General features: G+C 74.3%; 36 protein-coding genes and 1 pseudogene. 19 read left to right on the top strand and 18 right to left on the bottom strand.

The features are described from left to right. The first annotated feature begins 151 nt into the window (after positions 1 to 151). From ACH9EU_RS06645 to ACH9EU_RS06660, 4 genes are all read left to right on the top strand, one after another. Positions 152 to 1,384, top strand: a complete 1,233-nt coding sequence (locus ACH9EU_RS06645) for a sugar ABC transporter substrate-binding protein (protein ID WP_396413155.1) — start codon at positions 152 to 154, stop codon at positions 1,382 to 1,384. Continuing rightward, the gene (locus tag ACH9EU_RS06650; protein WP_396413156.1) at positions 1,381 to 3,012 is read left to right on the top strand and encodes an ABC transporter permease subunit; all 1,632 of its coding nucleotides are present in this window, start codon (positions 1,381 to 1,383) and stop codon (positions 3,010 to 3,012) included. The genes ACH9EU_RS06645 and ACH9EU_RS06650 overlap by 4 nt, the downstream gene beginning before the upstream one ends. Position 3,013: 1 nt before the next feature. After that, complete coding sequence (locus ACH9EU_RS06655) at positions 3,014 to 4,030, top strand: ABC transporter permease subunit (protein WP_396413157.1); 1,017 nt, start codon at positions 3,014 to 3,016, stop codon at positions 4,028 to 4,030. A 62-nt stretch (positions 4,031 to 4,092) separates the two neighbouring features. Next, entirely contained in the window at positions 4,093 to 5,109 is a 1,017-nt protein-coding gene (locus tag ACH9EU_RS06660; protein WP_396413158.1) for a magnesium and cobalt transport protein CorA, read from the top strand. Positions 5,110 to 5,131: 22 nt separating this feature from the next. Here the strand turns inward: ACH9EU_RS06660 and ACH9EU_RS06665 are convergent, their stop codons facing one another. The 8 genes and pseudogenes from ACH9EU_RS06665 to ACH9EU_RS06700 all read right to left on the bottom strand — a co-directional run bounded on the left by ACH9EU_RS06665 (position 5,132) and on the right by ACH9EU_RS06700 (position 12,162). Further along, positions 5,132 to 5,920, bottom strand: coding sequence for an ABC transporter permease (locus tag ACH9EU_RS06665; protein ID WP_396413159.1), 789 nt, complete (start codon positions 5,918 to 5,920; stop codon positions 5,132 to 5,134). After that, the gene (locus ACH9EU_RS06670; protein WP_396413160.1) at positions 5,917 to 6,960 is read right to left on the bottom strand and encodes an ATP-binding cassette domain-containing protein; all 1,044 of its coding nucleotides are present in this window, start codon (positions 6,958 to 6,960) and stop codon (positions 5,917 to 5,919) included. Before ACH9EU_RS06670 ends, ACH9EU_RS06665 begins: the two co-directional genes overlap by 4 nt. Before the next feature lie 338 nt (positions 6,961 to 7,298). Further along, positions 7,299 to 7,841 carry a carboxymuconolactone decarboxylase family protein gene (locus tag ACH9EU_RS06675; RefSeq protein ID WP_396413161.1) on the bottom strand — a complete coding sequence of 181 codons (543 nt, stop codon included), beginning with the start codon at positions 7,839 to 7,841 and terminating at the stop codon, positions 7,299 to 7,301. 102 nt (positions 7,842 to 7,943) lie between these two features. Further along, the gene (locus ACH9EU_RS06680) at positions 7,944 to 8,171 is read right to left on the bottom strand and encodes a helix-turn-helix domain-containing protein (RefSeq protein WP_396413162.1); all 228 of its coding nucleotides are present in this window, start codon (positions 8,169 to 8,171) and stop codon (positions 7,944 to 7,946) included. After that, positions 8,168 to 8,428: a hypothetical protein gene (locus ACH9EU_RS06685; RefSeq protein ID WP_396413163.1), complete on the bottom strand. Its 261-nt coding sequence runs from the start codon at positions 8,426 to 8,428 to the stop codon at positions 8,168 to 8,170. The genes ACH9EU_RS06680 and ACH9EU_RS06685 overlap by 4 nt, the downstream gene beginning before the upstream one ends. A gap of 336 nt (positions 8,429 to 8,764) precedes the next feature. Further along, on the bottom strand, positions 8,765 to 10,114 hold the full coding sequence (locus ACH9EU_RS06690) for an FAD-dependent oxidoreductase (protein WP_396413164.1): 1,350 nt from the start codon (positions 10,112 to 10,114) through the stop codon (positions 8,765 to 8,767). 53 nt (positions 10,115 to 10,167) lie between these two features. After that, positions 10,168 to 11,352: pseudogene (locus ACH9EU_RS06695) on the bottom strand (FAD-dependent oxidoreductase); the annotation flags it as partial. Positions 11,353 to 11,487: 135 nt separating this feature from the next. Beyond that, on the bottom strand, positions 11,488 to 12,162 hold the full coding sequence (locus tag ACH9EU_RS06700) for an SDR family NAD(P)-dependent oxidoreductase (RefSeq protein ID WP_396413165.1): 675 nt from the start codon (positions 12,160 to 12,162) through the stop codon (positions 11,488 to 11,490). Between the two features lie 185 nt (positions 12,163 to 12,347). On the opposite strand from ACH9EU_RS06700, the gene ACH9EU_RS06705 reads away from it, so the two are divergent. Further along, complete coding sequence (locus tag ACH9EU_RS06705; RefSeq protein WP_396413166.1) at positions 12,348 to 13,202, top strand: hypothetical protein; 855 nt, start codon at positions 12,348 to 12,350, stop codon at positions 13,200 to 13,202. Between the two features lie 96 nt (positions 13,203 to 13,298). Further along, positions 13,299 to 14,471, top strand: coding sequence for an FAD-dependent monooxygenase (locus tag ACH9EU_RS06710; protein ID WP_396413167.1), 1,173 nt, complete (start codon positions 13,299 to 13,301; stop codon positions 14,469 to 14,471). A 100-nt stretch (positions 14,472 to 14,571) separates the two neighbouring features. Here ACH9EU_RS06710 and ACH9EU_RS06715 read toward each other — a convergent pair whose 3' ends face one another. The 3 genes from ACH9EU_RS06715 to ACH9EU_RS06725 form a co-directional block, all read right to left on the bottom strand. Further along, the gene (locus tag ACH9EU_RS06715; RefSeq protein WP_396413168.1) at positions 14,572 to 14,982 is read right to left on the bottom strand and encodes a VOC family protein; all 411 of its coding nucleotides are present in this window, start codon (positions 14,980 to 14,982) and stop codon (positions 14,572 to 14,574) included. Next, on the bottom strand, positions 14,979 to 15,272 hold the full coding sequence (locus tag ACH9EU_RS06720; RefSeq protein ID WP_396413169.1) for an ArsR/SmtB family transcription factor: 294 nt from the start codon (positions 15,270 to 15,272) through the stop codon (positions 14,979 to 14,981). Before ACH9EU_RS06720 ends, ACH9EU_RS06715 begins: the two co-directional genes overlap by 4 nt. A gap of 76 nt (positions 15,273 to 15,348) precedes the next feature. Beyond that, positions 15,349 to 16,995: an AMP-binding protein gene (locus ACH9EU_RS06725; protein WP_396413170.1), complete on the bottom strand. Its 1,647-nt coding sequence runs from the start codon at positions 16,993 to 16,995 to the stop codon at positions 15,349 to 15,351. Positions 16,996 to 17,184: 189 nt separating this feature from the next. On the opposite strand from ACH9EU_RS06725, the gene ACH9EU_RS06730 reads away from it, so the two are divergent. The 6 genes from ACH9EU_RS06730 to ACH9EU_RS06755 all read left to right on the top strand — a co-directional run bounded on the left by ACH9EU_RS06730 (position 17,185) and on the right by ACH9EU_RS06755 (position 24,466). Continuing rightward, positions 17,185 to 18,792, top strand: a complete 1,608-nt coding sequence (locus ACH9EU_RS06730) for a carboxyl transferase domain-containing protein (RefSeq protein WP_396413171.1) — start codon at positions 17,185 to 17,187, stop codon at positions 18,790 to 18,792. Then, positions 18,789 to 20,888 carry an acetyl/propionyl/methylcrotonyl-CoA carboxylase subunit alpha gene (locus ACH9EU_RS06735; RefSeq protein WP_396413172.1) on the top strand — a complete coding sequence of 700 codons (2,100 nt, stop codon included), beginning with the start codon at positions 18,789 to 18,791 and terminating at the stop codon, positions 20,886 to 20,888. The genes ACH9EU_RS06730 and ACH9EU_RS06735 overlap by 4 nt, the downstream gene beginning before the upstream one ends. Then, positions 20,885 to 22,045, top strand: coding sequence for an acyl-CoA dehydrogenase family protein (locus ACH9EU_RS06740; RefSeq protein ID WP_396413173.1), 1,161 nt, complete (start codon positions 20,885 to 20,887; stop codon positions 22,043 to 22,045). The genes ACH9EU_RS06735 and ACH9EU_RS06740 overlap by 4 nt, the downstream gene beginning before the upstream one ends. 74 nt (positions 22,046 to 22,119) lie before the next feature. Further along, complete coding sequence (locus tag ACH9EU_RS06745) at positions 22,120 to 22,611, top strand: MaoC/PaaZ C-terminal domain-containing protein (protein ID WP_396413189.1); 492 nt, start codon at positions 22,120 to 22,122, stop codon at positions 22,609 to 22,611. After that, positions 22,608 to 23,429, top strand: a complete 822-nt coding sequence (locus ACH9EU_RS06750; RefSeq protein ID WP_396413174.1) for an aldolase/citrate lyase family protein — start codon at positions 22,608 to 22,610, stop codon at positions 23,427 to 23,429. Before ACH9EU_RS06745 ends, ACH9EU_RS06750 begins: the two co-directional genes overlap by 4 nt. Before the next feature lie 197 nt (positions 23,430 to 23,626). After that, positions 23,627 to 24,466 (top strand): formate/nitrite transporter family protein, encoded by an 840-nt coding sequence (locus ACH9EU_RS06755; RefSeq protein WP_396413175.1) that lies wholly within the window; start codon positions 23,627 to 23,629, stop codon positions 24,464 to 24,466. Between the two features lie 110 nt (positions 24,467 to 24,576). On the opposite strand, the gene ACH9EU_RS06760 is transcribed toward ACH9EU_RS06755, so the two are convergent. Next, a complete protein-coding gene (locus ACH9EU_RS06760) occupies positions 24,577 to 25,755 on the bottom strand; it encodes a heparan-alpha-glucosaminide N-acetyltransferase domain-containing protein (RefSeq protein ID WP_396413176.1) in 1,179 nt (392 codons plus the stop codon). A gap of 742 nt (positions 25,756 to 26,497) precedes the next feature. On the opposite strand from ACH9EU_RS06760, the gene ACH9EU_RS06765 reads away from it, so the two are divergent. Further along, positions 26,498 to 26,968 (top strand): hypothetical protein, encoded by a 471-nt coding sequence (locus ACH9EU_RS06765; protein ID WP_396413177.1) that lies wholly within the window; start codon positions 26,498 to 26,500, stop codon positions 26,966 to 26,968. Between the two features lie 29 nt (positions 26,969 to 26,997). Here the strand turns inward: ACH9EU_RS06765 and ACH9EU_RS06770 are convergent, their stop codons facing one another. The 6 genes from ACH9EU_RS06770 to ACH9EU_RS06795 all read right to left on the bottom strand — a co-directional run bounded on the left by ACH9EU_RS06770 (position 26,998) and on the right by ACH9EU_RS06795 (position 34,685). After that, positions 26,998 to 27,693, bottom strand: a complete 696-nt coding sequence (locus ACH9EU_RS06770) for an FCD domain-containing protein (RefSeq protein ID WP_396413178.1) — start codon at positions 27,691 to 27,693, stop codon at positions 26,998 to 27,000. Then, a complete protein-coding gene (locus ACH9EU_RS06775; RefSeq protein ID WP_396413179.1) occupies positions 27,690 to 29,447 on the bottom strand; it encodes an ATP-binding protein in 1,758 nt (585 codons plus the stop codon). The genes ACH9EU_RS06770 and ACH9EU_RS06775 overlap by 4 nt, the downstream gene beginning before the upstream one ends. A gap of 4 nt (positions 29,448 to 29,451) precedes the next feature. Further along, positions 29,452 to 31,089: a 5-oxoprolinase/urea amidolyase family protein gene (locus ACH9EU_RS06780; protein ID WP_396413180.1), complete on the bottom strand. Its 1,638-nt coding sequence runs from the start codon at positions 31,087 to 31,089 to the stop codon at positions 29,452 to 29,454. Beyond that, positions 31,086 to 31,850 (bottom strand): 5-oxoprolinase subunit PxpA, encoded by a 765-nt coding sequence (locus ACH9EU_RS06785; RefSeq protein WP_396413181.1) that lies wholly within the window; start codon positions 31,848 to 31,850, stop codon positions 31,086 to 31,088. Before ACH9EU_RS06785 ends, ACH9EU_RS06780 begins: the two co-directional genes overlap by 4 nt. Before the next feature lie 71 nt (positions 31,851 to 31,921). Next, complete coding sequence (locus ACH9EU_RS06790) at positions 31,922 to 33,142, bottom strand: FG-GAP-like repeat-containing protein (RefSeq protein ID WP_396413182.1); 1,221 nt, start codon at positions 33,140 to 33,142, stop codon at positions 31,922 to 31,924. A 328-nt stretch (positions 33,143 to 33,470) separates the two neighbouring features. Continuing rightward, complete coding sequence (locus ACH9EU_RS06795; RefSeq protein ID WP_396413183.1) at positions 33,471 to 34,685, bottom strand: MFS transporter; 1,215 nt, start codon at positions 34,683 to 34,685, stop codon at positions 33,471 to 33,473. A gap of 583 nt (positions 34,686 to 35,268) precedes the next feature. On the opposite strand from ACH9EU_RS06795, the gene ACH9EU_RS06800 reads away from it, so the two are divergent. From ACH9EU_RS06800 to ACH9EU_RS06825, 6 genes are all read left to right on the top strand, one after another. Next, positions 35,269 to 36,603, top strand: coding sequence for a potassium transporter TrkG (locus tag ACH9EU_RS06800; RefSeq protein WP_396413184.1), 1,335 nt, complete (start codon positions 35,269 to 35,271; stop codon positions 36,601 to 36,603). Positions 36,604 to 36,898: 295 nt separating this feature from the next. After that, positions 36,899 to 38,752, top strand: coding sequence for an ATP-binding protein (locus ACH9EU_RS06805; RefSeq protein ID WP_396413185.1), 1,854 nt, complete (start codon positions 36,899 to 36,901; stop codon positions 38,750 to 38,752). Then, the gene (locus tag ACH9EU_RS06810; RefSeq protein ID WP_396413186.1) at positions 38,749 to 39,432 is read left to right on the top strand and encodes a response regulator; all 684 of its coding nucleotides are present in this window, start codon (positions 38,749 to 38,751) and stop codon (positions 39,430 to 39,432) included. Before ACH9EU_RS06805 ends, ACH9EU_RS06810 begins: the two co-directional genes overlap by 4 nt. 118 nt (positions 39,433 to 39,550) lie before the next feature. After that, on the top strand, positions 39,551 to 40,426 hold the full coding sequence (locus tag ACH9EU_RS06815; protein ID WP_396413187.1) for a methylenetetrahydrofolate reductase: 876 nt from the start codon (positions 39,551 to 39,553) through the stop codon (positions 40,424 to 40,426). A 17-nt stretch (positions 40,427 to 40,443) separates the two neighbouring features. After that, positions 40,444 to 41,298 (top strand): formyltetrahydrofolate deformylase, encoded by an 855-nt coding sequence (gene purU / locus ACH9EU_RS06820; RefSeq protein ID WP_396413190.1) that lies wholly within the window; start codon positions 40,444 to 40,446, stop codon positions 41,296 to 41,298. A 244-nt stretch (positions 41,299 to 41,542) separates the two neighbouring features. Then, on the top strand, positions 41,543 to 43,093 hold a 1,551-nt coding region (locus ACH9EU_RS06825), incomplete at its 3' end, for an HNH endonuclease signature motif containing protein (RefSeq protein WP_396413188.1).

The following is a 43,093-nucleotide window of genomic DNA, read 5'->3' on the forward strand; positions in this document are numbered from 1 at the left end:
CCACCCAGGGGCGGATCCACGATCTGGGTGACCCCGAACCTCGACCACGTCCACCTCTTCGACGCCGCCACCGGCAACCGCCTCCCCGGCTGACCCGGCCGGACCCGCAGCACTTCCCGCGTGACCACGGACAACACTGAGGAATGACACCATGAAACACATTCACCGGGCGGCCGTCGCCGTCGGTGCCGTGCTCCTGCTCGCCGGGTGCTCGTCGGCGCCCACGGCCGGGGTCGCCGGCCTGGCCGGCGGGCCGGGCAGCATCAAGATCCAGGCCGGCACCGGCGAGATCCCGGTGCTGCAGGAGGTCGCCGAGGACTTCACCGCGGACACCGGGGTGACGGTGGAGTTCGTCCAGCGCGAGGTCAACGCGCAGACGCTCTCCAACTTCATCTCGCAGTCCCCCACGGGGCAGGCCCCGGACATCCTCGTCTCGCCGCACGACAACCTCGGCCAGCTCGCGGCCAACGGCGTCGTCGCCCCCGTGGAGCTGGGGGAGCGGGCGGAGGACTTCACCGAGAACGCCCGGGAGGCCGTCGTCTTCAACGGCGTGAGCTACGGCGTACCGTTCGCGATCGAGAACGTAGCGCTGCTGCGCAACAACGAACTCACCACGGCGGAGCCTGCCACGTTCGACGACCTGCGGGCCGAGGGGCACCGGATCATGACGGAACGCGGCATCGAGTACCCGTTCACGGTCAGCCAGTCCCCCGAGACCGGCGACCCGTACCACCTCTACTCCCTGCAGACCTCCTTCGGAGCGGAGGTGTTCGAGCGCACCGAGGACGGCGAGTACACGAGCACCCTCACGATGGGCGGCGAGGACGGCCACGAGTTCGCCCGCTACCTCGCGGAGCTCGGGCGGACCGGTGACCTGCGGACGTCCATGACCCCGGACATCGCCAAGGAGTCCTTCCTCAACGGCCAGTCGGCGTTCCACCTGGGCGGGCCGTGGGAGCTGGCCGACATCGAGGCCGCCGGCATGGACGTGAGCGTCCTCCCGGTGCCGCCGGCCGGGGACGAGGAGGCCCGCCCGTTCGTGGGCGTCCAGGCGTTCTTCGTCAACGCCAACGCGCAGAACCCGATCGCGGCCCAGGACTTCGCCGCCAACTACCTGACCCGCCCCGAGACCCAGTCCGCCCTGTACGAGAGCACGGGCCGGCCCCCGGCCAGCACGGTCGCGGTGGACCGGATGGAGGGTGATCCGCTGCGCTCCGCCTACGCGCAGATCGCCGAGACGGGTCTGCCCATGCCGGCCATCCCCGAGATGGGAGCGGTGTGGAGCTTCTGGGGCACCACCGAGAACGCCATCGTGGACGGCCGCGGGGACCCCGTGGAGCTGTGGGACCGCATGATCGACAACATCGAAGGACAGATCTCATGAGCACGAGCACCACCGCACCGGGCGGGACCACTGCCCCCGAACAGCCGCGCGGAGGCGCCGGACTCGGCGAGCCCCTCGACCTCCGCCGGTCGCACTCCCGAGGATTCGGCCTGGGCTTCGTGGTCAAGCTGATCCTCATGGCCCTGATCAACGCCTTCGGGCTCTACGGCATCCTCGCCGCCTGGGCGGCGGGCAGCTGGGGAATCCTGGCGTTCCTCGTCGTCGCCCTGATCGTCGCCGACCTCGTCTACTTCCTGCCGACGCGCAAACTCCTCCCGGCCAAGTACCTGTTCCCCGGGCTGATCTTCCTGCTCGTCTTCCAGATCTTCGTGGTGATCTACACGGCCGCCACGGCGTTCACGAACTACGGCGACGGCCACAACGCCACCAAGGACGCGGCCGTCACGCAGCTCACCACCACCTACGAGCAGCGGATCGAGGGCACCGACGCGTACCCTGTCACGGTGCTCGAGGGCGAGGACGGCCTCGCCCTGGCCACGGTGCGCGACGGCCAGGTGCTCGTGGGGACGGCCGACCAGCCGCTGGCCCCGCTGGACGGCGCGACCGCGGCAGACGGCCGGGTCGCCGAGGCCCCCGGCTACGAGATCCTCGACTACGGGGGTGTCGTGGCCGCCGCCGGCGAGCTGTCGGACCTGCGGGTGCCCGTGGGCGAGCAGGAGGCCGAGGGCGTGCTGCGCACCGACGACGGCCGGACCGCCTACGCCTACGAGCCCACGCTCGTCTACGACGAGGCGGCCGACGCCATGGTCGCCGACGACGGCACGGTGTACGCGAACAACGGCGAGGGCGCCTTCGTCGACCCCGACGGCGAGGCCCTGCGACCGGGCTGGCGGGTCTTCGTGGGCCTGGACAACTTCGGGGCGATCTTCGACCCCGCCGTCCTGGGCGGCCCGTTCGTCTCCGTGACGCTGTGGACCTTCGCCTTCGCGATCCTCTCGGTGGCACTGACGTTCTTCCTGGGCCTGCTGCTGGCGATCCTCTTCAACGACGTGAAGCTGCGGTTCCGGAACATCTACCGCGCCATCATCTTCCTGCCGTACGCGTTCCCGGCGTTCCTGTCCATCCTCATCTGGGCGGGTCTGCTCAACACGGACTTCGGCTTCGTCAACGAGGTCGTGCTGGGCGGCACCGCGGTGCCGTGGCTCGACAACGCCTGGATGGCCAAGCTCTCCGTCGTGCTCGTCAACCTCTGGCTCGGCTTCCCGTACATGTTCCTCGTGACCACCGGCGCCCTCCAGGCCATCCCGGGAGAGCTCTACGAGTCCGCGGAGATGGACGGCGCCGGCCCGGTGCGCCAGTTCCGGGCGATCACGCTGCCGATGCTGCTGGTCGCGGTGGGGCCGATGCTCATCGCGTCCTTCGCCATGAACTTCAACAACTTCAACGTGATCTACCTGTTGACCGGCGGTGGACCCCAGGACCTGGAGTCCACGACCGGCGTGGGTGCCACGGACATCCTCATCTCGTTCGTCTACAAGATCGCGTTCGCCGGCGGGAACAACGACTACGGTCTGGCCTCCGCCCTGTCCATCCTCATCTTCATCATGGTGGCCGTCATCTCCGCGCTGACGTTCCGCCGCAGCAAGGCTCTCGAGGAGATCAGCTGACATGTCCACTCCCACCACACCCACTCCGGGCGACCGCCCCGGCAACACCGGCACGAACCGCGCCCCCTGGGCCGCCGCCACGGCCGCGCCGTCCACCGGACCCTCGAACACCGTCCAGCCGACCGACACGCTGCGGCCCCAGGGCGCCGGGACCGGGGCGCCCCGGAGGCGCCGTCGCCCCACCGGCGGCGGGTGGAAGCACCTCGCCGCGATCGCGGCGTGCGTCTTCGCCCTCTTCCCGCTGGTCTACGCCCTCTCGGCGTCCCTCTCGGCCTCCGGGTCGCTCCTGGGGTCCAACCGGTTGTTCTCGGACGTGACGGGTGCCAACTACACGAACCTGCTGACGGACCCGCAGAACCCGTACCTGACCTGGTTCGCGAACTCCATGTTCGTCTCCGTCACCACGGCGGTGGGCACGGTGCTCATGGGCGCGGCGGCGGCCTACGCGTTCTCGCGGTTCCGCTTCAGGTCGCGCAAGGGCGGGCTGCTGGCGCTGCTCGTGATCCAGATGTTCCCGCAGCTGCTGGCCTTCGTGGCGATCTTCCTGCTGCTCTTCGCGATCTCCGAGGTCTACCCGTTCATGGGGCTGAACTCCCGGCTCGGCCTCGTGGCCGTGTACCTGGGCGGGGCGCTGGGGGCCAACACGTTCCTGATGTACGGCTTCTTCAACACCATCCCCAAGGACCTCGACGAGGCCGCGGAGATGGACGGCGCCTCGCACGCCCAGATCTACTGGACGATGATCCTGCCGCTGGTCACGCCGATCCTCGTGGTCGTCGGGATGCTGTCCTTCATCACGTCCTTCTCGGACTTCCTGCTCGCACAGATCGTGCTCCAGGACCCGGGCCAGTACACCCTGGCCGTGGGGCTCTACCAGTTCGTCGCGGTGCAGTTCGGCGAGAACTGGGGCGTGTTCACCGCCGGGGCGATCCTGGCCGCCATCCCGGTGGTGGCGATGTTCCTGTTCCTGCAGCGCTTCATCGTCTCGGGCCTGACCGGCGGCGCCGTGAAGGGCTGACGGGCGGCCGGTCCTGTCATGATGGGCGGGACCCGGAACGGCAGGACGGAAGGCGGCACGCGGTGACGCTCGTGGACAACGTGGTGTACGTGGAGGGCCGGCGGGCGTCCGCCCCGGAGGACCTCGACTCGACGTACGAGGTGATGCGCGAGCGCGGCGGGATGGCCTGGATCGGGCTCTACCGCCCCGAGCCGCCCGAGGTCCACTCCGTGGCAGCGGAGTTCCGGCTGCACGACCTCGCGGTGGAGGACGCGCTGAAGGGCCACCAGCGCGCCAAGCTGGAGCGGTTCGGGGAGACGCTCTTCGTCGTGCTGCGCCCGGCCCGCTACCTGGACGACGTCGAGAAGGTCGAGTTCGGGGAGCTGCACGTCTTCGTGGGAGCCGACTTCGTGGTGACCGTCCGCCACGCCGAGTCCCCCGACCTCGCGGCGGTCCGCCGGCGCCTGGAGTCCTCTCCCGGACTGCTGCGGATGGGTCCTCAGGCGGTCCTCTACGGGATCCTCGACGAGGTCGTGGACGGCTACGCGCCGGTGGTGGCGGGACTCGAGAACGACATCGACGAGATCGAGGACGAGATCTTCGGCGCCGACCGGGACGTCTCCCGGCGGGTCTACGAGCTCTCCCGCGAGGTCATCGAGTTCCAGCGGGCCGTCCACCCGCTGGTGACCATGCTCGGCTCCCTGCAGGACGGCGCGGCGAAGTACCGCCTGGACGAGGACCTGCAGCAGCGACTGCGGGACGTCCAGGACCACGCCCTCCGGGTCGCCGAGCGCGCGGACGCCTTCCGGGCGCTGCTGCAGAACGCCCTCACCGTCCACGCGACCCTGGTGGGGCAGCGGCAGAACGACGAGATGCGTCGGCTCACCGAGTCGGCGCTGGAGCAGAACGAGGAGGTCAAGCGCATCTCCTCCTGGGCGGCCATCATCTTCGCCCCGACCCTCGTGGGCACGGTGTACGGGATGAACTTCGAGCACATGCCCGAGCTGGCGTGGCCCCTGGGCTATCCCCTCGCGCTGCTGGCGATGCTCACGATGGGCGTGTCCCTCTTCGGCGTCTTCAAGTGGAAGCGGTGGCTCTGAGCCGCGGCCGGACCGCCGCGGCTCAGATGCTGTTCCGCATGGCCCGGATCCCGACCGCCAGCCCGAACGACGCCAGCACCGCCGCCGCCAGGACACCCGGCAGCACGGACGGGTCGGCGAACCGGCCGTTGAAGAGGGCCCGCTCGGCGTCGACCATGTAGGTCAGCGGGTTGAACCGGGAGAGCACCTGCATCCAGCGGGGGCCGGCGTCCAGGGGCAGGAGCATCCCGGAGAGCAGCATCAGCGGGAACAGCAGCCCCTGCTGGACCGTCCAGAACATCCAGTCCCGGCTCCGGGAGACGATGGCCAGCGCGTAGCTGAGCGCCCCGAGCCCCACCCCGAAGACCGCGAGCACCGCCAGGCCCACGACCATGCCGGTCAGGGACGGGCGGAACCCGAAGAACGCGGCGACGCCGGAGATCACCAGCGCCTGCAGCACCAGGGGGACCATCTCCTTGCAGGCCCGTCCCACCATGAGCGCCGAGCGTGCCACCGGTGCCACGAGCATGCGTTCGTGCGCTCCCGACTGGATCTCGAAGAGCAGGTTGGAGCCGGTCATCGCCGTTCCGAACAGGGCGATCATCACCACGATGCCCGGCACGAACCACTGGAACGCCTCGGCGATGGGCTGCCCCGTCATCCCGCCCAGCAGCGGGCCGTAGAAGGCCAGGAACATCAGCGGCTGCATGAGCGAGAACACGACACTGAACGGATCGCGCACCAGGGGGCGCAGCTCACGCACGAACACGCTGAACGAGTCGTGCAGCAACCCGGCGGGACGGGCCGGCGCGTCCACGGTCCGGGCGCTCATCGTGCCACCTCCACGTCGGCGTCCTCGACGTCCGGACCGGCCCCGGACGAGCGTTCCTCCCGCAGGCTGTGGCCGGTCAGCCGCAGGAACACGTCGTCGAGGGTGGGACGGGCGAGCTCCGCGGCCAGGACGTGGCAGCCGGCGCGGTCGAGCTCCCGCAGCAGCACGGGCAGCGCACGGTCGCCGTGCTCGACGGCGACGACGACGCGGGTGCCGCCGCCGGCGGCCGGTCCCGCCTCCGGGACGACGTCGACGGCGCCGGCCACCGCCGCCGCGCGCCGGACCGCCTCGACCGCCGGCGCGGGGCCGGCGTCCACGGTCACGGTGACCCGGTCCCCGGCGAGGTCCGTCTTGAGCCGGGATGCGGTGTCGTCGGCGATGATGCGCCCGCGGTCCACCACCAGCACCCGCTCGGCGAACTGGTCGGCCTCGTCGAGGTAGTGGGTGGTGAGGAACAGGGTCGTGCCGTAGCGGCGGCGCAGGTCGAGGATGTGCTCCCACAGGTGCGCCCGGGACTGCGGGTCCAGCCCGGTCGTGGGCTCGTCCAGGAACAGCAGCTGGGGACCGGGGATGAGGCCGAGGGCGATGTCCACCCGGCGGCGCTGGCCGCCGGAGAGCTTGATCGTGGGCCGCCGGACGAACTCGCCCAGGTCCAGCGCCTCGATCAGCTCGTCCACGCGGCGGCGGGTCTCCGCCCGGCCCAGCCCGTAGAGGGCTCCCTGGCTGATCAGCTCGTCCCGGACCCGCTGGTAGTGCCCGGCGCCGTTCTTCTGCCCGATGTAGCCGATCCGGGCGCGGACCTGGGAGGCGCTGCGGACGATGTCGTGCCCGCAGACCGTCGCCGTGCCGCCCGTGGGGGGCAGCAGCGTGGTCAGCATGCGCAGGGACGTGGACTTCCCGGCGCCGTTGGGGCCGAGGAACGCGGTCAGGGAGCCCGCGGCGACGTCCATGGTGAGGTCGCTGACCGCCTCGACCGTCCGCCCGCCGGGACCGCGGAAGCGTTTGCTCAGCCCCCGGGCGCTGATGATCGGTGTGCTCATGGGACAACGGTAGAGCCCGCGGCTCCCGGGCGCTCGCCGCAGATCCCGGATCCCGGACGGCCCGCGGCGCCGACGGCTCACCCACCAGGCCGAGTCCCCATGCCCTCGCGGCTCTGTGCGGCGGCTCCCCATGCCCTCGCGGCTCTGTGCGCCTGCTCCCCCAGCCGGCTTCAATCACCCACCGCGCCGGCTGGGGGGACGAAGCCGACCGGGGGAGTCGGTGGTCGGGTGGGGACTCGGTCGCTCGCGGGGGTCGTTGTCAGCGTGCGTGCCGGGCGCTCACGTGCACCGGTGCGGCGGAGAGCACGAAGCGGTCCGGGGACTCGTGCCGGCCCCTGCTAGAGGCCGGGGGCGGCCGGGACGTCGAGGTCGGTCCCGATCATGTGGTTGAAGTAGTTGGTGAACAGGTTGAGGGTCACGTGCGCCGAGAGCTCGGCCAGCTCGGCGTCGGTCCACCCCGCGTCGAGGGCAGCCTGCCAGGTGGCCTCGGCCACGGTGCCCTGCCGGCCGGTCGCCTCGCGGGCCACGGCGAGCAGCGCGTCCAGCCTGGGGTCGAAGTCGACCTCGTGGTTGCGGATGGCCACGGTCTGCGCCTCGCTCAGGCCCGCAGCCTTGGCACCGGCGGTGTGGGCGGACTGGCAGTACGTGCACTCGTTGACATTGCCGACGGCCAGGGCGACGGACTCACGGGTGGCGGCGTCGAAGGTGCCGTAGTCGCCGATCACCTGTTGCAGGGCCACGTAGGACTGCAGGACCACGGGGGAGTGGGCCATGGCCCCGTGGATGTTCAGGACCTTCCCGAACTGCTCCTTCAGCGCGGAGAGCTCCTCGCGCACGGGCTCGGGTGCGGAGTCGACGGTGTGGGTGGGGATGCGTGCCATGGGCGGTGCCTTCCTGTCGTCGGGTCCGTGCGGGGTTCGGTCTTCCATCGGGAAGCGTGGGGAGGCGTTGGGCGAACGCTCGGGGGAGCGGCGTGACGGTGTTCAGGAGGTCCTGCGGGCGATGGCGCGCAGGGCGTCGACGTCCTTGACGACGATCTTCCCGCGGCCCTGCCGGATGAGACCCTGCGCCGCGAAGTCGGCCATCGTCTTGCTGGTGGCCTCGCGGGTGGCGCCGAGGAGCCCGGCCAGCTGCTCGTGGGTGAGCCGGACCGGCGGCGCCGGGGTGAAGCGGGACCCGCGGGCGATCTCGTCGCCGCAGCCTTCGCTCATCCGCGCCCCCTCAGGACGGGGACGGCGACCAGGCCCAGGACAAGCCCGTAGACCAGGTGGACGCCGAAGCCGAGTACCGCCGACTCACCGCCGACGAGAGCGGCGACCATGGGCAGCATGCCCGTCATCGCCATGAGGACGCCGAACACGAGGCCTCCGGCCAGACCTCCGATGACGCCGGCGGTGATCCGCCGTTTCACGGTGGTGGCGGTGCGCCCGTGGTGCGTGGTGCCGTTGGCTGCGTGTGTTGCCGACATCGGACTGCCCTTCTCTCGTGCGGAGTACCTGCGGCCTCACCGTAGGACGGCCCCGGGCGGGGTTCTGCGATCCAGGACACACAACGCGGCGGAGGTTCCGGACACCGGGGCGGGGCCGGATGCGCTCCCGTCCCCGTTCGCGAGCGGGCTCGACATGCCGCTGGTCCCGGTCCACGACCGGATCACGGCTCGACCGTGCGGCCCGCCCTTCCGCGCGCGGCCGAGCATTCGGCCGGGCCCCCGGCGTCCTGGCCGTGCCGGATGGACCGGAGCCTGTCGAGGATCTCCCCGGGGCGGCCGCGGCAGCCGTTGGCGGATTGCTTCCCGGTCGTTCCGCTACACGTCGAGCTGCTCCAGGGCCGCCTGGTAGGCCTCGTGGTAGGTGGGGAACTGGGCGACCTGGTCCCGCAGGGTCTCCAGGGGCAGCTGCGCGCGGACGGCCAGGGACGCCTGGTGGATCCACTCGCCGGCCATGGGGCCGACGGCCCACGCCCCGAGGAGCACCTTCCGGTCGGCGTCGGCGAGCAGGCCGAGATGCCCGCCCGGGTCCTGCTCGTAGGTCCAGGGCCGGGCGAGGGACTGCGCCAGGTCCAGCTCGACGGACGCGGTGCGGATCCCGCGCCGCTGCGCCTGCTTCGGCGTGAGCCCCGCCGCGGCGATCTCGGGGTCGCCGAACACGACCCGGGGGATGCCCTCGTAGTCGGCAGGGCGCGGCCGGCCGAGGATCGCGTCGGCGGCGATCCGTCCCTGGTACTTGGCCACGTGGGTGAAGGGCATCACCCCGGTGACGTCGCCGACCGCCCACAGGTTCTCTCCGGCGCGGCAGTGCTCGTCGACGAGGACCTCGCCGCGCTCGCCGAGGCCGGCCCCGGCGTCCTCGGCGCCCAGTCCGTCGGTGCGGGGCCGGCGTCCGGTGGCGAGGACCACGACGTCGGCGGCCACCTCGTGCCCGTCGTCGAGTTCGAGGACGCTGTCGTCGCCCTCGCGGCGGGCCCGGTCCGCGGAGGCGTTGAGCCGGACGGCGACGCCGGCCGCGGCCAGGCGGTCCCGGGCGAGCTCCCCGACCCGCGGGTGCTCGCGCTCGAGCAGCCGATCCCCGCGGTGGACGAGGGTGACCTCGACCCCGAAGCGTGCGAGGAACGTGGCCGTCTCGACCCCGACGGCCCCGCCGCCGACGACCGCCGCGCGCTCGGGCAGGTCCCTGACCGTGTACGCCTCACGGTTCGTCCAGGTGGTGATCTCCTCGAGACCCGCCACGGGCGGGACCACGGCCTCGGAGCCGGTGGCGACCACGAGGTGCTCGGCGGTGATCTCTCCGTGTCCGGCACGGACACGGCCGGGCCCGATGATCCTGGCCTCACCGCGGAGGACCGTGGCGCCCTGCTCCGTGTAGTCCGCGGCCTGGGCCGAGTCGTCCAGGGCCCGCGCCATGACGTCGCGGTAGTCCCGGGTCGCGGCCCAGTCCAGCTCCGCGCCGGAGACCCCGGCGGCCCGCCGCACCGCGGTCCGGGCCTCCGGCGGCCGGAGGACGGTCTTGGAGGGGATGCACGCCCAGTAGGCGCACTCCCCGCCGATCAGTTCCCGTTCGACCAGGGCGACCTTCCGGCCGGCGGCGAGCAATCGGCCCGCCGCCACCTCGCCGCCGGGTCCCATGCCCAGCACGGCCACGTCGAAGTGCTCCGTCATCTCTGTACCTCGTCTTCCGGGTCGGGTTCGCACTCGGTGTCGTCGGGGCCGTCGGGGCCGTGGTCCAGGGGCAGGACCCGGCACTCGCACCGGATCCCCGCGGCACGGGCCTGCTCGTCGGTCATCCCCACGGCGCCCACGGCAGGGGAGGTGAACGTGACGCGGGGGAGGTGGGAGCAGTCGATCCGGCGGCCGGCGTCGTCGAAGGCGTTCTCCACCGCGAGAGCGCCGTGGGCGGAGGCGACGTAGACGAACTGCGGGTGCCCGGTCACGTCCCCGGCGGCCCGGATGCGGGGGTTGGTGGTGGCCAGCGTGTCGTCCACGAGGATCTCACCGCGCTCCCCGGTGGCGACCCCGACGTTCTCCAGGCCCAGACCGTCGGTGACCGCCCGGCGGCCGGTGGCCACGAGGAGCCGGGCGGCGGTGTGCTCCTCGCGTCCGGCCCTCGTGGTGGCGCTCACGACGACGTCCCCCGTGGTGCTGTCGGTGCGCACCGACTCGACCGTGGCCCGGAGGACCACCCGGATGCCCTCGTCGGCGAACACGCCCGTGAGCGTCCTCGAGACCTCGGGCTCCTCGCCCGAGAGCAGCCGCGAGCGGACCAGCACGGTGACCTTCGAGCCCAGCCGGGCGAAGAGCTGGGCCTGCTCCAGGGCCACGTAGCCCCCGCCGAGGACGACCAGGGAATCGGGCACCTCCTGCAGCTCCATCGCGGTCGTGGAGGTGAGGTGGTCGACGCCGTCCAGGCCGTCGATCGGTGGCGCCCACGGCCGTGAGCCCGTGGAGACCAGGTAGTGGCGGGCCCGCACCGTCCCGACGGCTCCGTCCCCGTCCGTGATCGCCAGCGCCGGGTCCTCGGCGCCGCCCGTGAAGGCGGCGGATCCCCGGCGCAGGTCCCACCCGTAGTCGTCGATCAGGTCCACGTACTTGCCCGCGCGCACGGCGTCCACGAGGTCGGTCTTGCCGCCGATCAGCCCGGGTATGTCCACCGGGGCGGCCGACGTGCTGAGCCCGGGGAACCGGCCGTCGGCGTCCATGGCCGTGTGGCGGGCGCCGGCGGCGGCCAGCAGCGCCTTGGAGGGCACGCACTCGGTGTTCACGCACGTGCCCCCGACCGTGCCGCGCTCGACCATGACGACCCTCAGGCCGAGCGCCGTGGCCCGGATCGCGGCCGCGAACGCGCCGCCGCCGGAGCCGATGACGGCCAGGTCGACGTCGGACGGTCCTGCTGCGGTCATGGTGACCTCCTGGGGTGCGTGTGTCGTGACCCACTGTGCACCGTTGCCCGACGGGGAGGGTCGATGGCTCGGGGTGCGGGTCCGCCGTGGGTGCCGCGCCGTGGCCGGGGTCCACCGCCCGCGCGTGCGGGGCGTCTAGTCCATGCGGACCTCGTGCACGCCCGTCTCCAGCCCGCGCTCGACGGCGGCGACGACGTCGTCGACGTCGTGGCCGGGCGGCAGGGTGGGCGGTCGGCCGGTGAGCGCGCGGTCGGCGAGGCCCGTGTCCATGTGGGGCAGGCGGGCGTCCACCACCGCGATGCGGCGACGGCGCAGCTCCCTCCGCAGGGAGCCCAGCCACGAGGCCATGGCGGCCTTGCTCGCGGCGTAGGCGGCCATCCCGGCCAGCGGCAGCTCGGCGACCACGCCGGTGAGCACGGCGATCGCCCCGCCGTCGGGCAGGTGCGGCAGGGCGGCGCGGACGACGGCCATGGGCCCGAGGGCATTGACCTCGAAGAGCTCCTCGACCACGGCCTCGTCCTCCTCCGCGGCCGGGCCGAAGGCGGCGACCCCGGTTGCGAGCACCACGGCGTCGAGGCCGCCCAGCTCCTCGGCGGCCCGCCGCACCACGGCCGCGGCGTCGTCGTGGTCCACGAGGTCGAGGGCGTGGGCCGCACGCAGTCCGAGCCGTTTCCGCAGCTCCTCCGCGGCCGCCGCGGAGCGTCCGGTCACCACGATGTCGGTGGTGCGCCGGCTCAGCTGCTCGCACAGCCGCTGCCCCAGCACACCGGTCGCCCCCACCACGAGGATCTTCGCGCCGTTCAGGTCCATGGTCTCCTCCGGTCCGGCACCGGCCGTGCTGCTCGGGTGCTCGGTTCCATGGTCCCAGGTACGGGCGGTCCACGGCGAGGGGTTCCGGACCGTTGCCCGGCGGCCCGGGTGTGCGTAGATTGCAGTCCTCGGAGCCGTACCGGGCGAGGGCTCGCATCCCGCGCTCCGCGATGGAGGTCCCGCACATGTCACCCATCCTGCTCCGACCGGTCCGGGCCCTGGCGGCCGGGACGGCGGTCGCGCTGCTCCTCGCAGCCTGCGGCACGACGCCCGACGACGAACCCGCCCCGGGCGGTACGAGCCCCGCCGCGACCGCCACCGCGACGGCGACCGCGACCGCCACGGGGACGCCCACGGCCTCCCCGGGCACGGCGTCGCCCTCGGTGCCGGCCACGCCGACCGCCTCCGCGGGTCCCACCGGGTCGCCGACCGGAGAGCCCACGGCCGCCCCCACGGAACCCCCCGGTCCCGCGCCGCTCGTCACCCACACGGGCACCGCCGCGAACGCGGCGTTCGCGTTCGAGATGCCCGCCACGTGGTCGGTCGACGGGGAGTTCACGGACGTGGGCGGCACGGTGACGGTCGTCGGCGAGGACGGCGCTCCTGTCGGTCATCTGACGGTCCTCATGGCGTGGGGCGCGGAGTGCGGTCCCGACTGCTCGATGCCTCCCGTGACCCACCTCGGGGACGTGCCGGGGGCCGTGCCGCTGTCCAACAGCGGGGAGTTCGTGGTGCGCACCGTGGCCATGGACCTGACCGCCTCCCCCGAGCTGCGCAACGCCTACGGCTGGCGGGACAACGTGCGCCACGTGACGTCCCTGACCGACGCGGACGTGCCGCCCCCCACCGGGATGCTGCCCCACGTCATGTACGGGCTCGGGCTCGTCGAGACCGGCGTGGTGGCGCCCAACGGCATCACGTACCGCACGGTCATCTTCAGCTCGCTGCACGACTTCCCCACACTGGAGGCGGCACGGGCCTGGACCGATTCCGAGGAGCACCGGCAGATCCGCGCGATGATCGCCTCCTTCCGGGCCTAGCTGCCGAGCCCGGCGGCCGGTCCCGGGCGGCCCCGGCCGGATCCGCGCCGGGCGGCCCCGGAGGAGCGACACCGTGGGGGATCGGAGGTGGACGCCGTGGCCGGACGTGCGGTGGTGGTGGGAGCGGGCGTGGGCGGACTGGCGGCGGGCGCCGCCCTGGCCCGCACCGGATGGCAGGTGGCCGTCCACGACCGGGCGCCGGCCCTGGAGCCCGTCGGAGCCGGCATCAGCCTGTGGCCGAACGCGCTGCGGGCGCTGGACGTGCTCGGCGTGGGCGACGCCGTACGGGCTCGGTCGGTCCGGGGCGCCGGGACCGGGATCCGCCGCCCCGACGGCCGGTGGCTGGGGCGCACCGACCTCGCCGGGGCGCTCACGGCCCGGTTCGGGGACCCGCTGGTCGTCCTGGCCCGGGCCGAGCTGGTCGGGCTGCTCGGCGGGCTGCTGCCACCCGGTGCGCTGAGGCCGGGCAGTCCCGTCGAGGGCGTGGCGCCCGGCGATCCGGTCACCGGCGAGCCGGCCCGGGTCGGGCTGGCGGACGGCGAGCAGGTCGAGGCGGACCTCGTCGTCGCCGCGGACGGCATCCGCTCCGGCCTGCGGAGCTCCCTGTTCCCGGCCCATCCCGGACCCGTCTACGCCGGCTACACCGCGTGGCGCCTGCTCGCGCCCGCTCCGGCCGGTGCACAGGGCTCGGAGACGTGGGGGCCGGGCGGGCGGCGCTTCGGCGTGCTGCCGATGGCCGGCCACCGCGTGTACTGCTACGCCACCGCCACCGCCCCGCCGGGGACCGCCCACCAGGACGAGGCCGAGGAGCTGCGCCTCCGCTTCGGCGACTGGCACGACCCCGTGCCGGAGATCCTCGGCGGGCTGCGGCCCGGGCAGGTCCTGCACCACGACATCCTCGACCTGGTCACGCCCCTGCCGCGCCTCGCGGTGGGCCGCGTCGCCCTCCTCGGCGACGCCGCCCACGCGATGACTCCCGAGCTGGGCCAGGGCGGGTGCCAGGCGCTGGAGGACGCGGTCACCCTGGCCGCCCTCGCCGCCGGCACGCCGCTGCCGGCCGCCCTCGAGCGCTACACCGGTCTCCGGCTGCCGCGCACGACCCGCGTCGCCGCCCGTTCCCGGTCCGCCGCGCGCCTGACGCAGGCCTCCGGGGCGGTGGGCACGCGCCTGCGCGACCTCTCCGGCAGGATCGTGACCCGTGTGCCCGCCCGGGTGGTCGTCGGAGCCATGGCCCCCGTCCTGGACTGGCGACCGCCGGGCTCGCGCTGAGCCGGCCGAGCTGGACGTCAGCGCAGGACGTCAGCGGGCCCGTGCGGGGCTCCGGGAACTCGCCGCACCGGGTGCCGAGCGGTCGTCCGCGCCCCGGCGCTCACGCCGCGGTGCCCGGCTCCGGGGCGGCCATGGCGGCGATCTGGATGAGGTTGCCGCACGTGTCGTCGAGCACCGCGGTGGTCACCGGGCCCATCCGCGCCGGCTGCTGGACGAAGCGCACGCCCAGGGCCGTCAGCCGTTCGTACTCGGCCTGCACGTCCTCGACGCCGAAGCTGTTGAACGGAATGCCGTCGGCCACCAGTGCCTCCTTGAACGGCCGGACGGCCGGGTGCTCGGAGGGCTCGAGCAGCAGCTCCACCCCGTCCGGCGCCGACGGGGAGACGACGGTCAGCCAGCGGAACGCTCCGACCGGCACGTCGTTCTTCAGCCGGAAGCCGAGCTTCGTGGTGTAGAAGTCCAGGGCCTTCTGCTGATCGTCGACGAAGACGCTCGCGGTGGTGATGATCATGACGGTTCCTCCGAGGTGTGCGGAATGGCGTCGAGCCACGTCCGGGCGGCGGTCAGGGGGGCGGTGTCCAGGTGGTGGACCGTGGTCCGGCCCTGGGCGGTGGCGGTCACCAGGCCGGCGTCGCGCAGGACGGCCAGGTGCTTGGCCACGGCCTGGCGCGTCATGGTCAGGCCGTGGTTGCTGATCAGGCGCACCGTGAGCTCGAAGAGGGTCTGGTCGTTGCGCTCGGCCAGCTCCACCACGAGGATCCGCCGGACGGGGTGCGCCAGCGCCTGGAAGACGGCGTCCACCCCTCCATGATAGGCAACCATGTGGTTGCCGTTCAAGGGCCGGCGGTCCCGGGCCCGACGACGTCGGCGGGGGCTCCTACGGAGCCGGGTCCGGGGGTGCCAGGTCCAGGATCCGCACCGACTCGGCGCGCAGTGCCGCCCGGCGGACGGTCCCGGTGGCGGTCAGCGGGAACGCGTCGGCCACGTGGACGTGGCGGGGGATCTTGTGCCGGGCGATCTGCCCCTCGCAGTAGGCGCGCAGCGCCTCGGCCGTGAGGGGCCGGGCGCTCGAGCGCAGCCGGACCCAGGCGACGACCTCCTCGCCGAACGTCGCGTCCGGCACGCCGATCACGTGCGTCTCGACGACGTCGGGGTGGGTGAGCAGGAAGTCCTCGACCTCCCGGGGGTGCACGGTCTCCCCGCCCCGGACGACGACGTCCTGGATCCGGCCCGTGATCCGCACGTACCCCTCGCGGTCCATGACGGCGAGGTCCCCCGTGTGCAGCCACCCCTCGTGGTCGACGACCTGGGCGGTCCTGCGGGGGTCGTCCCAGTAGCCGTGCATGACGCTGTAGCCGCGGGTGCAGAACTCGCCCGTCGTCCCGAGGGGCACGGTCCGCCGGGTCAGGGGGTCGACGACCTTCGCCTCCAGGTGCGGCCCCGCCCGGCCGACCGTGGCGGCGCGGCGCTCGAGCGGGTCGTCCCGGCGGGTCTGGGTGGCCACCGGCGAGGCCTCGGTCGTGCCGTAGCAGACGCTCAGCTCGGCCACGTGCAGCCGCTCGACCACGGCCCGGACCGTGGCCTCGGGGCAGGCGGAGCCGGTGACGAGCCCGGTCCGCAGGCTGGAGAGGTCGTACTGCTCGTCGCCGGCCAGGGCGAGCTCGGCCTCGAACATCGCAGGCGTTCCGCACAGGCTCGTGCAGGACTCCAGCTCCACGGCGGCCAGCGTCGACGCCGCGGTGAACGCCGGTGCCGGGATCACGACGCACGCGCCGTGCGTGGTGGCGGCGAGGGTCCCGGCGACCGAGCCGAAGCAGTGGTGGAAGGGGACCGGCAGGCAGACCCGGTCGCGCTCGGTGTAGGCCAGGAGCTCCCCGGTCAGGTAGCCGTTGTTGAGCACGTTGCGGTGGCTGAGCGTCGCTCCCCGGGCGGTGCCCGTGGTCCCGGCGGTGTACTGGAGCAGGATCGGGTCCTCCGGGTCCAGGCCGGCCCGGACGCCGGCCAGCAGGGCCTCGTCGGCCGTGGTGGAGACCAGCGCGTCCCACCCGGGGCTGCCCATGACCACGACCCGGCGCAGGGCGGGACAGCGGGGGCGCACCTGCTCGAGCATCCCGGGGAGGTCCGCGGCGCCGATCGGCGGGTGCACCACCACGGTGGCCGCGCCCGACTCCCGCAGGACGTGCAGCAGCTCGTGCGGCCGGTGGGCGGGGTCGACGGCGACGAGGATCGCCCCGATCTCGGCCGCGGCGAACTGCACGAGCGGCCACTCCCTCGTGTTGGGCGCCCAGAGGGCGATCCGCTCCCCGGTCCGCACCCCGAGGCGGTGCAGCCCGGTGGCCAGCGCCCGGACGTCCTGGTGGAACGCGGCCCAGCTCCAGCGCAGGCCGCTCCCGAGGTCCACCAGCGCGTCCCGCTCGGGAAACCGTTCGGCGGTGCAGGCCAGGTTCTCGGGGATCGTCTGGCGCAGCAGGGGCGGCTCGGTCTCCCCGAAGTGGTAGGAGAGGTCGTCGTCGGGCAGGTCCACGGGCGCTCCTCCCGAGGGGCGGCGGAGGTCGGCTGGCACTGCTTCCCATGGTACGTGACGGGGGTCACGTCCGGCCGAGCATGACGTCCCCGGCCGCCCGTCCGGGCCCGCGCCTCCTTGACCTCGTCGGGCGGGGAGCCGAGACTGCCAGCAACGGCACCCCGCGGTGCCGGCCGGACGGAGGTACGGATGCGTGTGCTGAGCACCCTCGTCGATCCGACCGGCGCGCGGTTCGCCGCGAACGCCGCGGCGCAGCGGGCGCTGGCCGAGGACCTGGGGCGCCGCCTGGAGCGGGTGGCGCGGGGCGGGCCCGAGCCGGCCCGGCAGCGGCACGTGGCCCGCGGGAAGCTCCTGCCGCGCGAGCGCGTGGACCACCTGCTGGACACCGGGAGTCCCTTCCTGGAGATCGGTGCCCTGGCGGCGGACGGGCTGTACGACGGCGAGTGCCCCGGGGCCGGGCTGATCGCCGGGATCGGTCTGGTCCACGGGCGGCAGGTGATGGTCGTGTGCAACGACGCCACGGTCAAGGGCGGCACCTACTACCCCTTGACGGTCAAGAAGCACCTGCGGGCCCAGGAGATCGCCCTGCAGAACCGGCTGCCGTGCGTCTACCTCGTGGACTCGGGCGGGGCGTACCTGCCGCTGCAGGACGAGGTCTTCCCGGACCGCGACCACTTCGGCCGGATCTTCTTCAACCAGGCGAGCCTCTCCGCGGCGAAGGTCCCGCAGGTCGCCGCGGTGCTCGGCTCGTGCACCGCCGGGGGCGCCTACGTCCCCGCGATGAGCGACGAGACCGTGATCGTGCGGGACCAGGGCACGATCTTCCTGGGCGGCCCGCCGCTCGTGAAGGCCGCGACCGGTGAGGAGGTCACCGCGGAGGAGCTGGGCGGCGGGGAGCTGCACGCCCGCACGTCCGGGGTCGCCGACCACCTCGCGGAGAACGACGTCCACGCCCTCGAGATCGTCCGGGACGTCGTGGCGACCCTGCCGCCGCCCGCCGGCCGCGCGTGGACGGTCCGCGATCCCGAGGCCCCGGCCGTCGCGGAGGACGAGCTGCCCGGCGCCGTGCCCGTGGACCCCAACACCGGCTACGACGTGCGCGAGGTGATCGCCCGGCTCGTGGACGGCAGCCGCTTCGGCGAGTTCAAGGCCGAGTACGGGACCACGCTCGTCACCGGGTTCGCCCGGCTGCACGGCCATCCGGTGGGGATCGTCGCCAACAACGGCGTGCTCTTCGGGGAGTCGGCCCTCAAGGGCGCGCACTTCGTCCAGCTGTGCGACCAGCGCGGCATCCCGCTGCTGTTCCTGCAGAACATCACCGGGTTCATGGTGGGCCGCGACTACGAGGCCGGGGGCATCGCCAAGCACGGGGCCAAGATGGTCACCGCCGTCGCCACCACCCGCGTGCCGAAGCTGACGGTCGTCCTCGGCGGCTCCTTCGGGGCCGGCAACTACTCGATGTGCGGGCGCGCGTACTCCCCGCGGTTCCTGTTCCTGTGGCCGCAGGCGCGGATCTCGGTGATGGGCGGGGCCCAGGCCGCCTCCGTGCTGGCCACGGTGCGGGCGGACCGGATGGCGGCCCTCGGGCAGGAGTGGGGTCCGGCGGAGCGCGAGGCGTTCATGGCGCCCGTCCGGGAGCGGTACGAGGAGCAGGGCAGCCCCTGGTACTCCACCGCCCGGCTGTGGGACGACGGCGTGATCGCTCCCTCGGACACCCGGGAGGTGCTCGGGCTGGCCCTGGAGGTCTGCTCCCGGGTCCCCCTGCCGGAGACCGCCTTCGGGCTGTTCAGGATGTGAGCGCCGTGGCCCTGTTCGACGTCGTGCTCGTCGCCAACCGCGGGGAGATCGCCCGCCGCGTCCTGCGCACGCTCCGGGCCCTGGGGATCCGCTCGGTGGCCGTCTACAGCGAGGCCGACCGCGACGCGCCGCACGTGCGCGAGGCGGACGTGGCCGTGTGCGTGGGCCCGGCCGCGCCGGCCGAGAGCTACCTGCGCGTCGACGCCGTCGTCGAGGCCGCCCGGGCCACCGGCGCCCGGGCGATCCACCCCGGCTACGGCTTCCTCTCGGAGAACGCCGCCTTCGCCCGCGCCTGCGCGGCGGCCGGGATCGTCCTCATCGGTCCCGGCGCCGAGGCCCTGGAGATCATGGGCGACAAGATCCGGGCCAAGCGGCACGTGGCGGCCTCCGGGGTGCCCACGGTCCCCGGGGTCTGCGAGCCCGGGCTCGACGACGACGCCCTGGTGGCCGCCGCCGCCGGGATGGACTACCCGCTCCTGCTCAAGCCCTCGGCCGGTGGCGGCGGGAAGGGGATGCACGTTGTCGGTGCCCCCGGAGAGCTGCGAGAGGCTCTCGCGGCGGCCCGCCGCGTGGCCGCCGCGGCCTTCGGGGACGACACCCTGCTGATCGAACGGCTGGTCGAGCGGCCGCGGCACATCGAGGTGCAGGTCCTCGCCGACGCCCACGGGACCGTGGTGCACCTGGGGGAGCGGGAGTGCTCCCTGCAGCGCCGCCACCAGAAGGTCGTCGAGGAGGCCCCCTCGCCGTTGCTGGACCCCGCCACCCGGTCGCGGATGGGCGAGGCAGCCTGCCGGGTGGCCCGCTCGGTGGGCTACACCGGGGTGGGCACCGTGGAGTTCCTCGTCCCGGCGGAGCGCCCGGACACCTTCTGGTTCATGGAGATGAACACGCGCCTGCAGGTCGAGCACCCCGTGACCGAGCTGGTCACGGGCCTGGACCTCGTGGAGCAGCAGGTGCGCGTCGCCGCCGGGGAGGCCCTGGCCCTGGCCCAGGAGGACGTGGTGCTCACCGGCCACGCGGTGGAGGCCCGGCTCTACGCCGAGGACCCCGCGCGCGGGTTCCTGCCCACCGCCGGGACCGTGCTCGCGCTCCAGGAGGCCTCCGGTCCGGGGATCCGCGTCGACTCCTCCCTGGCCGAGGGCCTGACGGTGGGGTCGGCCTACGACCCGCTGCTCGCCAAGGTCGTCGCCTGGGGTGCGACGCGCGAGCAGGCCCTGGACCGGCTCGACCTCGCCCTGGCGGACACGGTCGTGCTCGGGGTCGGCACGAACACGGAGTACCTGCGCGCGCTCGTCGGCGACCCGGCCGTGCGGGCGGGAGAGACGGACACCACGCTCATCGAGCGACGGCTGCCCGAGCTGCGGTTCACCGCCCCCGACGAGACGCACCTCGCGGCCGCGGCGGCCTTCCTCCAGGAGCGCCGCCCCGCCGGCCGGTCCCCGTCCGGCGACCCGGGCCCGTGGGGACGCGCGGACGGCTGGCGGCCCACCGGCCGCGCCCACCCCGCCCTGAGGCTGGCCCACGGTCTCGAGCAGCCGCGCCGCGTCGTCGTCGACGGCTCCGTGCGCCTGACGCCCCTCCCGGGCCGGCCGCACGCCCACCTGCTCGAGACCGGGGGCACGGCACGGACCGTCCACCTCGCCGCCGCCCCCGACGGGAGCAGCGTCTGGATCGGGGAGGGCGGCGCCGCGTTCGAGCTCGCCGTCCTGGACCGGGCCCGGCTGCTCGAGCGCACGCTCGCCGCCCTCGAGCGGACGGCCGGGACCGCGGCCCCCGAGCTGCACTCGCCGATGCCCGGCACGGTCGTCGCGGTGCCGGTCGCCACCGGCGAGCGCGTCGGGGAGGGAGAGGCGGTCGTCGTCGTGGAGGCCATGAAGATGGAGCTCCGGCTGACCGCCCCCACCGCCGGGACCGTCGAGGTCCTCGTGCGGGAGGGGGAGGTCGTCCGGCTCCACCAGCTGCTCGCCCGCGTGGTCCCCGACGACGCCCCCGCCGCCCGGCCCGAGGGCCTGCCCGCCGGCCCGCCGGCGCACGAGAACGCCCCGGCCGCCGGACCCCCGCCCCACCGCCCCAGCGCAGAGGAGCACAGCCCATGAACACCGAGCTTCCCGAGGCCCATCAGCGCCTCGCCGACACCGTCCGGGCCTTCGCCGACGAGGTGGTCGCCCCGGTCTCCGCCGGGCACGACGCCGCCGGGACGTTCCCCTACGACCTCGTGGCGCAGATGGCGGAGCTGGGCCTGTTCGGACTGCCCTTCCCCGAGGAGTACGGCGGAACGGGCGGCGACCTCCTGGCGCTGTGCGTGGCGATCGAGCAGCTCGCCCGGGTCGACCAGTCGGTCGCCATCACCCTCGAGGCCGCCGTCTGCCTCGGCGCCGCGCCGATCGCCCGGTTCGGCTCCGAGGAGCAGAAGCAGCGCTGGCTGCCCGAGCTCGCCTCGGGGCGCGCGCTCGCGGGCTTCGGGCTGACCGAGCCCGAGGCCGGCTCCGACGGCGGCGGCACCCGCACGACCGCCCGGCGGGAGGACGGGCAGTGGGTGGTCGACGGCGAGAAGGCGTTCATCACCAACTCCGGCACCGACATCACCCGCCTGGTCACCGTCACCGCGGTCACCGGCACCGCGGAGCGGCCGGACGGGCGGGTCCGGAAGGAGATCTCCGCGATCCTCGTCCCCACCGACACCCCCGGGTTCCGCGCGGAGCCCGCCTACGACAAGGTCGGCTGGAACGCCTCGGACACCCACCCGCTCACCCTCCGGGACGTCCGCGTGCCGGAGGAGAACCTGCTGGGGGAGGAGGGTCGCGGCCACGCCGGCTTCCTGTCCGTCCTCGACGAGGGCCGCATCGCCCTCGCGGCGCTCGCCGCCGGTGCGGCGCAGGGGTGCGTGGAGGAGGCGGTCCGCCGGGCCCGGGAGCGCACGGCCTTCGGCCGGCCCATCGGCGGCCACCAGGCCATCGCCTTCAAGATCGCCCGCATGCAGACCCGGGCGCACACGGCCCGCCTCGCCTACCGGGACGCGGCCGCACGGCTGCTCGCCGGCCGGCCCTTCCGCACCGAGGCGGCCATCGCCAAGGTCGTGGCGGCCGAGGCCGCCGTGGACAACGCGCGCGACGCCACGCAGGTCTTCGGCGGCTGCGGTTTCCTCAACGAGATCCGCGTGGCCCGCCACTACCGGGACTCGAAGGTCCTCGAGATCGGCGAGGGCACCACGGAGGTGCAGCTGATGCTCATCGCCCGGGAACTGGGTCTGTGACCCCGGGACCGGGCCGGGAACCGGGAACCGTGGACCGGGACGGCGAGGAGGCCGCTGTGGAGGAGGAACGCCGGGTGGTCCGCCAGCGCGGGCTCTTCTACGAGGAGTTCGAGGCGGGCACGGTCTACGAGCACGCCCCGGGCCGGACGGTGACGGAGACGGACAACGTCCTGTTCACGACCCTCACCATGAACACCCAGCCCCTGCACCTGGACGCGGCCTGGGCCGCGCGGCAGCCCGCCGGCCGGCGTCTCGTGAACTCCATGTTCACCCTCTCGACCCTCGTGGGGGCCTCGGTGGGGCAGCTGACCCTGGGCACGATCGTGGCGAACCTCGGCCTCGAGGACGTGGCGTTCCCGCACCCGCTGTTCCACGGGGACACGCTCTACTCCTCCTCCGAGCTGCTGGACAAGCGTCTCTCGGCCTCCCGGCCGGGCCAGGGGATCGTCCGCCTCCGGCACACCGGCCGCAACCAGGACGGCGTCGTCGTCGCCCGGTGCACACGGTCCGTGCTCGTGTGGTCGCGTGAGGCCGCGCCGGAGCTGCCCGGCCCGGGAACGCCGTGACGGGCGGCCTCGTGCTCGGCCCCGCCCTGCTGTTCTGCCCGGCCGACCGCCCCGACCGCTTCGGCAAGGCCGCGGAGCGGGCGGACGTCGTGGTCCTCGACCTCGAGGACGCCGTGGCCCCCGGTGCCCGGGCGGCCGCCCGCGACGCCCTCGTGGCGACCCCTCTCGACCCCGCCCGCACGGTCGTGCGCGTCAACGCCGCCGGCACCGAGGACCTCGACCGCGACCTCGTGGCCCTGGGGCGCACCGGGTACAGCACCGTGATGCTGCCCAAGGCGGCCTCGGCACGGCAGCTCGCGGAGGTCGCCCGGCAGGGCCTGGACCGCGTCGTCGCCCTGTGCGAGACCGCGGAGGGGGTGGTCAACGCCGCGGAGATCGCCCGGACGGACAACGTCGTGGCCCTCATGTGGGGCGCGGAGGACCTCGTGGCGTCCCTGGGCGGCAGCTCGTCCCGCCGGCCGGACGGCGGCTACCGGGACGTGGCCCGGCACGCCCGATCCGCCGTCCTGCTGGCGGCGGGCGCCGCCGGCAAGCCCGCGATCGACGCGGTGCACCTGGACGTCGGCGACCTCGACGGCCTGCGCGAGGAGGTGCTGGACGCGGCCGCCGTCGGCTTCGCCGCCACCGCGTGCGTGCATCCCGGTCAGGTGGCCACCGTCCGGGCCGCCTACCGCCCGGACCCCGAGGAGGTCGCGGCCGCCCGCGAGCTGCTGGCCGCCGCCCGCCGCGCCGGCGGGGTCTTCACGTTCCGGGGGCAGATGGTCGACGAGCCCCTGATCCGCCACGCCGAGCGCCTCGTGCGCCGGGCCGAGGCCTGAGCGGAGCGTCCCGTGGGGGCGGGGCGGCCCGACCCGCACGAGCCGCCCGCCGTCCGGTGAGCACGAGTTGATCCCCCGGTGCGCCGGTGGACACAGCGGGGAAACATCCGGCGCCCAGACTGGATCCCCACGGGGCGCCGGCCCGCCGACGGGTCCGGCGCCTCCTCACCCGTCCCCGTCCCCACGGAGCAGTCCCGATGTCCTATGTGAAACCAGCAGACTTCGTCACGAAGATGATCGACGCGGGTGAGGCCAAGGTCTTCATGTCCACCCGCGACACCCTGATCCGGGCCTTCATGGCCGGGGCCATCCTCGCCCTCTCCGCCGCCTTCGCCGTCACGGTCACGGTGCAGACCGGCCAGCCGCTCGCCGGCGCCCTGCTCTTCCCGGTCGGCTTCTGCCTGCTCTACCTGCTGGGCTTCGACCTGCTCACGGGCGTGATGACCCTCGTGCCGCTGGCGCTGATCGACCGTCGCCCCGGCGTCACCGTGCGCTCGGTGCTGCGCAACTGGGGCCTGGTCTTCCTCGGCAACTTCGGCGGCGCGTTCACCGTGGCGCTGATGATGGCGGTCATCTTCACCTACGGGTTCTCCCTGCCCCCGAACGAGATCGGTCAGCAGATCGGCGAGATCGGCGAGGGCCGCACGGTCGGCTACGCCGAGTTCGGCGCCGCCGGGATGCTCACCCTGTTCATCCGCGCCGTGCTGTGCAACTGGATGGTCTCCACCGGCGTGGTCGCCGCGATGATGTCCACGAGCGTCTCCGGCAAGGTGATCGCCATGTGGATGCCCATCCTCCTCTTCTTCTACATGGGCTTCGAGCACTCGGTCGTGAACATGTACCTGTTCCCCTCCGGCATCCTGCTCGGCGGCGACTTCTCCGTCATGGACTACCTCGTCTGGAACGAGATCCCCACGGTCCTCGGCAACCTCGTGGGCGGGCTGACCTTCGTGGGGCTCACCCTCTACGCCACCCACGCCAGGACCGGCGCCGCCCGGACCCGGCCCGTGGAGGAGCCCGTCGTCCCCGTCGCCTGACCGCCCCGTCCGACCGCCCCGTCCGACCGTCCCGTCCGACCGTCCCGTCCGACCGCACGACGACGGCCGGACCCGGACGGCGACCGCGTCGGCTCACCTCCGGCGGGTCCTCACCTCCGGCGGCAGCTCCCCGGCCACGGCTGGTGAGGCCCCCGTGCGCGTCCGCCGGCCAGGACCGCCCGGCGGGTGCCCCGCACGGCGACCGCGACGAGGCGCTCGAGCGGACCCTGGCCGAGGAACCGGCGCCAGAGCACCGCGAGGACGGCGGCGGCGGCGACGTGCGCGGCGAACCACGGCGCGCGCTGGTCGTAGTGCGCCTCGGTGGCCAGCGCGAGCAGGTGGGCGGCGTAGAGGGTCAGGGTCATGGAGCCTATGGCCGCCGGCACGGCCCAGAGCCGGCCGGTCCGCACCAGGACGAGCAGCGCGCCGAGCACGGCCAGCCCCGTGCCCAGGTCCATGAGCAGGGCCACCGGGGTGTTGCTGTGCGGGCCGGCCGTGAGCAGCCACCACCACGTGGACGTGGGCAGGTCGGGGCTCGGGCCCCAGACGAGGATCTCGTCGATCTGCTCCCGGGTCAGTCCGGGGGTGTGCCGCCTCAGCTGCTCGTAGCCGCCGCCCTGCAGGACCAGCCCCCGGTAGACGGCCCAGGACCCCACGGCCAGGACCCCTCCGACGACGGCCGTGCGGACGCCGACCGTCACCTCGTGCAGGTCCAGGCGCCCCAGCAGCAGCCCGGCGCAGAGATACGTCAGGTAGGGGAGGGCCGGGTACGTCCCGGTCAGCAGGAGCTGGGCGAGGGCGGCCGCCGGGTCGGCGAGCACACTGCCCACGGTCGGGTTGGAGGTCTCCGGCTGGGGCAGGGCGGAGCCCACGGTGTGCACCAGCACGGGGCCCAGCACGGCGAAGAGCACGGCGCAGACCGCCAGGGTCCGGCGGCGCAGGCTCAGCAGGGGGATCGCGAGCAGGAAGAAGGCGCCGTAGTAGACCAGGATGCCCACCGCCGGGGCCGGTGAGGGCATGGCCTCGTTGACGAGCAGCCCCGCGGTGGCGATGAGCAGGGCCCGTACGACCAGTCCGGCGCGGGTGGCGGCCAGCTCGCGGCCGCGGTGCGGCGTGCGGCCGCCGGACGAGAACGCCAGGCTCAGCCCGGCCAGCAGCGCGAACAGCGCCGCAGCGCGACCGGCGAACAGCTCCCACTGCAGCGTGGACTCGAAGGTGACGGCGTCGTGGACGGGCAGCACGTGGATCGCGATCATGCCGACGAGCGCGATCCCTCGTGCGACGTCCACCGCGACGAGGCGCGGCCTGCGGGTGGGAGCGCCGGGACCCGCTTCCCGGGGTGCGGCGGATGCGCGGTGCGCGGCGCCGGGTGCGACGGAGGTCCGGCGGGCGGTCCCGGGCGCGACCGGCGCAGTCGCGGCGGCGTCAGCGGGCCCGGTGGCCGCAGAGCTGCGGGCGGTGCCGGCGGCACGGGGTGCGGGGGTTTCGGTTCTGCTCATGGGGTCGGGGTCTCCGGTGGGAGGGCGCACGAGGGATCGACCGCCGGCGGGGGCCGGGCGGTCGTGCGTTCGGGGAGTGGTTCGCGGAGTTCCGCACGGCGGCGCGCGGCCGGGTCGGGCCCCGGGCGCGCCGGCGGAGCTGGTGGTGGCACAGGGTGGGAAGCCTGCTCCGGGGCCCGGATCCCCCTCGGGCCCCTCCTGGCACCCTAGGAGCCGGGGCACGCCCCTGTCCACCGGTGCGGACCATTGTTGTCGCACGTCACAGCCTGGGAGATCACCGGACGAGGGTCCCTGGACCTCCGCCGGGGCCGATGTTCGCGTGCTGTTCACCGGCGGATCCTGGTCGCGCAGATCGGCCGGGTGGTCCCCTGGGAAGGACCCGGGACGAGGGCACGATCCGCTCCCCGCAATCGGCTGCTGCGGCTGCTGGACATGGCCGTTCCCCTGGAGTTGCATGTACCCCACGGCCGGGGCTGCGGGCAGCGCCCTGCCCCGGGACCCGCACCACCAGCATGTCGAGGAAGGTCCGAAGATGAGCAAGGCAGTGCCCCAGCAGTCGACGCCCCCGGCGACGGACAGCGTCCACGTCCCCCTCCTCCAGCTCCCGGACGAGGGGGCCCTGGCGCCTGACGTCGAGGCCGTCGACGGGGAGGTGAGGTTCCACCACCCGGTGCTCGTCGAGCGCGTCTTCACCGCCGCCGGCGAGGTCGAGTCCGCCGAGTGGACGCTCGACCAGGTGCTCGACGACGCCGCGGAGTCCGACGGGGAGATCGGGGTGGGCTTCGACGTCGAACCCGTGGACGCGGCCCTGGAGTCGGCGCGCTGGGCCCTGGACCAGGCGGTCTGCGAGCTGCACCGGGCCCTCCGTCAGGCGGCCTCCCACGGCGTGGCCCTGGCGGTGCTGGCCGAGGCCTCCGGGCTCGGCGCCGATGGCGTCCGGGCCGTGCTCGCCGCCGCGGAGGAAGGCGACGGGACGCGAGGTGCACTGGCCCCGGCCGTCTGACGCCGGGGCATCCGGACCCCGCCGCGTGCCTACCGGACCCGTGGGCCCTCGAGCACCTCGAGCAGTCGGCGCCGCGAGACCGCGAGGTAGTCGTGCATCCGCTCGGCGGCCTCCTCCCGGCGGCCCTGCTCGAACAGCGCGAGGATCCGGGCATTGCGCTCGATGTACGGCGCGTGGAACGAGGGGTCCTCGTGCATCGAGAAGAAGACGAGCCGCATCTCCGCGAGCGTGCGGGCCATCAGCTCGTTCTGCCGCACCGATCGGGCGAGCTCGACCACACCGCCGTGGAACCGCTGGTTGGCGTCGGCCATGCCCCGGACGTCGCCCCGCTCGCGCGCGGCGCGGCCCGCCTCGACCGCCGCGCGCAGGCCCGGCTGCGGGGCCGGCTCCGTCCAGCGCAGGGCCGAGGTCTCCAGGGCCAGCCGCACCCGGTAGATCTCCCGCACGTCGTCCGCGCCCGGACGGGCCACCGAGACGCCGCGGTTGGGGACCCGGGTCAGGAGGTTCTCGCCGTCCAGCACGGTGAAGACCTCGCGCAGGGTGTTGCGGGAGATCCCGAGCACCTCGCTCACCCGGGTCTCCGAGAGGCGGGTGCCCGGCAGCAGCCGGCCCGCGATGATGCCCTGGCGCAGGACGTCGGCGGCCCACGGGATGACCTCCCCGTGCGGGGCGGGGCCGGCCTGGGCGGCGGCCGTGGTCAGGACGTCGTGCTCGACGGCGTTCACCGCTCCGCGCCCCCGGCACCCCCGGCATCCGTCGCGAGCCGCGCGAGCACCTGCTCGGCGGCCACGGCCTCGCCGGGGCCCACGGCGAGCTCCAGCACGGTGCCCGCCCGGGGTGCCGGGACGCGGGTCTCGGTCTTCATGGCCTCCAGCACGGCCACGTCCTGGCCCGCCTCCACGCTGTCCCCCTCCGACACCAGCCACGAGACCAGGGTGCCGGCGAAGGGCGCGGTCACGGCGTCGTCGTCCGCCGCGGCCGGGGCGGGGGCGGCGCTCCCGGCCGGTGCGGAGCTCAGGGCGGCCGCGAGCGCGTCCGGGATCCCGATGCTCACGCGCCGGCCGTCGACGTCGATGGTGAAGCGGGTGCGCCCGGCGGCGTCCGCGCGGGCGTAGCCGGTGTCCGGGGCGAGCCGGCCGGCGAACTCCTCCTCGATCCACGTGGTCCACACGCCGAGGCCGTCGCCGCCGGTGAAGGCCGGGGCGTCCAGCACGGCGCGGTGGAACGGGACGGTGGTCGCCACCCCGTGCACCCGCAGCTCGCGCAGGGCCGTGCGCGCCCGCACGATCGCCTGCTCCCGGGTGGGGGCGCTCACGACGAGCTTGAGCAGCAGCGAGTCGAAGGACGTGGCCACTCGCGTTCCGCTGCGCACGCCGGAGTCCACCCGGACACCCGGGCCCGTGGGGGTGTCCACGGCCTCGACCGTCCCGCCGGAGGGCAGGAAGCCGCGGCCGGGGTCCTCGGCGTTGATCCGGAACTCGAGCGCGTGCCCCCGCTCGTCCGGGGCCGTGGGCACCGGCAGCCGCTCGCCGGCCGCCACGGCCAGCTGGGCGCGCACGAGGTCCACGCCGTAGACCTCCTCGGTCACCGGGTGCTCGACCTGGAGCCGGGTGTTGACCTCCAGGAACGAGATGAGCCCGTCCTGGGCCACGAGGAACTCGACCGTGCCCACGCCCACGTACCCGGCCTCCCGGGCGATGCCCTCGGCGGCCCGGGCGATGCGCTCGCGCTGGTCGTCCGTCAGGAACGGCGCGGGCGCCTCCTCCACGAGCTTCTGGTGGCGGCGCTGGAGGGAGCAGTCCCGGGTCCCGAGCACGACGACGTCGCCGTGGGCGTCCGCGACGACCTGCGCCTCCACGTGCCGAGGGCGGTCCAGGAACCGCTCCACGAAGCACTCCCCGCGCCCGAACGCGCTCTGCGCCTCGCGGGCCGCCGAGACGAAGGCGTCCGCCACGTGCTCGAGCTCCCGGACCACGCGCATCCCGCGCCCGCCGCCGCCGTGGGCGGCCTTGACGATCACCGGCAGGCCGTGCTCCTCGGCGAAGGCCCGGGCCTCCTCGGCGCTCTCCACGGGGCCGTCGCTGCCGGGCACGAGCGGCGCGCCGGCCCGCCGGGCGATCTCGCGGGCGGCGACCTTGTCCCCGAGCAGCGCGATCGTCTCGGGGGAGGGACCGATCCAGGTCAGGCCCGCCTCGATCACCGCCCGGGCGAAGCCCGCGTTCTCCGACAGGAACCCGTATCCGGGGTGCACGGCGTCCGCACCGCACCGGCGGGCGACGGCGAGCACCGCGTCCCCGTCCAGGTAGGTCTCCGCGGCGGAGCTGCCCTCGAGCGCGTAGGCCTCGTCGGCGAGCAGGACGTGCGGGGCGTCGGCGTCCGGGTCGGCGTAGACGGCGACCGAGGTCAGACCGGCCTCCGCGCAGGCGTGGACGACACGGACGGCGATCTCCCCGCGGTTGGCGATCAGGACCTTGCGCACGGTGCTACTCCTGGGTCTCGGCGGTCTCGGCGGTCTCGGCGGTCTCGGCGGTCTCGGCGGTCTCGGCGGTCTCGTGGGCGGTGGCGGGTTCGCCCGGCGGGGCCAGATCCGGCGGCGGCACCCGCTGGAAGCGCAGGCGGGTACCCGGGGCCAGCTGGGCCAGGACCGAGAGGTCCTCGGGGACCACCACCCCGATCACGGGATAGCCGCCGGTCGTGGGCGCGTCCTGGAGCAGGACCACGGGCAGCCCGGAGGGCGGGACCTGCACGCAGCCGGGCACGGTCCCCTCGCTGGGCAGCTCCCCGGTGTGCGAGCGCTCCAGCGGTTCGCCCGCGAGGCGGGCCCCCACACGGTCGGAGGAGGCAGTGAGCTCCCACTCTCGGCCGAAGAACTCCTCGACGGCGGAAGCGGTGAACCAGTCGTCCCGCGGACCGGGCACGACGCGGACCACGGGCGTCCCCGGCCGCGCGGGAAGAGGCTCCGGGGGCTGGACGGCGGTGCCCGGTGCCGGGCCGACCGGCAGCGCGTCGCCGGCAGCCAGCGGGGCGGGGCCGAGGCCGGAGAGGGTGTCGGTGGCGCGACTGCCGAGCACGGGCGGCACGGCGATCCCGCCGCGCACGCCCACGTAGACCCGCGCGCCGGCAGTGGTGGCGCCCACGACGAGCCGTTCGCCGTCGCGCAGGGCGAACGGGGTGCCCGGAGCGGGCCGGAAGGGCGCCGGACCCTCCACGGCCAGCGGCGCCTCGCCGCCGGTCACCGCGAGGACGTGGTCCCCGTGCGCGGTCAGTGCGAGCCGGCCGAGCAGGTTCTCCAGCACCGCGGCGTCCGGGGGGTTGCCGACGAGCCGGCCGGCGCGCGCGGCGGCGTCGTCGTCGAGGGCTCCGGAGGGCGAGACGCCCAGCGCGGCGGAGCCGCCCCGTCCGCGGTCCTGCACGAGGGTCTGGAGGCCGGGGCCGTCCACGACCAGGTGCGGGCCCGCGACCGGCTCGGTGGAGCCCGGCCCGGTGGCGCCCGGCACGGGCTCCACGAGCTCGCGCACGGCCCGGTAGCGCACGCGGTCCCCGGGCCGCAGCAGGGCCGGGTCCTCCCGCTTCAGCTCGAACATCCGGGCCGCGGTGCGGCCGATGAGCTGCCAGCCGCCGGGGGAGCGGCGCGGATAGACGGCGGAGAACCGGCCGGCCAGGGCCACCGATCCGGCCGGGACGGCCGTGCGGGGCGTGTCGCGGCGGGGGACGTCGAGGCCGTCGTGGCCGGCGCAGTAGAAGAAGCCCGGGGCGAAGCCGGCGAACGCGGCCGTCCACTCGCCCTCCGTGTGCGCCCGCACCACCCCCTCGGCGCCGAGGCCGGTGAGCTCGCCGACGGCCTCGAGGTCCTCGCCGTCGTAGACGACGTCGATCGTCACGGTCCGGGCCTCGCGGGTCCCGGCGTCCCCGAGCGGGGCCGTCCGGGCGACGGCGGCGAGCCGCCGCAGGGCCGCGGTGGTCGCCGCGCGCACGACCACGGTCTCCGCCCCCGCCACGCAGTCCACCACGCCGGGCAGGCCGGCGAGACGGGCGTGCAGCGCCACGGCGTCGTGCAGGTCGGCGCACTCGACCAGGGCCGCACGCGGGCCCAGCGGGCGCACCCGCCGGGGGGTGCTCACCGGAAGCTGCCGACGCGCACGTCGGCCTCCTCGAGGGCCCCGCGCACGTGCTGGGCGATCTGCAGGGCCCCCGGGGTGTCCCCGTGCACGCAGATGCTCTCGGCGTCCACGTCCACGAGGGAGCCGTCGACGGCCTCGACGACGCCCTCGACGGCCATCCGCACGACGCGCGCCGCGATCCGCCCGGCGTCGTGCAGCACGGCGCCGGGCTCGGAACGCGGCACGAGGGTGGCCTGCGGCGTGTAGCCCCGGTCGGCGAAGGCCTCGCGGACGGTCCGCAGTCCGGCCGCGCCGGCCTGCCGCTCGACCTCCGATCCGGGCAGCACCAGCAGCGGCAGCTCGGGGTCGACCGCGCGCACGGCGTCGACCACGGCCGCGGCGTGCTCCTCGTGGTGGACGATCGCGTTGTACAGGGCACCGTGCGGTTTCACGTAGCGCACCGCCGTGCCCGAGACGCGCGCCAGGGCCTGCAGGGCGCCGATCTGGTAGACCACCTGGTCGGTCAGCTCCGCGCGGGGCACCGCGACGAAGCGGCGGCCGAAGCCCTTGAGGTCGTCGTAGGAGACATGGGCGCCCACGACCACGCCGTTCGCCGCGGCCGTGGCGCACGTGCGGCGGGCGACGGTCGGGTCCCCGGCGTGGAAGCCGCACGCCACGTTGGCGCTCGTGACCACGCCGAGGACGGCGTCGTCGCTCGGCATGGCCCAGGCGCTGAGCGATTCGCCGCAGTCCGCGTTGAGGTCGATGCTGGAGGACGTCATGGTGTGCTCCTTGTCACGTCGGTCCCTCCAGCATGCCCCCTTCCGGCAGATTGTTCAACAATAAATGGCGGTCAGGACCGCGACAGGTACAGACCGTGGTCCCCGAAGGCGACGACGTCGTCCCGCCCGTTGCCGTCGGCGTCGCCCAGCAGCCGCAGGTGCCGGTCGATCCGCCAGCCCTGGTCGTAGCCGAAGTCGTCGAACTTCAGGTACGGGGCGCCGAAGACGTTGCCGCTCCGGCCGTGGGCGACGTGCACGCCCGCGTTGCCGAAGCCGACGAGGTCCTGGATCCCGTCGCCGTCGATGTCGCCGAGGGTCCTCGGGTGCCGGTCGCCCTGCCAGCCCTGGGCCTGCCCGAAGTCGCGCACCTTCAGTGCGACCCCGGAGAAGGACAGGTGGCCCTGCGAGTAGGCCACGGAGACCCCCGAGTAGCCGTAGCCGACGATGTCGGCGCGGCCGTCGCCGTTGACGTCCCCCAGCTCCCGCGGGTGCTGGCCGACGCGCCAGCCCTGCTGGTGGCCGAAGTTCGGCACCGCCAGGGCGGCCGCGGTGAACGTGTCGCCCGGGCCCGAGTAGTAGGACACGTACGCGCCGGCGTCGCCGAAGCCGACGATGTCCGCGGTCCCGTTGCCGTCCATGTCGGCGAGCAGCCGCGGGTTCTTGTCGATCCGCCACCCCCGGTCCCAGCCGTAGCTGTCGATGCGCTTTCCGGTGCCGGAGAACGACCGGTCCGGCATGCCGTGGGAGATGTGCACGCCGGAGTGGCCGAAGCCGACGATGTCTGCGGTCCCGTTGCCGTTGAGGTCGACGAGCTGCCGGGGGTGCTGGTCCACCCGCCAGCCCTGGTCCCGGCCGAAGTTCCGCACCAGCAGCCTCGGTGCGCTGAAGCCGCCGCTCGAACCGGCGAACGAGACGTGGACCCCGGCGTCGCCGAAGCCGACGACGTCCTCGCGCCCGTCGCCGTCGACGTCGGCCACCGTGCGGACGTGGCGGTCGGGCCGCCAGCCCTGGTTCCGGCCGAAGTCGGGGACCACCAGGTGCGGGGCCGCGTAGCCGTTGAGCTGGGCGTAGGACACCCAGACGCCGGCGTCGCCGAAGCCCACGATGTCCTCCCACCCGTCGCCGTTGACGTCGGCGAGCTCACGGGGGTGCTGGTCGACGCGCCACCCCTGCGGGGAGGAGAAGTACGGATAGGGCGCGGCGTGGGCCGCGCCGCCGATCGCGACGCCCGTCGCGGCCAGCACGGCCACCGATGCGACGGAGGCCAGGCGGGAGATCAGTGGATGTTTCACGGTGGGTGCCCCCAGGTTCCGGAGTCGAGGCCTCGTCCGTGGACCGGGACGAGAAGGTGTGCCGGAATGTCCGGCCGGTGCCTCCGTCGACCGCCCCCGTCGTCCGGTTCTCGGGACGCCCCCGGAGGCGGTGGAACACCGGGAAGGTGGACCGCCGGGGAGGTGCGCCGGCGGTCCCTTGGAGTTTATCTCTGCACACTCAGGACGGCCATGGCTCTATATGGGTTACCAAGGAGTAGGTCAATAGTGTTATGGAAGAAGTCCGGGCCGGGATCGTCCGCGGTGCTCCGTGGCGCCGGTGTTGCCGGGGCCGCGGGGGTCCGCCCGGCTACTCCCGGACGAACCGCGCCCTGCCCGCCTGCCACCCGAAGACCGCGGCGAGGGCGCCGACCACCGTGAAGAGCGCCGCTGCGGCGGTGAAGCCGCCGGTCCAGGCCAGCAGCTGCCCCACCAGCAGGGTCCCGGAGGAGCCGAGACCGTAGCCGAGGGCCTGCATCATCCCGGAGAGCCGGACCGCCATGGCGGACGAGCGGGTGCGCAGGGCGATCATGGTCAGGGCCACGGCGGTCAGGGCGCCCTGGCCGAGGCCGAGCAGGCCGGTCCAGAGCCAGACGAGCTGCAGGGGCCCGAGGATCGACAGGGCGAAGCCGCCGCCGGCCATCAGGGCGACGACGGCATTGAGCACCCGCTGGTCGGCCAGCCGCACGGCCAGCACGGGAGCGGTGAGGGAGCCGGCCATCTGCAGCAGGATGGAGACGGCCACGATGACGCCGGCGGTCCCGCCGTCGATCCCGCGGTCGCGCAGGATCGGGGCGAGCCAGGCGAAGACGCTGAAGGACATCATGGCCTGGAAGACCATGAACAGGGTGACCTGCCAGGCCACGGGGGAGCGCCACGGGCTGTGCCCGCCGCCGGCCGCGGGGGCCGTCCCGCTGCGGTGGCGCAGGGCCACCGGGACGAGCAGGGCAACGACCAGGACCGCGGGCACGGCCCAGCCGGCCAGGGCGGCCCGCCAGGACCCGGTGGCCTGCAGGACGGGGTAGGTCAGGCCCGCCCCCAGGGCGGCGGAGGCTGCGATCGCCGTGGTGTAGAGCCCGCTCATCAGCCCGAGCCGGTGGGTGAAGTCCCGCTTGACGATCGAGGGCAGCAGCACGTTGCCCAGCGCGATCGCGGCGCCGCAGGCGACCGTGCCCGCCAGCAGGGCGGGCACGGTCGCGGTCCCGGCCACGGGGAGGCCGCGGATCGCGAGCCCCGCGGCGAGCAGGATCATCGCCCCCAGCAGCACGTGCTCGGCCCCGAAGCGGCGGGCCAGCCGGGGAGCCAGCGGGGCGAAGACCCCGAGCAGGGTCACCGGTGCCGTGGTGAGCACGGTGACAGCCCAGCCCGGCAGGTCGGCGGCGGCGGTGATCTCCGGCAGGATCGCGGCGAAGCTCGAGAAGACCGTGCGCAGGTTCAGGCCCACGAGCACCACGCACACGCCCAGGTACACCAGGGCCCGGCGGGAGGGGGGCGCGCCGTGCGGGGCGTCGGGCGGGGTCGGCACGGGGCGGTCTCCTCATGGTTCAGGGATCGGGGCGCACGCCCGTGGTGTTCCGGGCAGGGTCCACGGTACTGCGGGCGAGGTCTGACCTCATGTCGAGGTGCGTGCCGGAGCGTTCCGGCGCGTCGCGCGGACGACGGGACGTGTCGGAAGTCCCCGGGGTGGGCCGACGAGCAACAGGACAACCGGACCGCGTGGCGGCCGGTAGTGGTTCGTGTCGGGGCGGCCCGCCTCCACGGGCTCGGCCGGACGGTGTGAAGAGGGTGTCAAGAAGTCTCACGGCGGCATTAGCGCGGCATTAAGAACCACCTGTGGTGCACCCCGGGAGCGGTGGACTGTGCGCAGCAGCGGTGGACGGCAGCCGTTGCGCAGGAGAGCGGTCGCCCCCAGCGGCCCGCTCCGGGGAGAGGGCCGCGGTCCGCAGGAGGTGGTTGCCGTGGATCCGGTGGGCAGTGCGCCGCGAGCGGTGCCCGGGTCACAAGCCCCGGCAGCGAAGACCCTCGGGACGAAGGACTCCAGGGCCGGCACTCCGGGGACGAAGGGGCCCGGGTCGAAGCGCACCCGGAGGAAGCTGATCCCCGGGCCGATGAGGCAGGCGTTCGTGGACAACCCGGTGCGGCTGGTGCCGGCGGGCTTCCTGGTGACGATCCTGTGCGGAGCGCTCGTGCTGATGCTGCCGGTCTCCCGAGCCGTCCACGACGCGCCCGTGGTCATGCCGGCGATCTTCACGGCCTTCTCCGCCGTCTGCGTGACCGGGCTGATCACGGTGGACACGCCCACGTTCTGGAGTCCCTTCGGCCAGGTGGTGATCCTCGTCCTGATCCAGGTCGGCGGGTTCGGGATCATGACGCTGAGCACCCTGCTGGCGCTGCTCGTGCGCAAGCGCCTCGGCCTGTGGACCCAACTGGTGGCCGCCTCCGAGACCCACACCCTCAACCTGGGCGACGTCCGCCGGGTGCTGCTGCGGGTCGCCCAGATCATGTTCGCCGTGGAGGCGGTCACCGCGGTCGTCCTCACCGTGCGGTTCTGGGCCGCCTACGACCACGCCCCGCTTCCGGCGATCTGGCACGGGGTCTTCCACGCCGTCTCGGCGTTCAACAACGCCGGGTTCTCGGTGTTCAGCGACAGCCTCATGGGCTTCGTCGACGACCCGTGGATCATCGTCCCCGTCTGCACGGCCGTGGTCCTCGGCGGGCTCGGCTTCCCCGTGATCATCGAGCTGCTGCGCGGCAGCGCCCTGAAGAAGGGCTGGACCGTGCACGTCAGGCTGACCGTCTACGGCACGCTGGTGCTGCTGGTGCTCGGGTTCGTGCTGTTCGCGGCCTTCGAGTGGGAGAGGCCCGAGACCCTGGGCGACCTCTCGGTGGGCGGCAAGCTGCTGGCGGCCCTCGCCCTGACCGTCTTCCCGCGCACCGCCGGATTCAACAGCATCGACTACTCCGCGGCGTCCTCCGAGACCCTGCTCACCACGGATGTGCTCATGTTCATCGGCGGCGGCAGCGCCGGCACCGCCGGCGGAATCAAGATCGCCACGTTCCTGGTCCTGGGCTTCGCGATCTGGACCGAGATCCGCGGCCACGACCAGGTCACCGTCGGTCCCCGCTCGGTCAGTTCCTCGGTCCAGCGTCAGGCGCTGTCGGTGGCGCTGCTGGGCATCGCCGCGGTCATCGGCGGGACCATCGCCCTGCTCGTGCTGACCGACCACGGTCTGGAGACCGCGCTGTTCGAGTGCGTCTCCGCCTTCGGCACCGTGGGGCTGTCCATGGGCATCACCGGTGACCTCCCGGCGAGCGCGGAGCTGGTGCTCGTCGCCCTGATGTTCCTGGGTCGGGTGGGGACCATCACCGTCGGCGCGTCCCTGGCGCTGCGCACCCAGCGGCGGCTGTACCGCCTGCCCGAGGAGCGGCCCATCATCGGTTGAGAGCCGGTCCCGTCCCCGGGGCCGCGCCGGCACCGGCCCCCGGCGGCACGTCCGGCCGCCGGTGTGGCCGGTGGGGGCCGGGGGTGGATACGCTCGCGTGCGGGGCGCACAGCACCGAGCCTCAAGTCGGCCCGGCACCGAGAACGGTGCCGAGTGCCACACCCGGGACGAGACCCGGGGCGAGACCGAGGAGGGCACCGTGGAGGCACGGACGCGAGCACCGGACGGCGCTGCGGGGGATTCTCCCGCGGAGGCCGCAGGGAGGCCGGTCGGCCGTGCCCGGGTGGTCGTGGCCGTGTCAGGGGGGACCGGGACGGAGGACCTGCTCCGGCGGGCCCGGCTGCTGGCCGACCGGATGCCCGGGGCCGAGGTCATGGCCGTGCACGTCATCGGCGACGCCCGCCGATCGGCGGCGGACGCCGACGCGCTCGTGCGGTGGCGGCGGATGGCGGAGACCCTCGGCGGAACGTGGCACACGGTGCTGGGCGAGGACGTGGCCGGGGCGCTGCTCGGGTTCGCGCGCAGCGTCCAGGCCACGCACCTGGTGGTCGGCGCGGGCCACCGCGCGTCCCGGCGCCGCCTGGTCGCCTCCACGATCGCCACCCGGGGGGTCGACGCGGCCGGGGACCTCGACGTGGTGGTCGTCGCTCAGGCTGCCTCCTCGCCCGGGGCTTTCCCGCCCGGCGGTTCCTCACCGGCCAGGAGCCGGCGCAGGCACCCGGCAGCCCTGAGCCCGGCGCGCCGCCTCGGGGGATGGCTCCTGGCCGCGGCCGCGCCCTGGGCCCTGACAGGGATCTTCCTCGGGACCGGCACGGGCCCGGAGGCGGTGACACTGAACTTCCTGTGCCACCTGACGGTCGTCGTGTTCGTGGCGATCCTCGGTGGGTGGTGGCCGGCGGTGGGGGCCGCTCTGCTGAGCACCATGCTCCTCAACTGGTTCTTCACCCCGCCCACCGGCATGTGGATCATCCACGAGCCGCTGAACGTCTGGGCACTCGGGCTGTTCCTGCTGGTGGCCGCCGGTGTGGCCCGTGTCGTCGACATCGAGGCGCGGCGCACCACCGAGGCCGGCCGGGCCCGCCACCAGGCGGCCGTGCTGTTCGAACTGGCCGGCGGGGTGATCAGCGAGGGGTTGAGCATCCCCGCCCTGCTGGACCGGTTGCGCCGTACCTACGACCTGCGGGGAGTGGCCCTGGCCGAGAACGGTTCGGACACGGCGGCGCCGGAGCGGTGGACGGTGGTGGCCGGCGCGGGGAGTCCGGCACCGGACCCCTCGACGTGCGACAACACGGTCGTCGTCGACGAGCGGCACGTCCTGCTGATCGACGGGTTCCCGAAGGAGGCCTCGGACCAGGGCGTGCTGGAGGCCTTCGCCGGGCGCGTCGGCGCGGTGCTCCAGCAGCAGGCGCTGGCCGAGGCGCGCCTGCAGGCCCAGGAGCTGGCGGCCGGCAACGCGATGCGCACGGCGCTGCTGGCCGCCGTCTCCCACGACCTGCGCACGCCCCTGGCCGGGATCAAGGCCTCCGTCTCGAGTCTGCGCCTCGAGGACGTGGAGCTCAGCGCGGAGGACACGCGGGAACTGCTGAGCACGATCGAGGAGTCCGCCGACCAGCTCACGGAGCGGGTCGACGACCTGCTCGACATGAGCCGCATCCAGGCCGGGGACCTCGTCGTGCACCGCGCCCCGCTCGAGGTCGAGGACCTCGCGGAGACCGCCCTGCACAGCCTCGGCGGCACGGCGGGACTGCGCCGGGTGCGCACCGAGATCCCGGACGGGCTGCCGCCCGTGCTCGGGGACCACGGGCTGCTCGTGCGGGTCATCGCGAACCTCGTGGAGAACGCCCTGAAGCACAGCGTCACCGGCCCCGTCCTCCTTCGTGCCGAGGCCGGGTCCGGCGCGATGCGCCTGTACGTCGTCGACCACGGCCCCGGCGTCCCGGACGCGGACAAGGAGCGGATCTTCCGCCCGTTCCAGCGCACGGGTGACCGCGACACCACCACCGGTGTGGGTCTGGGTCTGGCCGTGGCCCGTGGGCTGGCCGAGGGCCTGGGCGGGCAGGTGCAGGCCCGGGACACTCCCGGAGGAGGGCTGACCATGGTCCTGACGCTTCCGGCCGCTCCGTCACCCGCTCCTGAGGTGCGGCTGTGAACCCCGGGGTGCTGGTCGTCGAGGACGACGCGCAGATCGCACGGGCCCTGCTGGTGAACCTCAGGGCCCGCGGCTACCGCACCCACCGGGCGGCCACCGGCCGCCAGGCCCTGGAGATCGCGTCCCGGGAGCACCCCGACGTGGTGCTGCTCGACCTCGGACTGCCGGACATGGAGGGCGGGGAGGTCATCGAGGGCCTGCGGGGCTGGTCGACCGTGCCCATCATCGTCGTCTCCGCCCGGGACGCGTCCCACAGCAAGGTCGACGCCCTCGACCGCGGCGCCGACGACTACGTGACCAAGCCGTTCGCCATGGACGAGCTGCTCGCCCGCCTGCGTGCCGCGCTGCGCCGGGCCCACCCCGACCCGGCGGGCCCCGTGGTCGAGACCACCGACGGGCGGGTGCGCATCGACCTGGCGGACCGGTCGGTCACCGTCGAGGGGCAACCGGTGCGGCTGACGAAGCTCGAGTGGCGTCTGCTCGAAGTCCTCGCCCGCAATCCGCACCGGCTGATCGGACGCACGGAGCTCCTGACCACCGTGTGGGGACCCGGCTACGGCGAGGAGGCCAACTACCTGCGGGTCTACATGTCCCAGCTCCGGGCCAAGCTCGAGCCGGACAGTTCGCACCCCCGCTACTTCCTCACCGAACTGGGCATGGGCTACCGCTTCACCCCTTGACCGTCGCCGGGTGCCAGGAGGGAGCCGCGCCTGGGTATCGTGTTCTCAGACACCGCTCGCCCGACCCCTCCCGCCCACGCGTCCGGGGCGGCCCGCCCCGCCGTGCAAAGGATGCCCGATGCCGCTCACCGCGCCCGCCGTCACCCCGGCCGCCGCCGCCCTCCTCGAGGGGTTCTCCCTGGAGATGACGGGCCGGGACGTGCCGGTCCTCGAGGAGACCGCCGCCGCCGTCCCGCCCGGCACCCGGCTCAACATCACCTACCTCGGCACCGAGGGCGCGGCCCTGCGACTCGACGCGGCACGGGCCGCCCGTGAGCTCGGCCTCGTGCCGGTGCCCCACCTGGCGGCGCGGCGGATGCGCTCCCGCGCGGAGCTCGATGAGTTCCTGACCGCCCTCGCCGGCGTCGGGGCGGCGCAGGAGCTCCTCCTGGTGGGCGGGGACCCCGGCACGCCCGAGGGGCCCTTCCCCGACGCCCTGTCCGTGATCCACACCGGCCTGCTCGCCGAGCACGGGGTGCAGTCCGTCGCCGTCGCCGGATACCCGGGAGGCCATCCCGGCATCGACGACGACGCGCTGTGGTCGGCCCTCACCGGGAAGACCACCGCGCTCCGCCGGCAGGGCATCGAGCCCGCCGTGACGACCCAGTTCGGCTTCGACCCCGCCGGCGTGCTGCGGTGGCTGGCGGAGGCGCGTGACCGGGGAGTCGACGCCCCGGTGCGCGTGGGGGTGCCCGGCCCGGCAGGGGTCCGGCGGCTGCTCGGCTACGCGCGCCGCTTCGGGATCTCGACGTCCGCCGGGATCGTGCAGAAGTACGGACTGTCCCTGACCCAGCTGCTGGGAACCGCCGGCCCCGATCGCTTCCTGGACGCGTTCGCGGCCGGCCACGACCCCGCGGTGCACGGGCCGGTGCGGCTGCACCTCTACGCCTTCGGTGGCCTGGCGGCGACGGCGCAATGGGTCCGCGACGCCCGGAAGAGCGGGGTGGCCCGGTGAGCACCACGAAGGACTCCATGCTGCGCCCGGACCACGCGAGCCTGGTGGTGCACGGCCGCGACCAGCCGGGCATCGTCGCCGTCGTCACCTCGGTGCTGGCCCGGCACGGCGCCAACATCGTGGCGCTCGACCAGCACTCCGACGACCCCGAGGGCGGGGCGTTCTTCCAGCGCACAGTCTTCCACCTGCCCGACTACCCGGCCCTGCGCCCCGCGCTCGAGCAGGATCTCGGGGCCGCCCTGACGGACGGCTTCGACCTGGAGTGGAAGTTCACCGACCTCTCGGTGCCGCGCCGGGTGGCGATCTTCGCCTCGAAGTCCGACCACTGCCTGCTGGACCTCATCTGGCGCCAGCGACGCGGTGAGCTGCCCATGACGATCTCGATGGTCGTGTCCAACCACTCGGACATGGCTCAGGACGTCCGCGGCTTCGGCATCCCGTTCTTCCACGTGCCCACCCACGACAAGGCCGCGGCCGAGGCGGAGCACCTGCGCCTGCTGCAGGGCAACGTGGACCTCGTCGTCCTCGCCCGCTACATGCAGATCCTCTCCTCGCCGTTCCTCGAGGCCGTGGGCGTGCCGGTGATCAACATCCACCACTCGTTCCTGCCCGCCTTCGTGGGTGCCGAGCCGTACCGGAAGGCGAAGGAGCGGGGTGTGAAGATCATCGGTGCCACCGCCCACTACGTCACGGAGGACCTCGACGAGGGGCCGATCATCGAGCAGGACGTCGTCCGGGTCTCGCACCGGGACACCGCCCAGGAGCTCGCCCGGCGCGGGGCGGATGTGGAACGGCAGGTGCTCGCCCGCGCCGTCCTGTGGCACTGCCAGGACCGGGTCATCCGGCACGACCGCCAGACCATCGTCTTCTGAACCGGCCGCCTTCCGTGTCCGGGCCTGCGGGGTGTCCCCGGCCTGCGCCTCCGCCGACGACGCCCGGGCCTCCGGGGCGTTGTTCCCCGTCTGCGCATCCGGCGACGACGCCCGGGCCTCCGGCACGCTCCTGGCTCGCGGCCGGCCTCGGCCCCGGGGGTGCCCGGACCGCCCGGTGCAGTCCGTGATCGAGGTGATCTGCGTCACGGCTTAGGGTGTCGGTGGTGGCGGGGACCATGGAGTCATGACCACCTGGCCCGATGATCCGTGGTTCCCGGACGATCCGCCGTTCCCGGGTGATCCGAGGTTCCCGGAGGATCCGCGGTCCCTGGAGGAGATGCTGCGGGAGGACACGGACCTGGACGCCCTGGAGCGGGACTACGCCCGGGCGGTGGGAGAGCTGGCCGGTGATGCCCGGGCGGAGGCGGCCGCGGCGGGACGGCAGCTGCGGGGGATCCACCGGATGTGGCGGCTCCAGGAGGAGGCCCACGAGCAGCGGCGGGCGGTGCTGGTGCGCTGGCTGAACGCACGTTCCCGGCGGTGCGGTCGGCAGCTGCTGGAGAGCCGCAGCCTGCTGGAGGTGGCCGCGGAGATCGGCCCGGTGCTGCGCCTGCCGGCGGTCACGGCGGTGCGCCGCGTGGAGCAGGCCATCGGCCTGGCCGGGTCCCTGCCCGAGGTGCTCACCGCCCTGGAGGACGGGGTGATCGGGGGCAAGCAGGCCGAGGTCGTCGTGGAGACGTGGATCGAGCTGCTGGGCAGCGAGCTGCGCCCTCCGCCGGAGCCGCGGCCCCCGGTGGAGGCGGTGCGGCAGCTGGCCGAGGACCTGCTGCGCGCAGCCCCCCAGAGCACGGCCGCCCAGCTGCGCGCGCTGGCCCGGCGGCGGCGGGAGGAGCTGCTGCGGAACACCGAGGAACAGCGTCACCGCCAGGCCCTGGCCGATCGGCGGGTGTGGGTGGAACCGGGCGAGAACGGGATGGCGAGGGTGTGCGCGCTGCTGGACGCCGCCACCGCCTACGCCGCCCGCGACCGGCTGGCCTCCCTGGCCCGGCGTGCCGGCCCCGCCGGCACCCCGGGCCCGGCAGGGTGCCTGCCGGGGACCGACCCGGACCGCGGCCCGGGCGGCAGTGAGCGTGATCGGCGCACCTGCGCCCAGGTGCAGGCGGACGTGCTGGCGGACCTGCTGCTGACGGGAGAGCCGCCCCAGTGGCCCGCCGACCTGCGGGGGATCCGCGGCCAGGTCGCCGTCACCGTCCCGGCCCTGGCCCTGCTCGCCCACACCACCGGGCCCGGGGCGCCCCCGGCGGGGCTGCCCGCCGCCGGAGGGTGCGCGGAGCTGGCCGGGTACGGCCCGATCCCGCTGGAGCTGGCCGCCCGGATCGCGGTGGCCGCCCCCTCCTGGTCCCGGGTGCTGACCGACCCGGTGACCGGCACGGTCCTGGAGTACGACCGGGCCACCTACGCGGTCCCGGCCGACCTCAAGCGCCGGCTGCGCCACCGGGACGAAACCTGCCGGTTCCCCGGCTGCCGCCGCAGCGCCGAACGCTGCGACCTCGACCACACGGTCGCGTGGGCCCAGGGAGGGGCGACCGCGGCGGGCAACCTGGCGCACCTGTGCCGCCACCACCACCTGCTCAAGCACCGACACGGGCCGCTGGGCCCCTGGACGGTCAGCCACCGCGACCGGCGGGACCCCCGGTGCCCGGAGGGCGTACTGGAGTGGACCTCACCGGCCGGGCGGATGCACGTGACCTACCCCCGCCAATACCACCACCCCGTGCTCACGCCCCTGCGGATC

It is taken from the genome of Kocuria rhizosphaerae (genome assembly GCF_044462265.1).
GTDB lineage: Bacteria > Actinomycetota > Actinomycetes > Actinomycetales > Micrococcaceae > Kocuria > Kocuria rhizosphaerae.

Bases quoted from the DNA above. Each gene is read 5' to 3' on its own strand.
- ACH9EU_RS06705 (WP_396413166.1), top strand. From the start codon at position 12,348: ATGTCACCCATCCTGCTCCGACCGGTCCGGGCCCTGGCGGCCGGGACG.
- ACH9EU_RS06645 (WP_396413155.1), top strand. From the start codon at position 152: ATGAAACACATTCACCGGGCGGCCGTCGCCGTCGGTGCCGTGCTCCTG.
- ACH9EU_RS06785 (WP_396413181.1), bottom strand. From the start codon at position 31,850: ATGACGTCCTCCAGCATCGACCTCAACGCGGACTGCGGCGAATCGCTC.
- ACH9EU_RS06815 (WP_396413187.1), top strand. From the start codon at position 39,551: ATGCCGCTCACCGCGCCCGCCGTCACCCCGGCCGCCGCCGCCCTCCTC.
- purU (WP_396413190.1), top strand. From the start codon at position 40,444: ATGCTGCGCCCGGACCACGCGAGCCTGGTGGTGCACGGCCGCGACCAG.
- ACH9EU_RS06680 (WP_396413162.1), bottom strand. From the start codon at position 8,171: ATGAGCGAAGGCTGCGGCGACGAGATCGCCCGCGGGTCCCGCTTCACC.
- ACH9EU_RS06655 (WP_396413157.1), top strand. From the start codon at position 3,014: ATGTCCACTCCCACCACACCCACTCCGGGCGACCGCCCCGGCAACACC.
- ACH9EU_RS06700 (WP_396413165.1), bottom strand. From the start codon at position 12,162: ATGGACCTGAACGGCGCGAAGATCCTCGTGGTGGGGGCGACCGGTGTG.
- ACH9EU_RS06765 (WP_396413177.1), top strand. From the start codon at position 26,498: ATGAGCAAGGCAGTGCCCCAGCAGTCGACGCCCCCGGCGACGGACAGC.
- ACH9EU_RS06650 (WP_396413156.1), top strand. From the start codon at position 1,381: ATGAGCACGAGCACCACCGCACCGGGCGGGACCACTGCCCCCGAACAG.
- ACH9EU_RS06665 (WP_396413159.1), bottom strand. From the start codon at position 5,920: ATGAGCGCCCGGACCGTGGACGCGCCGGCCCGTCCCGCCGGGTTGCTG.
- ACH9EU_RS06675 (WP_396413161.1), bottom strand. From the start codon at position 7,841: ATGGCACGCATCCCCACCCACACCGTCGACTCCGCACCCGAGCCCGTG.
- ACH9EU_RS06690 (WP_396413164.1), bottom strand. From the start codon at position 10,114: ATGACGGAGCACTTCGACGTGGCCGTGCTGGGCATGGGACCCGGCGGC.
- ACH9EU_RS06740 (WP_396413173.1), top strand. From the start codon at position 20,885: ATGAACACCGAGCTTCCCGAGGCCCATCAGCGCCTCGCCGACACCGTC.
- ACH9EU_RS06755 (WP_396413175.1), top strand. From the start codon at position 23,627: ATGTCCTATGTGAAACCAGCAGACTTCGTCACGAAGATGATCGACGCG.
- ACH9EU_RS06800 (WP_396413184.1), top strand. From the start codon at position 35,269: ATGAGGCAGGCGTTCGTGGACAACCCGGTGCGGCTGGTGCCGGCGGGC.
- ACH9EU_RS06670 (WP_396413160.1), bottom strand. From the start codon at position 6,960: ATGAGCACACCGATCATCAGCGCCCGGGGGCTGAGCAAACGCTTCCGC.
- ACH9EU_RS06715 (WP_396413168.1), bottom strand. From the start codon at position 14,982: ATGATCATCACCACCGCGAGCGTCTTCGTCGACGATCAGCAGAAGGCC.
- ACH9EU_RS06685 (WP_396413163.1), bottom strand. From the start codon at position 8,428: ATGTCGGCAACACACGCAGCCAACGGCACCACGCACCACGGGCGCACC.
- ACH9EU_RS06730 (WP_396413171.1), top strand. From the start codon at position 17,185: ATGCGTGTGCTGAGCACCCTCGTCGATCCGACCGGCGCGCGGTTCGCC.